Annotated in this window: 41 protein-coding genes, 1 tRNA gene, 9 pseudogenes and 1 other annotated feature (1 of these 52 running past the window's edge); of the genes and pseudogenes, 19 read left to right on the top strand and 32 right to left on the bottom strand. The window is 60.7% G+C overall.

The window, feature by feature from the left end; translation table 11 throughout:
* Window positions 1-489: 489 nt before the first annotated feature.
* The 6 genes and pseudogenes from IVB23_RS13090 to IVB23_RS13065 all read right to left on the bottom strand — a co-directional run.
* A pseudogene (locus IVB23_RS13090) lies at window positions 490-679 on the bottom strand (IS256 family transposase); the annotation flags it as partial.
* Window positions 680-1,398: 719 nt separating this feature from the next.
* Window positions 1,399-2,085, bottom strand: a complete 687-nt coding sequence (locus IVB23_RS13085) for an aminotransferase class III-fold pyridoxal phosphate-dependent enzyme (RefSeq protein WP_247803824.1) — start codon at window positions 2,083-2,085, stop codon at window positions 1,399-1,401.
* 10 nt (window positions 2,086-2,095) lie between these two features.
* A protein-coding gene (locus tag IVB23_RS13080; RefSeq protein ID WP_247800019.1) for an IS3 family transposase occupies window positions 2,096-3,327 on the bottom strand; the annotation gives its coding sequence in 2 pieces (ribosomal slippage) (window positions 2,096-3,036 and window positions 3,036-3,327; 1,233 coding nt in all).
* Window positions 2,927-3,043, bottom strand: a sequence feature (AL1L pseudoknot). It overlaps the preceding gene by 117 nt.
* 49 nt (window positions 3,328-3,376) lie before the next feature.
* Window positions 3,377-3,985: pseudogene (locus IVB23_RS13075) on the bottom strand (aminotransferase class III-fold pyridoxal phosphate-dependent enzyme); the annotation flags it as partial.
* 1,207 nt (window positions 3,986-5,192) lie between these two features.
* Window positions 5,193-5,582 (bottom strand): response regulator, encoded by a 390-nt coding sequence (locus tag IVB23_RS13070; protein WP_247311281.1) that lies wholly within the window; start codon window positions 5,580-5,582, stop codon window positions 5,193-5,195.
* Between the two features lie 91 nt (window positions 5,583-5,673).
* Window positions 5,674-6,357 (bottom strand): response regulator transcription factor, encoded by a 684-nt coding sequence (locus IVB23_RS13065; RefSeq protein ID WP_247311278.1) that lies wholly within the window; start codon window positions 6,355-6,357, stop codon window positions 5,674-5,676.
* A 1,665-nt stretch (window positions 6,358-8,022) separates the two neighbouring features.
* Here IVB23_RS13065 and IVB23_RS13060 point away from each other — a divergent pair.
* Together IVB23_RS13060 and IVB23_RS13055 are read left to right on the top strand one after the other, a co-directional pair.
* On the top strand, window positions 8,023-8,463 hold the full coding sequence (locus IVB23_RS13060) for a hypothetical protein (protein WP_247311275.1): 441 nt from the start codon (window positions 8,023-8,025) through the stop codon (window positions 8,461-8,463).
* Window positions 8,464-9,681: 1,218 nt separating this feature from the next.
* On the top strand, window positions 9,682-15,252 hold the full coding sequence (locus IVB23_RS13055; protein ID WP_247803823.1) for a trifunctional serine/threonine-protein kinase/ATP-binding protein/sensor histidine kinase: 5,571 nt from the start codon (window positions 9,682-9,684) through the stop codon (window positions 15,250-15,252).
* A gap of 767 nt (window positions 15,253-16,019) precedes the next feature.
* Here the strand turns inward: IVB23_RS13055 and IVB23_RS13050 are convergent.
* A complete protein-coding gene (locus tag IVB23_RS13050) occupies window positions 16,020-16,646 on the bottom strand; it encodes an FMN-binding negative transcriptional regulator (protein ID WP_247803822.1) in 627 nt (208 codons plus the stop codon).
* 998 nt (window positions 16,647-17,644) lie between these two features.
* Between IVB23_RS13050 and IVB23_RS13045 the strand changes: the two genes are divergently transcribed.
* Together IVB23_RS13045 and IVB23_RS13040 are read left to right on the top strand one after the other, a co-directional pair.
* Complete coding sequence (locus tag IVB23_RS13045; protein ID WP_247803821.1) at window positions 17,645-18,910, top strand: right-handed parallel beta-helix repeat-containing protein; 1,266 nt, start codon at window positions 17,645-17,647, stop codon at window positions 18,908-18,910.
* Between the two features lie 404 nt (window positions 18,911-19,314).
* Window positions 19,315-20,244, top strand: a complete 930-nt coding sequence (locus IVB23_RS13040; RefSeq protein ID WP_247448929.1) for a TauD/TfdA family dioxygenase — start codon at window positions 19,315-19,317, stop codon at window positions 20,242-20,244.
* 786 nt (window positions 20,245-21,030) lie between these two features.
* Here the strand turns inward: IVB23_RS13040 and IVB23_RS13035 are convergent.
* From IVB23_RS13035 to hemN, 4 genes and pseudogenes are all read right to left on the bottom strand, one after another.
* Window positions 21,031-22,506, bottom strand: coding sequence for a carbohydrate porin (locus IVB23_RS13035; RefSeq protein ID WP_247803820.1), 1,476 nt, complete (start codon window positions 22,504-22,506; stop codon window positions 21,031-21,033).
* Between the two features lie 1,037 nt (window positions 22,507-23,543).
* Window positions 23,544-23,843 carry a hypothetical protein gene (locus tag IVB23_RS13030; RefSeq protein ID WP_247803819.1) on the bottom strand — a complete coding sequence of 100 codons (300 nt, stop codon included), beginning with the start codon at window positions 23,841-23,843 and terminating at the stop codon, window positions 23,544-23,546.
* Window positions 23,844-23,880: 37 nt separating this feature from the next.
* Window positions 23,881-24,006, bottom strand: coding sequence for a hypothetical protein (locus IVB23_RS39340; RefSeq protein ID WP_256469077.1), 126 nt, complete (start codon window positions 24,004-24,006; stop codon window positions 23,881-23,883).
* 232 nt (window positions 24,007-24,238) lie between these two features.
* Window positions 24,239-25,560 (bottom strand): annotated as a pseudogene (gene hemN / locus IVB23_RS13025) (oxygen-independent coproporphyrinogen III oxidase).
* Window positions 25,561-27,933: 2,373 nt separating this feature from the next.
* On the opposite strand from hemN, the pseudogene IVB23_RS13020 reads away from it, so the two are divergent.
* A pseudogene (locus IVB23_RS13020) lies at window positions 27,934-29,024 on the top strand (IS3 family transposase); the annotation flags it as partial.
* A 471-nt stretch (window positions 29,025-29,495) separates the two neighbouring features.
* Here IVB23_RS13020 and IVB23_RS13015 read toward each other — a convergent pair.
* The 5 genes and pseudogenes from IVB23_RS13015 to fixL form a co-directional block, all read right to left on the bottom strand.
* Window positions 29,496-29,830, bottom strand: a pseudogene (locus IVB23_RS13015) (radical SAM protein); the annotation flags it as partial.
* Between the two features lie 170 nt (window positions 29,831-30,000).
* Complete coding sequence (locus IVB23_RS13010; protein WP_247311252.1) at window positions 30,001-30,699, bottom strand: helix-turn-helix domain-containing protein; 699 nt, start codon at window positions 30,697-30,699, stop codon at window positions 30,001-30,003.
* Window positions 30,700-30,802: 103 nt separating this feature from the next.
* Entirely contained in the window at window positions 30,803-31,222 is a 420-nt protein-coding gene (locus IVB23_RS13005) for a response regulator (RefSeq protein ID WP_247803818.1), read from the bottom strand.
* 44 nt (window positions 31,223-31,266) lie between these two features.
* Window positions 31,267-31,884 carry a response regulator FixJ gene (gene fixJ, locus IVB23_RS13000; RefSeq protein WP_247803817.1) on the bottom strand — a complete coding sequence of 206 codons (618 nt, stop codon included), beginning with the start codon at window positions 31,882-31,884 and terminating at the stop codon, window positions 31,267-31,269.
* Between the two features lie 3 nt (window positions 31,885-31,887).
* Window positions 31,888-33,405 carry a sensor protein FixL gene (gene fixL, locus IVB23_RS12995; RefSeq protein ID WP_247803816.1) on the bottom strand — a complete coding sequence of 506 codons (1,518 nt, stop codon included), beginning with the start codon at window positions 33,403-33,405 and terminating at the stop codon, window positions 31,888-31,890.
* A 188-nt stretch (window positions 33,406-33,593) separates the two neighbouring features.
* Here fixL and IVB23_RS12990 point away from each other — a divergent pair.
* Window positions 33,594-33,755: pseudogene (locus tag IVB23_RS12990) on the top strand (universal stress protein); the annotation flags it as partial.
* A gap of 13 nt (window positions 33,756-33,768) precedes the next feature.
* Here IVB23_RS12990 and IVB23_RS12985 read toward each other — a convergent pair.
* The 6 genes and pseudogenes from IVB23_RS12985 to IVB23_RS12960 all read right to left on the bottom strand — a co-directional run.
* Window positions 33,769-34,176: pseudogene (locus IVB23_RS12985) on the bottom strand (transposase); the annotation flags it as partial.
* 303 nt (window positions 34,177-34,479) lie between these two features.
* Window positions 34,480-34,761 (bottom strand): annotated as a pseudogene (locus IVB23_RS12980) (transposase); the annotation flags it as partial.
* Between the two features lie 289 nt (window positions 34,762-35,050).
* A pseudogene (locus IVB23_RS12975) lies at window positions 35,051-35,763 on the bottom strand (IS5 family transposase).
* A gap of 116 nt (window positions 35,764-35,879) precedes the next feature.
* Window positions 35,880-36,101: a hypothetical protein gene (locus tag IVB23_RS12970; protein WP_247324813.1), complete on the bottom strand. Its 222-nt coding sequence runs from the start codon at window positions 36,099-36,101 to the stop codon at window positions 35,880-35,882.
* A 174-nt stretch (window positions 36,102-36,275) separates the two neighbouring features.
* The gene (locus IVB23_RS12965) at window positions 36,276-36,497 is read right to left on the bottom strand and encodes a hypothetical protein (protein WP_247324812.1); all 222 of its coding nucleotides are present in this window, start codon (window positions 36,495-36,497) and stop codon (window positions 36,276-36,278) included.
* Between the two features lie 75 nt (window positions 36,498-36,572).
* Entirely contained in the window at window positions 36,573-36,875 is a 303-nt protein-coding gene (locus IVB23_RS12960; protein ID WP_247803815.1) for a hypothetical protein, read from the bottom strand.
* A gap of 612 nt (window positions 36,876-37,487) precedes the next feature.
* Between IVB23_RS12960 and IVB23_RS12955 the strand changes: the two genes are divergently transcribed.
* Window positions 37,488-37,667, top strand: a complete 180-nt coding sequence (locus IVB23_RS12955; protein ID WP_247324809.1) for a hypothetical protein — start codon at window positions 37,488-37,490, stop codon at window positions 37,665-37,667.
* 14 nt (window positions 37,668-37,681) lie between these two features.
* Here IVB23_RS12955 and IVB23_RS12950 read toward each other — a convergent pair whose 3' ends face one another.
* The 5 genes from IVB23_RS12950 to IVB23_RS12925 all read right to left on the bottom strand — a co-directional run bounded on the left by IVB23_RS12950 (window position 37,682) and on the right by IVB23_RS12925 (window position 41,578).
* Window positions 37,682-37,942: a hypothetical protein gene (locus IVB23_RS12950; protein ID WP_247803814.1), complete on the bottom strand. Its 261-nt coding sequence runs from the start codon at window positions 37,940-37,942 to the stop codon at window positions 37,682-37,684.
* 538 nt (window positions 37,943-38,480) lie between these two features.
* Window positions 38,481-38,750, bottom strand: coding sequence for a hypothetical protein (locus tag IVB23_RS12940; protein WP_247803813.1), 270 nt, complete (start codon window positions 38,748-38,750; stop codon window positions 38,481-38,483).
* A 557-nt stretch (window positions 38,751-39,307) separates the two neighbouring features.
* A tRNA-Val gene (locus IVB23_RS12935) sits at window positions 39,308-39,382 on the bottom strand.
* A 157-nt stretch (window positions 39,383-39,539) separates the two neighbouring features.
* Window positions 39,540-40,853, bottom strand: coding sequence for a hypothetical protein (locus tag IVB23_RS12930; RefSeq protein ID WP_247803812.1), 1,314 nt, complete (start codon window positions 40,851-40,853; stop codon window positions 39,540-39,542).
* Window positions 40,854-40,972: 119 nt separating this feature from the next.
* On the bottom strand, window positions 40,973-41,578 hold the full coding sequence (locus tag IVB23_RS12925; RefSeq protein ID WP_061876634.1) for a DUF1134 domain-containing protein: 606 nt from the start codon (window positions 41,576-41,578) through the stop codon (window positions 40,973-40,975).
* Window positions 41,579-41,716: 138 nt separating this feature from the next.
* Here IVB23_RS12925 and IVB23_RS12920 point away from each other — a divergent pair, with 138 nt between their 5' ends.
* Window positions 41,717-42,202, top strand: a complete 486-nt coding sequence (locus IVB23_RS12920) for a YHS domain-containing (seleno)protein (RefSeq protein WP_061876635.1) — start codon at window positions 41,717-41,719, stop codon at window positions 42,200-42,202.
* Here IVB23_RS12920 and IVB23_RS12915 read toward each other — a convergent pair.
* Window positions 42,196-43,026 (bottom strand): 3'(2'),5'-bisphosphate nucleotidase CysQ, encoded by an 831-nt coding sequence (locus IVB23_RS12915; protein WP_247803811.1) that lies wholly within the window; start codon window positions 43,024-43,026, stop codon window positions 42,196-42,198. The genes IVB23_RS12920 and IVB23_RS12915 overlap by 7 nt on opposite strands.
* 179 nt (window positions 43,027-43,205) lie before the next feature.
* Between IVB23_RS12915 and IVB23_RS12910 the strand changes: the two genes are divergently transcribed.
* From IVB23_RS12910 to IVB23_RS12880, 7 genes are all read left to right on the top strand, one after another.
* Complete coding sequence (locus IVB23_RS12910; RefSeq protein ID WP_197969478.1) at window positions 43,206-43,859, top strand: histidine phosphotransferase family protein; 654 nt, start codon at window positions 43,206-43,208, stop codon at window positions 43,857-43,859.
* A 197-nt stretch (window positions 43,860-44,056) separates the two neighbouring features.
* Complete coding sequence (locus IVB23_RS12905) at window positions 44,057-46,873, top strand: hybrid sensor histidine kinase/response regulator (RefSeq protein ID WP_247803810.1); 2,817 nt, start codon at window positions 44,057-44,059, stop codon at window positions 46,871-46,873.
* Between the two features lie 24 nt (window positions 46,874-46,897).
* Window positions 46,898-47,371 (top strand): chemotaxis protein CheW, encoded by a 474-nt coding sequence (locus tag IVB23_RS12900; protein ID WP_061877059.1) that lies wholly within the window; start codon window positions 46,898-46,900, stop codon window positions 47,369-47,371.
* A gap of 71 nt (window positions 47,372-47,442) precedes the next feature.
* Entirely contained in the window at window positions 47,443-47,808 is a 366-nt protein-coding gene (locus tag IVB23_RS12895; protein ID WP_007600538.1) for a response regulator, read from the top strand.
* Between the two features lie 75 nt (window positions 47,809-47,883).
* Entirely contained in the window at window positions 47,884-49,080 is a 1,197-nt protein-coding gene (locus IVB23_RS12890) for a chemotaxis response regulator protein-glutamate methylesterase (RefSeq protein ID WP_247803809.1), read from the top strand.
* Window positions 49,077-49,949 (top strand): protein-glutamate O-methyltransferase CheR, encoded by an 873-nt coding sequence (locus IVB23_RS12885; protein WP_247803808.1) that lies wholly within the window; start codon window positions 49,077-49,079, stop codon window positions 49,947-49,949. Before IVB23_RS12890 ends, IVB23_RS12885 begins: the two co-directional genes overlap by 4 nt.
* Before the next feature lie 283 nt (window positions 49,950-50,232).
* Window positions 50,233-50,775 (top strand): hypothetical protein, encoded by a 543-nt coding sequence (locus IVB23_RS12880; RefSeq protein ID WP_247803807.1) that lies wholly within the window; start codon window positions 50,233-50,235, stop codon window positions 50,773-50,775.
* 47 nt (window positions 50,776-50,822) lie between these two features.
* On the opposite strand, the gene IVB23_RS12875 is transcribed toward IVB23_RS12880, so the two are convergent.
* The 4 genes from IVB23_RS12875 to IVB23_RS12860 all read right to left on the bottom strand — a co-directional run bounded on the left by IVB23_RS12875 (window position 50,823) and on the right by IVB23_RS12860 (window position 53,696).
* Window positions 50,823-51,983: a glutathionylspermidine synthase family protein gene (locus IVB23_RS12875; RefSeq protein WP_247803806.1), complete on the bottom strand. Its 1,161-nt coding sequence runs from the start codon at window positions 51,981-51,983 to the stop codon at window positions 50,823-50,825.
* A 3-nt stretch (window positions 51,984-51,986) separates the two neighbouring features.
* Window positions 51,987-52,373: a hypothetical protein gene (locus IVB23_RS12870; RefSeq protein WP_082822043.1), complete on the bottom strand. Its 387-nt coding sequence runs from the start codon at window positions 52,371-52,373 to the stop codon at window positions 51,987-51,989.
* A 1-nt stretch (window position 52,374) separates the two neighbouring features.
* Window positions 52,375-52,779, bottom strand: coding sequence for a DUF350 domain-containing protein (locus IVB23_RS12865; protein WP_061879407.1), 405 nt, complete (start codon window positions 52,777-52,779; stop codon window positions 52,375-52,377).
* A 215-nt stretch (window positions 52,780-52,994) separates the two neighbouring features.
* Window positions 52,995-53,696 carry a response regulator transcription factor gene (locus tag IVB23_RS12860; protein ID WP_016848562.1) on the bottom strand — a complete coding sequence of 234 codons (702 nt, stop codon included), beginning with the start codon at window positions 53,694-53,696 and terminating at the stop codon, window positions 52,995-52,997.
* A gap of 401 nt (window positions 53,697-54,097) precedes the next feature.
* Here IVB23_RS12860 and fliI point away from each other — a divergent pair, with 401 nt between their 5' ends.
* The 4 genes from fliI to IVB23_RS12840 all read left to right on the top strand — a co-directional run.
* Entirely contained in the window at window positions 54,098-55,423 is a 1,326-nt protein-coding gene (fliI, locus tag IVB23_RS12855; protein ID WP_247803805.1) for a flagellar protein export ATPase FliI, read from the top strand.
* A gap of 121 nt (window positions 55,424-55,544) precedes the next feature.
* The gene (gene fliJ / locus IVB23_RS12850) at window positions 55,545-55,964 is read left to right on the top strand and encodes a flagellar export protein FliJ (protein WP_011084990.1); all 420 of its coding nucleotides are present in this window, start codon (window positions 55,545-55,547) and stop codon (window positions 55,962-55,964) included.
* Between the two features lie 339 nt (window positions 55,965-56,303).
* Window positions 56,304-56,849 (top strand): sigma-70 family RNA polymerase sigma factor, encoded by a 546-nt coding sequence (locus IVB23_RS12845; protein WP_247803804.1) that lies wholly within the window; start codon window positions 56,304-56,306, stop codon window positions 56,847-56,849.
* Window positions 56,850-56,885: 36 nt separating this feature from the next.
* Window positions 56,886-57,671 carry the 5' portion of an anti-sigma factor gene (locus IVB23_RS12840; RefSeq protein WP_247803803.1) on the top strand. Its footprint extends 273 nt past the window's final position, so the window shows 786 of its 1,059 coding nt (coding positions 1-786); it begins with the start codon at window positions 56,886-56,888; its stop codon lies beyond the right edge, outside the window.

The raw sequence follows: 57,671 nt of genomic DNA, 5'->3' as shown, positions 1-57,671 counted from the left end.
CTTGAAGAACGAGCTGTGGGCCGAGCGTCTCTGAATGCCTCGCGGAACTTCGCGGCAGAGCAGATATCTAATTTGAGGTATTGGTGTAGCAGTACGGGCGCGGCATACTATTTGCAGACGCGGTTCTGGGAGGAAGACTGTCGCGCTCAGTCTCCCACTCAGCCCGACGCATCTCAGACCCGGCAGATGCGTCGGGCTTCTTCCGTTGGCCCAGCATAGTTGACATCTGGTCCGTCACCTTCGCTTGCCGCCGAGGCGCTCACGCCAATAGCGGCTTCTGATAGCTGAACTCGGGCACGCCAACATTGGGGTTGCGGCAGTGTGCTACGCGCGCACACGGATAGCGGTGCTCTGCAGTTCTGGGGCAAAAGCCGAGGACCGACCCTTTCTGATTGAGATGCTCGCTCGGTTTGGTGTAACTGACGCCGTGAACCGCGCCGGGGATGTCCCGATCGCCATTGAACCGGGTCGACGCTGCCGGAATGAATGCTACGCGGCCCTCGTGACGTGGGCAACGGGCTTGATCGTCCTGCGATCGTGGTGAGCTTGAAGGGCCGCACGCAGAACCGATAATTGCTTATGCTTCTTCAATCGTCGGACGCCCTTGTTGACCTCGATCGCCAGCCGTGACCCATCGCAAGGCCATTCCGGCATCCCGCCAGCGTTTGACATTGCGCGTGGTGCCGAGCGCCTCGATCCCTGCCGCAAGGCAGAACCGATCGAAGCTCGCCCGCACTTTCGCAAACGCTTCGTCCACAGCCCGGTAGCCGGCCAACCAGCCGGTGTGATATCTCTCGTCATGGCGTTGCTCTCCTTTGTGGAATCAGCACGCCGAGCCTACCGGCTCGAGGGCAACGCCGACCTCTTCAGAAATTCAACAGAACCCGGGACATCCCCACCGCGCGTTCCTTGACGGCTTTCGTCGCAAAACCGGCCGCCGGAGTGATTGCTGCTGCACCTATGCTGTAAACGGCTCAGGCTAGATCGCTGCTGCACAATCTACGGACCTAACAAAGTCCGCACCCGTGCGGCTGGGCACGCGGCGAACAAGAAGCCATACTTACACCATTCGACTCCATTCCGCGGCAAGGAGCTCACCTTCGGCAGACCTCAGACTGGAAACTTAGATAAGCCAGCTCGACCAGAGGCGCTCGCGAGTGCGAGGTTCTATGGTAAAAGTGCTGCTCGCACTCACGTATTGTGGACCGAGGAGGGCAGTAGGCGTTCTCCGCGCATAAGCCGACTCGGCGGATCTCAGATAGCGTTGGCCTTCAGACGTCACCTTGATGATCATGGCTTCAAAACTCCTGACCATTTCGGCGGCAAGCAAGGACTCACGCCAGTGACTTGTGCGGCGATGCTGTCGCTAGCAACAGTTTCTCTCGTGTGCCTACAAGTTTAGCTTGCTTGGGCTGAATTCAACGTTTCGGTCAATGACTCCTCAAATATGTCTAGGCCTTGTCCCAACGTTTCTTGGTCGATCGTAAGTGCAGGCAAGAACTTCACAACCTGATCGGTCGGTCCGCATCGCTCGATAATCAGTCCCTTCTCAAACGCTCTATGTGACGTCGCCTCTGCAATTTCGGTCGTTTTGCAATCGAATCCGCATACCATGCCCCGTCCACGAACAGCAAACTTGTTTCCGTGCTGGTGCGCGATGGCATCGAGACGGCGCCGCATAAATGCGCCCAAGCGTCGGACCTGTTGCGAGAACGTCTGGTTGCGCCAATACAGATTCAAAGCCGCTTTGCCAGAAACGAGTGCAAGGTTGTTCCCTCGAAACGTCCCCGTGTGCTCGCCTGGTTCCCATGCGTCAATCGCTTCTTTGATCAAGAGCATCGATAGTGGCAAACCGTACCCACTCAGCGATTTTGACATTACAACAATGTCTGGCGACAACGCAGCGAACTCGAAACTGAAGAACTCGCCTGTACGGCCACAGCCCATTTGGATATCGTCAACTATGAAAATAGCTCCGACCTCTTTTGCCAAAGCCTGAATTGACTGCAACCATTCCTTACCGGCGACGTTAATGCCTCCCTCTCCTTGCACGTTTTGAACCGCCCCGGGTTTGCCGGAGGCCATTTGGTTTAAGTTATGCCGCCATGGCCGGTTGTTCCAGCATGGCGTAGTAGCGTTGCTCGGCTTCGGCCGGCGGGATGTTGCCGATGGGCTCCAAGAGCCGCCGGTTGTTGAACCAGTCCACCCATTCCAGCGTCGCGAACTCGACGGCCTCGAAGCTGCGCCATGGTCCGCGCCGATGGATCACCTCGGCCTTGTAGAGACCGTTGATGGTTTCGGCGAGAGCGTTGTCATAGGAATCTCCGACGCTGCCGACAGAAGGCTCGACGCCAGCTTCAGCCAGGCGTTCGGTGTATTTGATAGAGACGTATTGGCTGCCCCTATCGCTATGATGCACGAGCCCGCCGCGATGGACCGGTCGGCGATCGTGCAGGGCCTGCTCCAGCGCATCGAGCACGAAGCCTGCGTGCGCCGTGCGGGAGGCCCGCCAGCCCACGATCCTGCGGGCATAGGCGTCGATCACAAAGGCGACGTAGACGAAGCCGGTCCAGGTCGCGACATAGGTGAAGTCGGAGAGCCAGAGGACGTTCGGCCTTGGTGCCTTGAACTGGCGATTGACGTGATCCATCGGGCATGGCGCGGCCTTGTCGCTGATCGTGGTCTTGACGGATTTGCCGCGGATGACCCCTTGCAAACCCATGTCCCGCATCAGTCGCGACACCGTGCAACGGGCAACATCGAAGCCTTCGCGCTTGAGCTGCCGCCAGACCTTGCGCACGCCGTAGACGGAGAAGTTTTGATCGAAGACGCGCCGAACCTCGATCTTCAGCGCGGCGTCCAGCCTGGCGCGCGCCGACCGCGTGGCCGGATCGCGCCGCTTCGCGACATGGGCGTGGTAGGTCGAGGGGGCAATCGGCAACACCTTGCAGATCGGCTCGACCCCATGCGCCCCACGATGATCGTCAATGAAGGCGATCATGGCTTGGACCGGCGGTCGAGCTCCGCCATCGCAAAATAGGCGCTTGCCTTGCGCAGGATCTCGTTGGCCTGCCGAAGCTCGCGGTTCTCCCGTTCGAGCGCCTTCAGCTTCTCGGCCGTATCGGTCGGAACGCCGGTCCGCTGCCCGCTATCGACCTCGGCCTTCTTGACCCAGTCATGCAGCGTCTGCGGCGTGCAGCCGATCTTGGCCGCGATTGACGTCACTGCCGCCCAGCGCGACGGGTGCTCGCCGGCGTGATCCAGAACCATCCGAACCGCTCGGGTCCGGACCTCGGGTGAAAACTTGTTCGTTGTCTTGCTCGTCATGGCTCCATCCTCTCAGGAGTTGGAGCCTCCGGCAAACCCGGGGCGGTTCAGTTTCGACGAGAATGGCGGCTGGAAGATCAATGCCACTGCTCTCGTCTATTAATACCTTTCGCACGTAATCCGCCGGACTGTGAGCGGAGCCAAGATACCCATCATAGGGCATGAACGTTGTGCCGGATAAGGGAATGCTGCTGGCTTTGCGGTAAAAGCGGTTACCGCTCGCGGCTATGGCTCCCAAGCTTTGGCCGTGATATCCATTCGTGAAGGAAATGACGTTGTGACGTCCTGTGATCTTACGCGAGAGCTTTAGAGCTGCTTCAACAGCGTTAGCTCCCGTAGGCCCCGTAAATTGAAAGCGGTAGGAAAGATTCCGTTCACGAAGGATGACAGAGCTAAAGGTCTCCATGAATTCGACCTTTGCTGGAGTGGCCATGTCCAAGCCGTGGACGACCCCGTCCGACTCCAGATACTCGCTGATTGCCGCTTTGATCTCCTGATTGTTGTGGCCATAGTTTAGCGCTCCAGCGCCGGACAGAAAGTCAATGACCTTTCGGCCACCCGATGCGAACATAATCGAGCCGCGCGCCCTGCTGAAGACAGCAGGAAAGGAACGTGAGTACGAGCGCACGTTGGACTCTAGCATTTCGACTGTCTTCATTTTGCGCACCCCATGTGCTCCAACCATGTGGTGGTCTCCTCGACAAGAAAATCTGCCCGACGAACAAGCGCGCGGCCAACATCGTACAGGATTGGCAGACCATGAGCGCACGGTTCCGGCGCACTCTCGGCGTCCTTTGGGCTATGCGTAGCGCGTCTGAAAATCAGCTCCAACGGCTTACCTGAGAACCAGGCGGAACAAAGCTACTACGTCTAGTAGTTTCGTCCCCAGCGACGGCCCCCCGGCTAAGTCGTCTTTCGCGGGCAGGTTTGCTTAGCCGCGCGCGATCGAACAATTTGCGCATACTGCGCGGTTAGCTTGGAAACGGGGAAGTATGTGGGCCGAAAAAGTTCATCGCGGCCAGAGGGGCCGATGCGCTCCCGGCGACGGCGGGGCCCGCCAGCCGGAAGCGTGTGTTGGATGCTCACGCTCACGGCGAGTAGAAGGCACACGGCCGCCGCGGATCTGGCCCCGCGCGCGGGCTTATCGCGCGTCCAGAGCCACCGCTTTGGCCTTGCGTTTGGCCGGGACCGGCGCCGGAAAGTGGTCGGCGTGGATGCATTCGGCAGCAAAGGCGTGGCTTGAGATCGCTTCGACCAGTGGCATTTGTGTTGCCCTTGCAACGGATGCGTAGGTTTCGGGTGCTTCGGCCCGCCGAACGGTTGCTGGGAGCGAACGCAAGTTGGCGAGTCTGGCGTACACCACTCGATCCTTCGAAAGCCCAACATCCAAAATGCGGTCTTTGCGGTTTCTGTGAATTCCGAAGCGATCGTCTCGACAGACTGCGGGATTTTGGCCGCGATCGTCGGATCCTTCTCCCACAAACTCCGGTGCCCGACCTATCTGGAGCGGTCGCACAAGTCTCAGGTGAATTCTTTGTTCTAACGAGGTCCTGCCGGCAAGCCGCTGCCGTGGCACTTTCGCGCTAAGCTCAGCAAGGATCTTAGCAGTGAAGGTAGGGCGCTCCTTCGTTAAAGCGATGAGGGCCTCGCCTCGTCTGATTGCGCGATCATACCAAAGGCGCCTTGTCAGGAGCCCGACGTTGCAAGTGCTTCAACCAGATTCCGAAAGTGCAACAACAACGACAGGAATGCGGCAAGAAAGGCGATGGTCGCCACTGGCACGCGGTAAGCACGGGCAATCGCGCATTGATCGACATCGTAAGCGCCGCGCGGGTGCGGCTTGGTCCAGACTGCCTCCCCATCTTTCACGCGTTCGTTCCACCCCGATGCTCGCGAAGCGCCGCATCGAGGCAGGCGCTCAACTCCAGGTCGGCAAAGGGTTTGGCAAAAAAACCGGTTACGCCCGCGCTCAACGCGCGGGCTCGCGTGCGATCATCTGCGAAGGCAGTCATCAAGATGAATGGTGCAGTGTGGCCCTGGGCTCGCATCTGTTCCAAAAGTTCAAAGCCGCTCATCATGGGCATCTGCACGTCTGCAATGACACAGGACGTGTCGTTCAATTGAGACGACCGCAAGAATTCCTCAGCCGATGCAAACGTATAAACGATGTGGCCCTGCGATTTCAAAAGGTTGTTCAGTGCGGCACGAATCGAAGGATCGTCGTCAACAACAGAAACAGTTGAATACCTAGACAAGACGACCTGTTCTTAGTTGGGCGAAGGCGCTGGCCGAAGCATGACTGCCAGCAGAAGGGTGCGCGTGTACGACGAAATTGTAAAATCATACTTAGGTTTGTACCTTGAAACGGTCGGTCCCAATTCCCAGCCTCTCAGCCATCCTGATCAAATCGGCTAGCGATCGAGCTCCCATCTTCTTCATCACGTGGCCGCGATAGATTTTGACTGTAATCTCGGCGAGCCCGAGTTCCGCGGCTACCTGTTTGTTCAATAGGCCGGCGGCGACCAGTTTCAACACATCCTGCTCTCGTGGACTTAGGGCCTCAAACAAGGACTGCAGCCTGCTGACCACCTTGTCTACACCTCGTCTCTTCCGATCCTGTTCGATAGCTGCGACTACGCCATCGAGTAGTTCCTGATCGCGAAACGGCTTGCTGAGAAAATCGATTGCTCCACTCTTCATAGCTTTGACGGTCATCGGAATATCGCCATGAGCGGTGATGAAAATGATGGGAATGTGAATCTTCAGTTTGGCTAACTCATTCTGGAGCTCAAGGCCGCTCAATCCCGGCAGCCTGATGTCAAGCACAAGGCAGCTAGGAACATCAGGGAGCTCGCTCTGGAGCATTTCCCGGGCCGATCCGTAAGCAACGACATCTAGACCGATCGAACGAAATAGGTTGACCAGCGATTCGCGCATTGAGAGGTCATCGTCGACGACGAAGACGCTCGGCCTCACCTCAGGCCCGACGACATTTGGGGCTTCCTTCCGGGGTTCAGAGCGCTTGGTCACGATAAGAGCCTCACTTGTACGATTTACAGTAGACTTGTTGCCTCACTACGACCTTTGATTGATCTCATAGGCTTTCGAGGACTTTCGCGCAGTGCAAATCTTTGAAATTTTCAAGGTATGTGACTGGTCAGCCATTCGCGCCAGCGTGACGCATTACAGGAAAGTCTAGCAAAAACCGCCCGACTGGTCGAGAACTGCCTTTCGCGTCTGTCCGCCGTCGCGTTGGATCGGCCCCGCGGCATCGATCAAATCGATCAGCAGCCGATCGAGAAGCACCGAATCCAGAACTTGAGGCGCTCGCTTTAGCGGCGGCGCGTGTCGCCTGGCCTTCGCGAGTGAGGCTGCAGCGGACGGCTCATTATGCGGCTGAAGGATCAGAATGCCCGTCGCTTTGGTAGTTGAATGCGGGGGCGCGAGCTGAGCGAATTGGCGCGATTGTGCCTGTGCATGCGCCGATCCCGCCGGCGTTGAGATCGGCAAGCGGCGTAGACTATCGCACCCGTACTAAGGAAAATAGACATTAAAACGAGTAGCAGCGGCATCAGCCCACGAACTCTTCTTTTTGCGTCGTCAGAGCGCCTGTGAGTTGCTCTTTGCGAGGTTGGGGAAAGCACCTTGCACCGACTTCGTACAACCTGACGCAAGGTGCGATTCAAGTCCTTTCCGTCATGTTTGTAGGAAAGATGCTCGAATTCGAGCTGCTGCAGGGGCGCTCACGTGCGTTCGTGTCGTTGCTTCCTTCACGAGGCTCGCATCCCAACATGAGGCGGCGTAATCTGAAGGAGAGGCGGGACACACTCCATTCGGTGTCCAGCTGCGGACCGGTTCGCCAAAAGGCAGTTGCATTTGCTCTCCTGCACCAGCCAAACAACCGCTGATCCAGCGAAAGAATCATTCTTCCACCAGAATTGGCCGACATCATAGGTCCGTGCCGGGCACCTTGAAGGTTCGCTCTTTGACCTACATAGGAACGACAAACGCGCCCCGAGCGGTCAACCTGAAGCTGCAGTTAGACCTGCCAGTAGCTCATCGATCCGCTAGGGGCCTACGGCCCAGGCAGGATCATTACAGGCGACCCGACGTACTCCGTCGAGAAGAAAGTGCGTCGGGTTCGCCCCACATCGCCAGTACATCCGTGGTGATGCTGCCTCCAATGAAGCAACCAGCGTGGCAAAACTGAGGCTCGCTCAGCAAGGCAGAGTAGGTCGTGACTCCCTGCTACTTCGTGCCGGCCAGGAAAGGGCTTGAATCGTTCGTGGCGTCAGGTTGTACGATGCCGGCGTAGATCTATCGAATTGGCAAAGAAGGCGTTCCGCTGTACTTCATTTTAATTGCAATTCTCTTCACCGGTTTTGGGGTAGCCTACGCCTTGCTTGAACAGCGGTTCAAGCAGCGAGAACTCTCTCGGATCTATCGGCTTCGCACGGCCGGCAATCGCCCTCCTGCGAACCGCAGCGAACGGCATTCCGATCAGCGAGGACCTATACGGGCGCTCGGTGAGCATCAGGGGTGCCTTTGCCGCGGGTCAGTTGCTCCATCAATGGGAGCAGGAATGAAGAGAATAGTTATGGGCGCGGTTTCGCTCACAGTGGCTTGCAGATCTGCCCTTGATGCTGTGGTTCAGAGTCGATGACTGCATGGCGCCTTCCAACAATGGAGCCAGGAGTGAACGTCGATTTCGAAAACAGCACCGCTCGTGTCGCCGGGATTTCTAGCCTGAGCGCCCTTGCGGCGTTTATGTTCAGCGACTCGAGCGAGCATCTTGCTTCTCCTCGGGTCTTAGAAGCACCCTTCCGGGCCGATTGTGGAGCAAACTTCTTTGGCGGCCGTGCTGTTAAGCGTGGGCGAATTCTCGGGACCGGCTTCTGTGAGAAAGGGTCGTTCGACATGCCAGATATCAGCGAGGCGATCGCCGAGCTCACTGATCGTCTGATCGCATTCAGAGCAGTTCGCACCATAGTCAACCAGGGAAGCGACATTTCCGCCGGTCAGCGCAAAGAGGCATCGTGCCCTGCCGTCCGGTATTCCTCGGCCGGCATCGACCTCAGATCTAGGGACCGCCCGGAGATCGACAGCTTGGTGCAGGTCTCGAGGGGCACAGGCTGAGCTGATACTGCGCCAGTGCGGTTTCAGCTCGAAAAAGCAATATCGGCCGGCGCTTATGTCCGCGGGGGTAGCCATCGAAGCGGCGGAAAGGTCCAGCTGTTCGATTTGCTGCAATGGACCGAGCGCTCCGAGCCTTAGCGCATCCGATTTCGAGGGGCTCATGCTTACCAAGAAGCTGCTTCAGCTCTTTGGCTCAAGTCGCTCGATAAGGCGTTGTGGTTTATTGATCATTCAATGTCCAAACGCGCCTCCGCATCATTGGATTCGTCTCGTTCGAGCTAAGTCTCTGCTGCGATCATAAATCAGGCTCGTGACTAGCGTCTGAGAGGCGTTGTCGAAGGGCCGGCCTTCCTCAAGTGCAAAATTGTGTACGGCGAGGTCCTTCAATATCGTGTCGGATACACGGATACACAGACTCTGTGCTTCCTTAGCTCGGTATGGCGATCTCAGTGTCGCCGCGCTGCTCGCTTCACGGGGACAGCATAATCAACATTTCACAGATAATACCGGGACGACCGGGCGCACGCTAACGCCGTGACAGCGCGCACCGGGACGGCTTCGAAACTTGTGAAGACACTTTTCTCGGCCCAATGCCATGTTAGTTTCTCGGCCCAATGCCATGTTAGTTTGGTGCTGAAGACTGAGCGCGTCAATGGTATGGCCGCTTGCTCGAAAGACATACTCGGACGACGTTGTGCGAAGCAAGTTGTGGCGCTCGGGGCTTCAGTCCGCGCCAGGAGATCTCGCAATTGGCTCATGGGATGGCGTTGCGCATCGCGGCCCAGACGCTCAGGCCGATGCAGCGCTCAGAAGCCGGCGTCCAATGGCCTCGCGTTGTGCCGATCATGGGCAAACCGATCAGCTTTCACATGTCATTGTCTGCTTGAGCGGTAGCAGCGATCTGGGCCCTGCTGCACGTCGGGCCTGGGCCGTGATCGGGTAACGGGCCACGAGCCGCTCTATCGAATACAATCCTTCGCCCACACACTGCGCCAGCGAGAGCGCCCGCCGCCGATGCTGTGCAGGCTCGGCCGGCGCGCAGGATTCGGCTGGATCGATCGGGCTGTGACGTGTTGGGTGTGTAAGTCGCATCTTGGCGTGCCTTGGTCCACTCTTTGGCGGCCTTGATCGGTACTCGCGCCGTTTTGGCGAAGTCCCTTCACAAGCTCGCCCCATATGTGTCAGGTTTGGCTCAGTCTTTATTGACCGGGCGGGCAAATGCCGCGGGACCCCCTCATCCGAACTCTGTTCGGCTCAAATGTCGACAGTGACATCCAGCCCCTGTGGGAGGACGGTGATCGCGCGTTCTGCCGTGCGTGGCGCCGGCAAATCCACGGCAGCAGGGCTGTCGTGCTTGTCGTGCGGCCCATCGCGGAACACCCAGCGACGCTCGACCGCCTCGCCCATGAGTATGAGCTGAGGGAGGAGCTAGACGAGGCATGGGCGGTGCGGCCGTTGGAACTCATCCGGGAAGCTGGTCGGACTATGCTGGTCCTGGAGGATCCATGCGGCGAGCCACTACTAAATTTACTCGGGATCCGCATGGAGCCCAAGCGCTTCCTGCGCCTCGCTGTTGGTATCGCCAGGGCCGTGGGCAAGCTTCACCGGCACGGCTTGGTCCACAAGGACCTGAAACCCGCTCACATTCTGGTCAATTGTCCTGACGAACAGGTGCGACTCACTGGGTTTGGTCTGGCTTCCCGTCTTTCCCGCGAGCGCGTGCCGCCCGAACCTGCCGATTTCATCGCCGGCTCGCTGCCCTACATGGCGCCCGAACAGACCGGACGAATGAATCGCTCGGTCGATTGTCGCAGTGATCTCTATTCACTTGGCGTGACATTCTACCAGATGCTGACCGGCGCGCTGCCGTTCACGGGCTCAGATCCCTTGGAGTGGATCCATTGTCATATTGCAAGAAAAGCAATACCGCCCGTCGAGAAATCGCAAAACCTCCCGGAGCCGATATCTCAGATTGTGATGAAACTCCTCGCGAAAACCGCCGAGGAACGCTACCAGACTGCCGCTGGCCTTGAGCACGATCTGCAACGCTGTCTCGCAGCATGGGCCAACCACGGTCGCATCGACCCATTTGAGCTCGGCACAAACGACACACCTGATCGGTTGCTCATCCCCGAGAAGCTCTATGGCAGAGCCCTTCAGATCGAGGCTTTGCTTGCCTCTTTCGATCGCGCGGTGAAGAGCGGCGCGCCGAGGTTGGTGCTCGTCGCCGGTTACTCCGGTGTCGGTAAGTCTTCGCTCGTCCAGGAGCTACACAAAGCACTGGTGCCCTCGCGCGGGCAGTTGGTGTCAGGCAAATTCGACCAACTGAAACGCGACGTTCCCTATGTGACGCTAGTGCAGACGTTTCAGAGCCTTGTCCGTCCTCTTCTCAGCAAAAGTGAGGGCGAACTCGCCACTTGGCGGCAAGCGCTCCGGGAGGCGCTCGGCGCGAATGGACGACTGATGGTCGAATTGATCCCCGATCTGAGCCTGATCATTGGCGAGCAGCCCGCGGTTGCTGAGCTTCCAGCCCGGCAAGCGCAAATTCGTTTCCAGCTGGTGCTTCGCCGCTTTATTGGCGTGTTCGCCCGGCGAACCCATCCTTTGGTGCTCTTCCTCGACGATTTGCAGTGGCATGATGCCGCAACGCTCGACTTGATCGAGGATCTCCTGACCCAGTCGGATCTGCACCTGCTGCTCATTGGAGCTTACCGCAGCAACGAACTTGATGCAGGCCATCCACTCAAACGCAAGCTCGACTCTATCAGGAGAGCCGACGTAAATTTCGAGGAGATCACGCTCTCGCCGCTCACTGCAGACGATGTCGCGCAGTTAGTCGCGGATACCCTTCGCTGCGGACCAAAACGCGCTGCCCCGCTTGCAAAGTTGGTGCATCAAAAGACGATGGGTAATCCGTTCTTCGCCATTCAATTCCTTTCTGAACTGGCCGAAGAGCAGCTGTTGACGTTCGATCACGAGTCGGCGCGCTGGCGATGGGATCTCGAGCGTATTCGCGCAAAAGCGTACACCGAGAACGTCGTAGATCTGATGCTCGGCAAGCTCATCCGCCTGCCCGAGGAAACGCAGGACGCGCTGCAACAGCTGGCCTGTTTCGGCAACATCGCCGGGACGGCGGAGCTTGCGATCGTGCTCGAAATTTCGCAGGAGCAGGTGCATGCGACCCTGTGGCCGGCGATCCGGCAGGAACTGATCGCGCGCCACGGAACAGCCTACCGCTTCCTCCACGATCGCGTTCAAGAGGCGGCCTACTTGCTGGTGCCGGAATCCTCGCGCGCTCCTGCCCATCTGCGGATCGGTCGGATGCTGGCGGCACACGTCCCTGCGCACAAACGCGAAGAGGCTATCTTCGACATCGTCAGCCAACTCAATCGAGGTGTCGCACTAATTGCCTCCGGTCAGGAGCGTGAGCAGCTCGCAGAGTTGAATTTGGTCGCAGGGCAGCGTGCCAGGGCGTCGGCGGCCTACGCCTCGGCACTCACATATTTCACCGTCGGTGCTGCGCTGCTCGCGGAGCACTCTTGGCGAAGGCGCCACGAACTTGCGTTCGCACTGGAGACAAGCCGGGCTGAATGCGAATTCTTGGTAGGCCAGCTGGACATTGCAGAGAGCCTCCTGTCCGTACTGTCGAAGCGCGCTTTGAACGCGCCCCAGCGAGCAACGGTCGCATGTTTGCGGGTCGATCTTTACTTGACGCTCGGTCAGCACGGGCGGGCAGTGCTCACAGGGCTCGAATATCTTCACGACGTCGGGATCGAGTGGTCGCAGCATCCGACGGACCAGGAAACATTGGCCGAATATCAGCGGATGCGGTCACAGCTACCCGACGCAATCGAGGATCTTGCTAGTTTGCCTGCAATGACAGATCAGACCACGCTTGCCACGCTTGCCGTCTTGACGCGCATTCTTCCGCCCGCAGGTTTCACGGACGCCAATTTATCCGCTTTGGTCATCTGCAGAGCTGTCACCATCAGCCTCGAATACGGCAACACTGATGCTTCTTGCGCCCATTACGCATGGCTAGGCCGAATCTTGGCCGGGCGCTTCGGTGACTACCAAGCAGCTGACAAATTTGGTCGTCTTGCTTGCGACCTGGTTGATCGCGGTGAGTTCTCCCGCTTTCGGGCTCCCGTCTATTTGGCCTTCGGGTGCAACGTGATCCCGTGGACGAAGCCCCTAAGAGGTAGCCGAGTTTTGATTCGGCGAGCGCTCGCAGCTGCGGTCAGCAGCGGCGATGTCATCTATGAGGCGTACAGCTTGCTTCATCTAACCTCAAATATGATGATGGCCGGAGATCCCCTGAAAGAGGTACAGAACGAGATAGAGAAAAGCTTTGCTACGATACGGAATAGAAAGGTTCAGTTTGCTGCTGATACCGTAGCCGCTCAGCTCGCAATCATTAGAAGCATGCGCGGCCTCACGCGCTCATTCGGTTGCTTGGATGACCAACAATTTGACGAGCTAGAGGTCGAGCGATCGTTGTCACGGAGTCCGGAGCTGTCACCTAGCGAAACCGTCTACTGGATCCGCAAACTTCAGGCGCGATTTCTAGCCGGCGATTATGCTTCGGCTGTTGATGCTCGCTCCAAGGCGGAGCCCAAATTATGGACTATGCCGACAGAGCCCTTGATCGCGGAGTTTCACTTCTATGGTGCGCTGTCTCACTCATGTTACTGCGACAAGCCAGGCGAAAGCGAACAACAGCAACATTGGGATATCATTGATGCCCATTACAGACAGCTGCAGATATGGGCGACGAATTGCCCCGAAAATTTTGAGAATCGGGCTGCCTTGGTCGGCGCTGAAATTGCAAGGCGGGAATACCGCGATGCAGACGCAATGCGACTGTATGAACACTCAATCCAGACCGCAGCACGTAACGGTTTCGCCCACCACGAGGGAATCGCTTGCGAACTTGCAGCGCGCTTTTATGCTGCGCGCGGTTTTGACAGAATCTCCCGGGTTTACCTGCAGGACGCGCGGCGCGGCTACCTTCGTTGGGGAGCAGATGGCAAAGTGCGTCAGCTCGACGAGCTGAATCCCCATCTCAGCCATGAGGAGACCACTCCTGCCGTGAATGGAATGAGGATCGGAGCTCCGGTTGAGCATCTTGATCTCGCGACGGTGACAAAAGTGTCGCAGGCGATTTCCGGCGAGATTGTTCTTCAAAAACTAATCGACACGCTTATGCGGACTGCCATTGAGCAGGCCGGCGCCGAACGAGGTTTGTTAATTCTGCTGCATGGAGGCGAGCCACGGATCGAGGCGGAAGCCGCAACGGTAGCGGATGCGCTGCTTGTAAAGGTGAATGAACAGCCCGTAACTCCGATGGCGCTTCCCGAGTCCGTGCTGCATTTCGTCCTACGTGTCCGCGAAAACGTTATTCTCGAAGATGCTGCCGCCGAGCCTTCATTTGCGGAAGATCCGTATATCCGCGAGCGCAAAGCGCGTTCTATTCTTTGCCTGCCACTGATCACGCAGGGCAAGCTGATCGGCGTACTTTATCTGGAGAATAATCTCGCCGCGCGCATATTCTCGCCTGCCCGCAACTCGGTGCTGAAAATGCTTGCCTCGCAAGCTGCAACAGCGCTGGAAAACAGCCGGTTGTACAGCGAAGTGCAGCAACGGGAGTCGAAAATCCGGCGCTTACTCGACGCTAACATCATCGGAATATTTATCATTCGCGAAGGAGGCGAGATCATCGAGGCAAATCAAACCTTCCTCACGATGGTTGGATACGACCGAGAGGATCTCGTCGCGGGGCGAGTGAACGGTCTCAACCTGACACCGCCAGAATGGCACGAGCGCACACTGAATGCTGGAACAGAAGCAAGAAGGACCGGAGCTGTCCAGCAATTCGAGAAAGAGTATGTCCGCAAGGATGGCAGCCGCGTGCCGGTGCTAATTGGCCTCGCCGTATTCGATGCGCGAGACGACCAAGGTGTTGGCTTCGTCCTCGACCTGACAGAGCGAAAGAGAGCGGAAGCGGAAGCCCGTGAAAGCGAACGACGGTATCGCGAGACTCTGATGGGGCTGGCACACGCCAATCGGATCACGACAATGGGACAGCTGGCCGCCTCAATCGCCCATGAGGTCAACCAGCCGATTGCCGCGATCAGCAGTAATGCGGGGGCGGGGCTAAATTGGCTCGGTGCTCAACCGCCAAATCTGGAAGAAGTTCGGCAGACCTTCGGTTTGATTGTCCGTGACAGTATGCGTGCAGGGAACGTGATCCGTCGGATCCGCGCTCTTATGAATAAGGCTCCTATGCAAACGGAGCTTCTCGCAATTGACGAATTGATCTTAGAGGTGCTGGCCCTAGTTCGCGCGGAACTTGCGAAAAATGACGTATGGGTGCAAACGCGACGGACTGAGGCGTTGCCGCTTGTCCGGGCAGATCGCGTCCAGGTCCGGCAGGTGATTCTCAATTTGATCACGAACGCCATCGAGGCCATGAGCGAGATCAACGAAGGTGACCGCGAGTTACTGATCAGTGCGCGGACAGATGACTCGAATAACGTAGTGGTCACTTTTCGGGATACGGGTCCAGGACTCGATCCGAACAGCGCTGACCGCGTGTTCGAGGCGTTTTACACCACCAAGTCCGAAGGCATGGGCATGGGGCTGGCCATTTGCCATTCTATTATTGAGGCGCACGGAGGCCGGATGTGGGCGGGCGCCAATGATCCTCGCGGGGCCGTCTTTCAGTTCAGCATGCCGGTTGCGCCGGAGGGCGTGGATCGGTCGGAACAGGTCTCTTCAACGTCTTAGGCTCGAGTTCGATATCGAGCAGGGAGCTCCGGGAGCCCCGATCATCGTGACAGAAGCGAGCGGCGGGACCTTGAGGATTTGAGACATTCGCGTTTCTTACTGCCCATCGGGGACTGTTGGAGCGAGCGCAGATTGTCGCGAATTGTCAGAAGATCTGCAATCTGACCGTAACGTGGGATTCAAGACGCTTTGAGGACTTCCTGCAAGTCTCTTGAGACTTGCAGGGCGTCAAGCGGAATAAGACGAAAGCTGCACACGCAGTTTTCGAGAGAATGACGGCAATCGCCCTCCAAAGCATCTTTGTTTGAGTCGGGATGGCGACATGATTTACTTTAATGCATGCAACCGTCACCTGTGGCTGTGCAGAGTTTCAGTGTGGCTGATCAGTTAGCGCCAATCGCAAGATTCCGTGCTAAACTGGTTTAGGAACCGGTTGCTTTGATAACCGTGGAGCCGGCGCAGCTCCCTTGAATCCGATCTCAATGCAGAGCATCCTGTCATGCGCCCCGAAGCGGGCCCCGGATTGCAACCGGTGTACCGCTCTTCTTCTCCGGAGTTGGCCTCGGGGCCTCGCGCCGCTGCTGCCGCTCGCAATAGGTGACGCGCAAGCGATGGCGTCGTGTATGGTTTTCTGTGCTCTGTGAAAAGCACCTGACGCGAGCAGGAACCGACCGCCGCCGGCGCATCGCTGTGCAGAAGGAGAGCAGTCGAGGATATGGAGAAATGCAGGTGGTACCGCGTCGTTCACAATACGTCGTTCGGGTTCGTCATCCTTTCGCAATGAGGTGAGCCACACGACGGTCTTCGTCACGGTCGCTCTTCGATAACCCCTCGATGACGCCGGCGCGATCTGCCGCGTTGCGGTTCTGGCTCATCTTCCGCGTGCCATCGAACCGTGTAATTTGCAATCGCAGACCGACAATCCCCTTAAGCTCCGTTTTGATGAAATCGGCAGGGGCGTCAGACACCGCCCAGCGGTCTTTGCCCGAGCGCTCATGCACATCGGTCAGTCGCGTGACCACCTTTCGCAGCCGAGCGGCATCATCGAAGAATTCGACGGGCCCGTAGGCATGCACAGCGACATAGTTCCACGTCGGTACGGCCTCGCCTCTCTCGTGCTTGGTCACGTACCAGGAGGGGCTGACATAGGCCTCCGCCCCACCGAAAATGGCCATCGCCTCGCCAGTCGGTGTCAGCTTCCACTGCGGATTCGCACGCGCCACGTGGGCGTAAATCGTGCCCATCGAGCCTTCGCTCTCGTCGAGTACTACGGGCAGCATCGTTCCAACAAGCCCTTCGTGAGTAGCGGTGATCAGTGTCGCCGAGCGTGCCTCGCGCATCGTCCGATGAACGTCGGTGATATCGACAACTTGGAAGGAGGGCGGCGTGTACATCGGCGAAGCTCCTCGGCAGCCCGACGGAAAGCCGGGCGACTCATGATTCGGACTGGGGTACGCCTCATGCTGGATCACAAAAACAATCAGTCTTGGTGGGTAGTTTCATTCCTCCGCGCGCGCTAGGCCCCTGGGGGCAGTAAACTTATGACGCGTCAAAGGTGCAGGTGCAGATCGGAGGGTGCGTTTGCACGCTGGCCAGCCGTTGCCTTCCAAGCGCCGCCTGCAGACGAATTCGGCTCTTCGTGGCGATGACTGCAGCACATGAGTAGCTTCACCTGAGGGCTATGAGTGGGACGACCAGAATTGCGGCTGAGCCCTTGCCGCATCAGCTCGCCGCGCCGCGAGTCGCAGGTTGGCGGTGACTGGCTGTGCTAGATCCGCCCCTGGCACTGGACGGACATATCAAGGAAATCGTAGCCATTCCGGCGGCGTGACATTGCCGGTCATGAAGTGTAGGAGGCATCCGTCCGTGTGATGTGTCTGGCACGCGACATACGGGCCCCAATCTGGCCCATCTATATCGCAGAAGAAGGGGCCTAACATCCGACGTGCAATCCAGGAAGACGAGGATCCCAGCCCCGCCGCCTATCTGGTTCCCGCGGGATGCGAATTATCATGCACCACGCGTTCTGGTGCTGGTCGAAAATGCCGAAGAGCTCAAAGGCCTCCCGCCGGTCCAGCAAAACGTCAGGAGCGACGGCCCATCCGCCCAGGCCAGACGTGTTGCAGTATTCCTCTGACGGGGCTCTCGAAGCATCGACCGCTGCTTTCATCGGCCGTGATTGGCTCAATGGCTACCCAGATCCATCACAGCTGGTGCGGAGCCTGCGGCTGCACACTTCGGCTGTTGCGTAGCATGGTTCCGATATTTCCTTCCTGCCTTATTGAGGACGATCTGATGGCGTTAACGCCGCATGCTGATGGCCTATTCCAGTTCAGCATTTGAGTTCGAGAGTTCAAGTCCTCGTGCGGATTTTCCGGGTAAGAGACAGCACATGCCTATGAAGGACACGATGAAGCACATCAAGCGGTCGTTGCGCGTGCTCGGTGGACTTGCTGTCGTCGTCGGCGTCTCTTCCGTGCTCGGATCGAACAATGTGCGATCGGAAGCCCTCAAGGGCTTTGGCTCTGCAGCGACGGGCGGCCTTGGAGGCGAGGTAGTTCAGGTCAGATCAACCAAAGCTCTGAAGTATGAGTTGTGTCGTTCGTACGGCTTCGGGCACTGCAATGACAATAGTCCGCGCGAGATCCAGTTAGCTGGAACCATAGACTTTACCGGGACGGAAGGGCAAGGCGAGGGGCAGGGTTGCCAATATGGCCGTGCTTGTTCGGCACCTTACAAGAGTGAGTCCCTTCTCCTTATGGATGGCAACGATGCGCATTGCGATGGCAAGGAGAAGACATTGGTCGGCTTCGACAGGGCCGGCAAGCGCCCGCTGGAGATTGGCTCAAACAAGACGGTGATCGGCGTTGGCCCGAACGCTACAATCAAAGGGAAGGGGCTGCGCCTAAATGGGGTCAGCAACGTCGTTATTCGCAACCTGACCATCAGTGATATCAATCAAGGCGTGATATTTGCCGGCGATGCTATTGCAATTGCACGAGCCGACCTGGTTTGGATCGATCACAACCGATTTCATAATATCGGGCGGCAGATGATTGCCGGCGGCCTTGGCCCTACGACGAATATTACGATATCCTGGAACGACTTCGATGGCAGCGATACCTATTCCTCCTATTGTAACGGGGAGCACTATTGGAATCTGCTGTTTCTTGGTGTCCCGCAGACGATCACCATCGCAGATAACTATTTCCATGAGATCTCAGGGCGGGCGCCGCACATTGACGGTGCGCAGGCTATTATTCATCTCCTTAACAATTACTTCCACAACACGAATGCGCAACAGAGTGGCGGATTCTTCCATGCAGTGGATGCTGGACCATCTGTGCAAGCACTGATCGAGGGCAACTACTTTGACAACATTGAAACACCTATAAAGACTGGTAGTGGACATATCTTTGGCTTGTTAGGCAAACCCAGCCGGACCGTGCAGAACATCTGCCTCACCGTGCTCGGACGTCGGTGCATCGAGAACATCGCGATCCCAGTGCCGCGGATCAATGGCTTTCGCCTGGATGAAGCCGTAGTTCAATCGTTTGGAGCTCTTCCAAGGTCATCTATTCCTCTTCCATTTCCAGCCGATGATGTTTCGGTAGTGATCACGGCCAGGGCAGGTCCCGGGCACCTTGAGAGCCGGTGATGGCCCGTTCGCAGAGGCGGCTCGAGACTGGCCGATTGCCGCAAACTGTTAAGCGGAGGGCGGCATCCTGGACGAGAACAGCACGCACAGCTGGCTGCCCGACGTTGCACGAGGACCGTATGGCCTTTCTCTTCGGGTGCCGAGCTGTACATTTCCTGTCGATTATGCGCCCTATGCCTTTCGCCGCCGGGGTGGCGTTGGAAAGAGGGTGGGAGGTGGCATCGAGTTCCTGGCAAACTGTTCGCCTCAAATCCGATCCTGTACCTGACGGACGTTCACAGCTCCGTTTTCCGACTGGCATGGTGCTTGCTCGAGAGTACCCGTAGCGCGAGGCTCGCCTTCGAAACCGAGTCACACGCGCCCTTGTCCGCTTGAAGAATCCGCAAAGTTTGGAAAAATTCGCAATGAAACAAACGGCTTCGACCGAGAGTGTCATTCCACTGACCGACGTCGTCAAGCGCGCAGCGCGCATCGGTGTTGAAATCAGAAATATCAAGCTCTCGGGTGATTTACCGAGCCAAACCATCGCTGGGATCAACAGCTTGCTGCTCGAACACAAGGTGATCTTCTTCCGCGATCAGGGGCATCTTGATGACGCGGAGCAGGAGCGATTTGCTGCTTGTTTGGGAAGGCTGGTGCCGCATCCGACACTCGGTACGATCAATGGAACGACCTCGATCATCGAGCTTGATTCCGCGCGCGGAGGTAGCCGGGCTGATGTATGGCACGCCGATGGAACCTTTCTCGCGGCGTATCCTAGACTTGCGGTGCTGCGAGCCATTGTGGTCCCATCGTCCGGTGGCGATACGATTTGGTCGAACGCTGTGGCCGCCTATCTGGATCTGCCGCGGCCGCTCCAACGGCTTGCCGACGAACTCTGGACCGTTCACAGCAACGCCTTCGACTACGCCGGGACCTGCCGTGTTCGCGAAATCGACCAGAAGCATTTTGATGAGGTCTTTACCAAAACGATCTATGAGACGGAGCACCCGGTGGTCCGTGTACATCCCGAGACCAGCGAGCGCGCGCTGGTGCTCGGCGATCTGGTGCAAAGGTTTATTGATATCCCAAAACGCGACGGTCAGAAGCTGTTTGATCTATTCCAGTCTCATATCACGGCACCCGAAAACACCGTACGCTGGAGCTGGAAAGAAGGCGATGTCGCGATCTGGGATAACCGCGCAACGCAGCATTATGCGGTCAACGATTACGGTGACCAGCATCGCGTCGTTCATCGTGCCACAATCGATGGTGACGCGCCCGTCAGCGTCGACGGTCGATGCAGTGTAACGCGCCTCAAGACGACGAAGCACCCGTCCACGAAGGTTGCCTAGCAAGGCTCGGCAAATTCACCGATAATGCACTGCTCTTATCGCATGTTCGCGCGAATAGATGTTTGAGAAGAGAAGTGAACCCAGCAGAACGCCACGCGCAATTGGATGGGAGGGCTAACGCGCCGCAGACTCGGGAGGCGACCTCCTTGCTGAAGTAAGATGCTAAAGCTCATCTCGACCCGGCGAAAATGAGTCAGCATCGGAGTGGCGCAAGTCATCCGGCCGCGTCCGGTCGATTTGCCGCGGAAGGGGGCACGTTTCCGCCGACCTTGCGCATCCCTTTCGGCCAGCGCCACGACCGTCGGACAGATATAGCGATTGCCCTAACTGGCTAGCTTTGGCATCTGTGTCGCGGTTCCGCTTACCACACCTCTTCGGGGTGAACTAAGCTCCGAGGGCACGATTTCGGCTTGTCATGGCAGAGTACGAGCTCGGACGCGAGTCTGACGAGCAGCACGAGCGACCATCCAAAAGCAATGTCGCTGCCGCAAGCTCAGCACTCGATTGAACAAATGAGCATCGGAGATCATTCCGCGGCCGGAGGGTATAGCTCTTGAGCAAGTACGACGTCGGCCTATCGCTCGTAGAACGAAGCAGCAAAGGCTCCAACCTACCATTCCCAACAGCATGCTACGTTGGATATCACGGCTCGATTTACGCGGTACCAGGCTTCGCGCCAGGAGCACAGCGGATACCAAAATCGCCGTGATGCGTGGCCCAAGCCGTTGAAAAGGGCGATTGTGATATCGACTACATGACCGTGAATTCACGCGCAGTCCTGAGAGCCTAGAAGAATACCGACGTAGATACCAATATATTCAGGGCGTGTCCTGTTTGCGGCGTGTAGGTAATGCTTGTCGGGTGATTGATGTACGTCAGTCCTACGGTTGTATATATCCCGGGCGCCAGATGCGCCGTATACAGTCCCGAAATTGCTGTGCTGTCCCGGTGCGCCAGCTGCTCTTTCGCCAGTGCAGCGTCCACCGCGAAATGGCTCCAGATGGTATTGTTGACAACAAGACTCATCTGATCAGTGGGCCGGCTGTCAAACAGGCCCTTCGCATACAGGCGAAGCTCGTAGTACTGACTTGCCCTATTTAGGTCAGGCGGAGCGTACATCGCAGAGAACCCGCCATAGATTCCGCGAGATGCCGAGCCGTGGACGGCAGATTGCCAGAATTGCCTATCCGCAGCTACATAGTAGACGCTGTTCGCCTTGGCTGTCGGTTGCGTCGGATGCTGTAAGTCCGTGTAGCTGCTGTTGTTAAAGCCCGCGCCAGCCCGCAGCCAAGTCTCGGGTACCCCGGGAGTAGGCTTGTTCCTATAGCAAACTTCATCAAGTAAAAGAATGCCCGCGTCGCGCGTGCTCCAGTTCAAGCCAGTGGGATTTTCGCTTACATGCGTATATTGACCGGCTGGACTGAGCGAGCGCTGGATTGAGAGCTTGTTATATAAGCGATCGTCAAAATTGTACTTCAGATTAAGAGCCGGCGTTGGCGCCCAATTGTTGCTCACGCCTGCTTGGAACAGCATCTTCGACGAGGGTCCAAAAACTTTTTCTCCGGCACCCGCAAACTCATGTTGGTTCCTGAGGTGACCCACTTTGAGTTCGATCTTCCTGTCGAAGAACGTTTGATAGTAGGACACTGCATTGATTCCCAGTCGGTCTGGCCCGGCGCTCTTCCATGTCCAATATTGATGCTCGGCTCCCACGACGATCTGACCGTCGGGAATTCCAAACCGAGCGAGGTCATAGGTCACGATCATAGAGTTGACCGTACTAAATGTCGGATTCTGGCCGACATATTGTTGATTGGCGATGGTGCTTCTGGCGGCATTACCGAGTTGATTGTTGACAAACGTGTTTAGGGTCCAGCCAGCGAATCCAATCCCGAGATCCGAAAGCTCGGATCTGACAGAAGCTGCATCCTGATCTATCGTGTCCGCAGGACCAGGCCCAGTGAACGCCGCACCTTTTTCGCGGAGGTTCTCGAATTTTGCGAATGGGGCAATCTGCTTTTGACTTCTGCTGTTGGCGGTGTCCTCCGCACTGTCGCGCGTTGTGGTAGACCTAGCTGCTTTTGACAGCGAGTTCCCAGAAAGGCGCGCTGCTCCTTTGGGCCGGCCGCTTCGGAAGGTTACAGCCGGATTCGAGATTGTTTGGCTTCTTGCCTCGGCGAGCTCATCGGGACTGTGACTTCTAGGGACAGAGATATCACCAGGTTCTGCCGCCGCCGAACTGCCGGCGAGACTAGCTATCACGGAAAGGAGAATACGCCCTCTTGGCTTCGCACTTGGTCGAGAGATGAAAGCAACTATGCCAGCCGAGTATACCCGCATGGATACTGGCGCTATACCGCAACGATGCATAGTGATTTCCACGTCCATCGATTTGAATAAAGTGCAACTTCCACCTGACGGCCTAGAGCGGTTCGCGATCCTTGTGCTCAAGGCGGTCTAGGTGACGCTTGAGGCCAGGCGGCATCTCTATGCCAACGAGACCCGCTCAGCCTTCCGCGCTATCACCACTGCTGGCGCAGCTTGGCCCACGTGGTGGTACCCAGCGCGATGCAACCCAGCCGCTCGATCGCTAATCCAGTGCAAGCATCTGCTGCACCGTATCGACACGGAGAGTGGCCTGCTCGATGTGAGCGTTCGCTAGCATTGGCGGCCGACGCACGGAGCCGAGGGATTCTCACGACAAATCCGCTGCCACGAGGAAAGGCAATGTTCTTCAACAGAGAGCCACCCAGTAGCTGAGCTCGCATAACAACACGCCTGACCCGAGAAACGCCGCCCGCAGCTCGGTCCATGGGATGAAGCACAGGCGGGCAGAAGGGCTAACATCTTTTGACGCCCGTAAGCTCGCTGAGGCCGGCACAAGGCCTTGATTGGCTCTCATGGGAAGATGGAGAGCGCGATTGGAGGCCTTTTGATAGCTGCGGGACCAGACAGAACATCCATCAGCTCCATTGGATTGATCGGAACTATATCGCATCGCGACTTCTTCCTTGATGTGGCCCGAGCGAGTTTCACCGGCACTGACTGGCATGTGTCCGTCATCTCCATCAATTGCTAGGTCTGGTAGTTGACCGGGCGCGGGACGTCGGCCGTCGCTGTGCGAATCGTAGGTATCGTGCCGCTCGGCGCGAGACCGTCCCGGCGTCAGAGACGAACTCCGGTAATGGCAGCATCGAGGGGACAATCCGGGAAGGTCGCTTCGATCCCGGTTGCGCGAGGCTCTTACAGGAAACGATGGTTTCGATCCCGCGGGATCCGGTTCTAACTGTGGTGCTCGATTATCGTTGGTGCCGTGTCGCGCCGGCGCTGGTCCTTTTGTGCTCTTTGGTTTCGCTCATCGCGTCGACCAGTTGCTGCTCTGGATTGCACGCGGCGGTCCGTGGCGATCCCGGTCGAGCGGCGACCATCCACATCAATAGGATCCATCGTGCATCACCCACGAAGCGCTCCGCTTTGCTGGAAGTTCGTATCCAGCGTAGACCGCAGGCTGATTGCGGTATCCCGGGCTGCCAGCGCTTGAGCCAGGTCGAAATATCTTCGTACATCCGGACGAGCTCGATCAGGTTTTCGATACCCAAGTCGCTGAACGCCTAGATCTCATCTTCTCCGACGCGGTTAGACCCAGATGAAGCCGTCCTCGATCGCCATTTTGTTGGCGACGTCCCGCAGCCAGTCGTCGTCCTGGGCGAGCTCCGCGGCCATACGGGCAATGGCGGTGATGTGATGAACGTTGTCGGTCACGCCGCTTGAGCGGACAGCGTTGCAGTCGGGGGCGTCCAACTCCGGGCAGCAACTCGCCTAGCTGTCTTCGCGGGTAGGGCCGGGGCGGCTCTCGTCGCGCAGCTGCGCACGGCGTCCTTTACGAATTTGGCGCTGTACGTGAGTGCACCAGATGAGCGAAACTCGTTACCCGGGCTTCTGGGCGCGTAACGGAAGGTAATGCATTCATACGATCACCGCTCTTTGGCTGGTCTTAACAGAGCGGCGTGCCAAGATAAGCATCGAATGCGGCCGCCACAGCGCGAGTTAGAAAACGATGCTCCTGCCTCACGCGGATGAATCCCTTTTCCACCTCCACGATCCCATCCTCGGCGAGCATTGCCAAGCGTTCGGGTGAACCGAGGAACGGGACCGGGTCAAATCCATGAGTAATGCAAATTGCCGGCACGTCGACCTCGAAATCGCACATCAGCCGCTCGATGATTGCAGCCCGGACGCGATCTTCGAGGCTGAGACAGTAGCCCTTTGACGTCGCCAGACGGCCGGCTTTGATTTGGCCGCTGTAAGAACCCGCTGCAACTTCGTTCTGGACGTAACCGTCGCCAAGGCGGCCGATGGCCGACGGGCCGAAGCCGATTACTTTATGGCAGGTGTCGGCCGAGTAACCCAGTGAGTTCCGCCGCAGGCGACCGGCTTTCTGCGCCAGCGCGAGCTCATCGTCCGGCAAGGCGAAATGGTCGAGTCCGATTTGGCGGTAGCCCGCAGCAATCAGTGTATTGGCCATCGCCGCGGCCTGTTCTGCACGGGCAGGGCTGCCTCGTCGATCAGGCGCTGATTCTTCTTAAAGGAAGGAACGTGCGCGTAGCCGAATTCCGCAAGCCGGTCTGGTCGCATGGCCACCGCCGTAGTCGCGGTCTGAACGCAGGACTGCACCGTCTGATTTGGCAGACCGTAGATGAGGTCGAAGTTGATGCGGAATATTCCATGCTGCCGCAGCGTTTCGACAGCGCGCTCTGTTTGTGCCTCACTCTGGACCCGGTTGATGGCCGTTTGAACAATTGGATCGAAGCTCTGGACGCCGAGGCTCGCGCGGTTCACGCCGGCAGCCGCTAACCCTTCGGATGTGGCGAGCGTGAACGTGCGCGGGTCGATCTCAACAGCGATGGCGGCCGTTTTCGAAACCGCAAAGCGGCGGCGCAGAAGTTCCATCAGTGCCCCGAACTCCGCGGGCTCGATGAGGGTCGGCGTTCCACCGCCGAAGTGCACGTCGCTCACAGGCAGCCGTTGCGGCACCTGCGCCGCGACCAACTCGATCTCCTTACGAAGAAACGCCAAATATTCTAGGATGGGTGAATCCCGGCGAGTGATGCTTCGAGCGAAGCCGCAATACCAGCCAATCGATCGACAGAACGGAACGTGGAAATAGAGCGACACGGACTCATTAACCGGCAGGCGCTGCAGCCATTTCTCAGAGGCTTCGGCGCCGACCACCGTGGAGAACTGGGCTACAGTTGGATAGATGCTGTACCAAGGAAGGCGAGCATCGCAATACTTTTCCAGGACCGAGGTCTGCAACGATTGTTATCCTATGTTTACGAACTTTGTGGTCGCAAGCGAAGTCTTTTGCATTCCTTTTTGCCGACAGTAATCCGAAATGTCGCCAGGAGCTTGCGTGACGGCCGATCTGCTGACGAAACACGGTGTGGGATAGCAAGCCGTTCCTCTCGAAGATAGAGAACAACTGCTGCAGGCGAGATACTCGAATCAACACGGCCAGGAGGGGGCCCCAGATTCAACTCCGCTTCGCTAATCTCCGACGTTCGCCAACGAGACATCCACCAGAGCCGTTGACGCTGCTAGAGCTCGAACTGCTCCACGACCTGACTCGTGCGAGGTTCATCGATCAAAATTGATACGCCCCCTCGCAATCTCCATCAACTGACAAGGTTTGGTAGGTTGACTTCTGCCTGGCGTATTCCCCACCGACCCAGGGATCCTGCGCCGGCTCTGAGACGTCCCGGTACGTAGTCGAACTTCACCAATGCGAGGATCGTCGGTGGGCCTCGTTCATGGTCCCCGGGAGCGACAAACCCCTTCATGCGCCCATTGCTCGGCGGAAAGGTCGCTAGGAGCGAAACGTTGCTTATCGGTGACTCTCTCGCTAGCAGTCTGAGGGCAGGGTAAACGTGGTCGAGTTTGCGATTTGGGCGACAGTTTTCCCTTCATGCAATGGCATCGACACAGTTGGTCTTCTTCGCATCAACTGCGGAGATCAAGGTACGATCCAAGAAATTGAAGCTGGCTCGCATTCGGGCGGGGGCGAATAAATGCTTATGGGAATGCTCGTCGTAAAACGGTGCCAAAAACGCCTCGTCGTCGATCAACTCGACAACAGTGCTTGGTGCGCGCGCTATGATGTAGGAGCGGCCCGCGTGCGACGAGTCTAGCGTCGCGTGGCTCGCTAAGCCGCATAGGAGCTAACGCCAAGCCATCGGAATAGTCGCGGAAAGTGTATTGTCGATCGTCGCGCGGCACCACGGCTGTTGGCGTGAGTGTGTTCTCGAGTTGGTATGGAAAAAAGTAATGAGCCGGGTAGGCGAGCGAGAAGTGATCGATGCAATGAACAGCCGGCCGCTTCAGACTTGCCACCGGTTTTGCACAGATCGTCAAGGCACCTATGGTGGGTGGTGGTCGTCTTCGTGTGTCTGTGCACTGCACGAGTCTATTTTTGACCGACAATATCTCGAGAGCTCGGCGGCCCGTGAAGTCGCTCCAAGGCTGAGCTTGTCACCCGACGCCAGGGCGGTCCTATCGGAAGTTCTATCGGGACAACAGAAGGCGAGCGATGAGATAACGGAGCTCAATCACAGCATCACTGCATAGCAGGCTGAGTTAAAACGAATTTCCGATCAAATTGCAGCGCTGACCTCACGAATCGACTCGTTGCCGAATCTGTTACTCACCGCCTCACCTCCTTCCGTTCCCTCTCCGCCGTCAGCTCAAGCCGATCCGAAGCCGGCGAGGAAACTCGCGCCTCCGTCTAAACCACAAGGGCCGATCGCCGTCGGAGGGGCGGCCACTGGTCTCATCCCCGGGCACGGACGAACCTCGATCATTTCCCGCGTGCTCAGTCCCAGTCCAGCTCTCCACACGTCGGTAGCAGATATTGGAGTTCACCCGAGCTCGTGTACTCCGTCGGGCACGGCGTGCGCAGAATCTTCCAAACACCGGCGCCCGGGCGCTTCCCCGAAAAACGCATAGCCGAAAACGAGGCTCAAGGACCAGAACGCTTTCTTCTTCTAATTCAGTGCATCCAGCCTCTTGAGATTGGATGATTTGACCTACGATCGAGCCCTCCGCCGCGAACGTTCTTCTCGACGCCACTGTTCATCGGATAGCCACAAAGCGCGCAAATCAACAAGCAAATCGTCCGGATGGACCAAGTACGGCGCATAGCCCGGGAGATCGCGGCGCGCCTGATAGTTCTACGCGGTATTCCTGACTGCCTCAGCTAGCATCGCGTAAAGCTGCCGCTTGCTCATTTCCTGAGGCTGACTATCTAGCGCCTTTTGCGACAGCTTCTTTCCGACGCAATCGCGACCGGCCGCCTTCACCGCCGGCCCTCGCTTCGGGGCGGGTCTAATCTTGGGCTTTGCTGTTGGTGGCTTGTGACCTCGAGTCAGGCCCAACCGAGCGAGCCTGGCCGCAAACTGCGTTGCGACTGCACTCGAGATGACGCGCGATCTACGCAGCACTCTGTCCCGCGGCCCAAAGCTTTTCCAGCTGTGCCAATTCTCTTCTATTCCAGGGCATGGAAGATACTTTAGTGCCAGTTGTGACGTCAGGTTAGTTTACTCTTCGTCCAGCTCGTTGAAGTGGACCCCGGAAATAGGACCAAACGTTAAGGTGTGAAGCGTCCTGCTCTGTTTGAACCGACGGAGCACGGATATGACGAAATCACGCAAGAAGTTCGATGCCGCATTCAAGGCCAAGATTGCCCTGGAGGCCCTGCGCGAGGTCGCGACGGTGCCTGAACTGGCGAAGCGGCACGGCGTTCACCCGAACCAGATCTACGGCTGGAAGAAGCAAGTCCTCGACAATTTGGCGAGCCTGTTTGTGCGTGGCGCGACGGCTTTGGGAGATGGCGAGGAGGAGCATGAGCGTGAGACGGCGAAGCTATATACCAAGATTGGCCAGTTGACGGTTGAAAGGGATTTCTTGGCCAAGAGGCCCGGGCGATGACCGTCCCCGAGCGCAGGGCGATGGTCGAGCGCCCTGGCGAGAATTTGTCGGTTCGGCGGCAATGTGAGCTGCTGAATCTGGCGCGTTCGGGCGTCTATCGCTCCGAGCCGGTGACCAGCTCCGACGATCTGGCCATGATGCGACGGATCGACGAATTGCATCTGAAGTGGCCGTTCTACGGCTCGCGACGAATGGTGTTCGAACTCAACCAGGCAGGCTACGGCATCAACCGCAAGCGCATGCAAAGGCTGATGCGCGTGATGGGAATCGAGGCGCTGGTCCCGCGTCCCGGCACCAGCAAGGCAGCGCCCGGCCACAAGATCTATCCATATCTTTTGCGCGGCGTCAGCATCACCGAGCCCAATCACGTCTGGGCCAGCGACATCACCTACATTCCGATGGCGCAGGGATTCCTGTATCTGGTGGCGATCATCGACTGGGCTACCCGGGCGGTACTGGCGTGGCGTCTGTCGAACACGATGGATACGGGCTTTTGCATCGCCGCGCTCGACGAAGCGCTGGCGCGGCACGGCCGGCCTAAAATATTCAACACGGATCAGGGCGCGCAGTTCACCAGCTCAGCCTTCACCGGCAGGCTTGAGGCTGTAGGCATTGCGATTTCGATGGACGGACGCGGTCGTTTCATGGACAATATTTTCATCGAACGGCTGTGGCGCTCGATCAAGTACGAGGAAGTGCATCTGAAAGCCTATGCCGACGGACGCGAAGCGCGAGATGGCATCGGATCATGGATGAGCTTTTACAATCATCACCGCCCGCACCAGGCAATGAATAACCAGTTTCCGATGGCGGCATGGCGTGCCGGCATCGACAGGATCGAGGCGGCGAGGACTGTGGATATGCCGCTTCGCTTGGACAACGCAAACGCGTTGCCCACATACCCACAGCAGACGCAACAGCAGCAGAAGAAAGCTGCTTGATTTGAACGACAAGGCAGGCCGGATCACACCTTAACTTTGGCGATCCATGGTCCCCGCTCCGGGGTCCACTTCACGCGCACGACCGCCGGTTTGGTCTCCTGTTCATTCATTCTACGAAAGCCCGCATCGCGGGTGAAGGAAAAACGAGTCCTTGGCGCACGCGCTCTCTTCTTAGTCCCTACCGTGATAAGGGTCCCATATGCTCGCGCAATATATGTAGTCGAGTGGCAACCGGGCGTGCCGCTGGGTGCCATCGCGCCGAGTGCTTGCGTCCTGATGTTGACTACCACAAAAGCGAGTTCGCGCGCCTCCCAATCTTGATAGGGGAGGCAGACCGTAGATAAGATCGAAGTTGGGCCAGCCGACGCCGGCCCGTCGCAGGCGCTCAACGCACGTGGCGGTCTGCTCGAAAATCTGCAGGCGGTTGATAGCGCACTCCACAACAGGATCGGAGCTCTGTACCCCCAGGCTCGCGCGATTGACTCCGCTGTAGCCCAAACCCTCCGCGATCGGCTCGGTCAGGGTACGCGGATCAATCTCCACGGCGATTTCGGCGTCGGGCAGCAAGAAATAGGAGAAGCGGAGCGCGCCGACGCGAAGGCCTCGGGCGTCATGATCGTCGGCGTGCCGCCGCCGAAATGGACGTGCGAGATAGGAATCCGGTTTGGTCGTTTTGGGCTTCAACTCCGCCGCAGCAGTTGGCACACGTTTTGGCAACTCTGATCCTCTTGGCCGGAAACGCAGCCCGCGGCTTGATTGCGGCAAGAAAGGCCCGCCGAAATGCGTTCGGCGGGCCAAGTCGGGGAGCAGAAACGCGGCCGGGTGAAAGCGATCAGGCATCGAGATTGTGCAGGCGCTGGCGGTTGCGCAGTACGATCTGGCGGGCGCCGGAGAAGCCGAGTATGCGCTTTGCGTGAAGCTGCGAGAGCGCGCGCGACACGGTCTCGAGCGTGAGGCCGAGATAGTCGCCGATATCGCGCCGACACATCGGCAGTGCCATCATGCCGGCGACGGCGAGGCGGCGATCCATTTCGAGCAGGAAGGTTGCAACACGCTCCATCGCCGTCTTGCGCCCCAGCAGCAACATGTGATCTTCGGCGTGACGCAGCTCGCCCGCCGTCATGGCCCAGAGCTTGCGCGCGACCTGTACGTCGGTGCTGGCGGACCTTTCGAGGCTGGCTCGCTCCACGAGGCGCGCGCCGGTGGCGATAATCGCTTCGGCCGCAAGGCGATGCGTCTGGCCGGGTTCGAGGCCGAACACGTCACCGGGAAGATGGAACGCGCCGATCTGACGGCGACCGTCGGAGAGCAGCTTGTAGCTGCGCACCGCGCCGGAGACGACCTGATAGACATATTCGGCGGGCTCGTCCTCGCCGTAGATCTCCTCGTCCTTGCGATAGGAGAACTCGGTGGCAACGAGGCCGGCATGTCCGGCGATCGCGCCGAACTGTTCGGAAACGGAACGCGCTGGAGCGATTTTACCGCCGATTTGGGTCTTAATCGCCTGGGTCTTGAGCGTCTGGGTCAGCATCTGCGCCATCTCGGTTGTGATGGTGCATTGGTACGCGGGATCGCGCGATCCGGAAATTTCGAGCGATATCTTAAGGAGGTTTACCTACGGAGAATCCCGTAGGTCAGTGGCCGCGCCTGTCCTGGATGGCGTGACGGATGCATTTCGCCAGGTTTTCATCGAGGAGCGGCTTCAAAATCACGTCCTTGATCCCTGCCGCCGCTGCCTTTACCGAGATATTTCCGTCGGGATAGCCGGTGATCAGGATCACGGGTCTGTCGGCGTCGGATTGGCGCAGCCGCCAGGCCAACTCGATGCCATTGATGTCAGGCATCTTGTAGTCGATCACGTAGCAGTCCGCGCCGGGTGGGGTCGTCGCATTGAGCAGCGCCGTGGCGCTCCTGAAGGTCCGCACGGCAAAGCCGTCGGTTTCCAGCAGGAAGCGCAGGGATCCCAGCACAGCGGCGTCATCGTCGACCACGTAGACGGTGGGCTTTGCCGATGCGCCTGGGGGCCGCTGATGGGGCGAGCCGATCTCGATCATGCCTGCGTGGCTATCACAGGCCCGCACAAGTGCCTTGACCTGCCTCAATCCTTCAGCATGCCGGCGCGCATCGCCAGCCGCACCAGCTCCGACAGGCTGTTGGCCTGCATCTTGGTCATGACATTGGCTCGGTACACCTCGATCGTGCGCGGGCTGATCTCGTATTCGCGGGCGATCAGCTTGTTGGAGAGGCCCGCGATCAGCCCTTCCATGACCTGGCGCTCGCGCGGGCTCAGGGAGGCGACGCGCGCGGCGACGTCCTGCGAGATGGCCTCGTTCTTGGCGACCGGTTCGGCCCGGCGGATCGCGGCTTCGATCATGGTGACGAGGCGGTCGTCCTCGAACGGCTTCTCAAGAAAGTCGACCGCACCAAGCTTCATCGCTTCGACTGCGAGCGGCACGTCGCCATGGCCGGTCATGATCAGGATCGGGAACGGGCTTTGCTGTGCCTTCATCCGCTTCAATAGCTCGATCCCGTCGAGGCCCGGCATGCGCACGTCGGAGACGACGCAGCCGACGGCGAGACCAGGCAGGGCGCCGAGGAACCCTTGCGCATTGTCGAATAGGGTGACGCCGAAGCCGCAGGAATCCAGCAGGAAGTTCAGCGAGTCCCGCATCGCCTCGTCGTCATCGATGACGTAGACATGTCCCTTGGTTGTCATGAATCAGTTCTCGTCGGCTGCAGGGAGGGTGAAGCGGAATGTTGCGCCACCCGATGCGTTGCTCTCGGCCGACATGCGGCCGCCATGAGCCTCGATGATGGAGCGGCTGATGGACAGTCCCACGCCCATGCCGGTCTCCTTGGTGGTGAAGAAGGTCTGAAACAGGTTTGAAATGACATCACCCTGGAAGCCGGATCCGGTGTCGGACACCTCCACTTCGATCACATCATCGGCGATGCGGCTGTTGGCGACCACGAGCTCGCGCCGCGGCGACTGCGCCATCGCTTCCAGCGCGTTGCGGAACAGATTGACCAGAACTTGCTGGGTCTGCACCCGGTCGGCGAGCACGAGATCGGCGTCCGGATCGAGATTGAAGTGGAGCTGCACGTTCTGCTCGCGCGCGCCGGCAAGTCCGAGCGCGCCGGCTTCCTCGATCAGCTTGGACAGGCTTTCGACCCGCTTCTCGGATTCGCCGCGGGCAACGAAATCGCGCAGTCGTCGTATGATCTGGCCGGCCCGAACGGCCTGCTCCGCGGCGCGATCCATCGCGCTTTCGATCTTCGGCGTGTTGGGGTCGGTGCAGCCGGCGAGCAGCCGTCGCGAGCCCTTCATGTAATTGCTGATCGCCGCCAGCGGCTGGTTGAGCTCGTGGGCGAGCGCAGAGGCCATCTCGCCCATCGCGGTCAGCCGCGAGACGTGAACCAGCTCGGACTGCAGCTCCTGGAGCCGCGCCTGGGTCTGTTGATGCTCGGTGAGGTCGCGGATGAATCCGGTGAAATAAGGCTCGGCGCCCGACTGCATCTCCCCGATCGCCAGGTGCATCGGAAAGGTGGTTCCGTCGCGGCGCTTGCCTGTCACGATACGCCCGATGCCGATGATATGCGGATCTCCGGTGGTGCGGTAGCGTGCGATGTAGTTGTCATGGCGCGAGCGGTCCGGCTCCGGCATCAGGATGCTGACGTTCTGGCCGATGGCCTCATGCTCGGGCCAGCCGAACAGGCGCTCGGCCGCCGTGCTGAAGAGCTGGATGATGCCGTGGCCGTCGATGACGATCATTGCATCGGGAATGGTCTGGAGGATCGACTGGAGGTGAGTCTCGCGGGTGCGCAGTTCCTCCTCGACCCGTTTCTCCTCGTTGACGTCGAGAAAGATGCCGCTGAGATGGCGGGCGGCACCGGCGTCGTCCCGGATGAGACCTGCCCGGGCGCGAATCCAGCGCCCCAGGCCTGAGGCATTGGAAACTCTAAAGGATACGTCGAAGCCGCCGCCGTGGTCGACGACATGCTCGATCGCGCTCTCCATGCGCGCGCGGTCCGCGGGACCGAGGCGCGAGAGAAGGAGCTCATAGCTCGCCGGTTGATTCCGATCGATGCCGAGCAGCATTCTGGCGGTTTCCGACCACTCCAGCTCGCGCGTCCTGAGATCGAGATCCCAGCTGCCGACGCCAAAGCCTTCGATCCGGACGCCGAAATGCTCGCCGCGAGCGTCATCTGGCGGATGAGTTACGCGGCTCGGCGACAAGCTATTGCTCCCATTCTCCCGCGGCGGGGTCCCGTGGCGGCAATTTCGCCCAAGGCCGGACCGGAGGCAAGTTCGGATGTCTGATTGGCAGATTTCTCCCAACTGGGCGCCGAAAATTGATCTACCTCATCCTGCCTTGCGTCGGCGCGGCTAGATTTCCACAGCAACTTACTGCCCGGAGGCTCCCGATGACATATGCGACCGTGATGGTCAGCCTGGCGTTCGATCAGCCCAACGAGGCGCGTCTTCAGGTCGCGGGCGAACTCGCCGAGCGGTTCGAGGCGGCCATTGTCGGCGTTGCCGCGGCGCAGTTCGCTCCGCCGCTCTATTTCGCAGATGGCGCCGAGGCCCTAGTACCCGGAATCAGAGCTGAGTGATACGGCGGCCTTTGAAGGGGCGTTGACGAACCTTTTTCTTGGTCCAGACGAAGGGCTCGGCTTTGTCATTGTACGCGTTGACGTAGGCATCGATGTGTTCCTGAAGCTGCTTGAGACTTGTGAAGGAGGAGCCGCTAAGTGACTGCCCCTGCAAGATCGAGAACCAGACCTCGACCTGATTGAGCCAGGACGCGCTTGTCGGCGTGAAATGAAATTGCACGTTGGGGTGGGCCTTGAGCCAGTGCTCGTTTTTCTTGTGGGTGTTGAGGTTGTCGAGGATGACGTGAAGCCTTCGGCCCGGAAAGGCCGCGATAACGCCGTTCATGAAGTCGAGGAACTCGACGCGGCGACGGCGTTTTGAATGAGCCGCGATGATCTTTCCGGTGGCGACTTGGTTCGTTCGGGGCAACATTATAGGCGCGACATATGTGGAACGGCTCCGCGGGCAAGTGCTTTTTTAGACATTTCGTCCTCCGGGAACGGTGCGGTCATATGTCCGGCCTTTCAGCGCGGTCGTGGACCGCTGGCCTCGATGAAGTTCGCGATGCGAGGGGCTGATCAATCTGACGCGCTTTAAGCGCATTGTCGCGCCGGCCTCTCTCGCCTCGGGATTTCCTCCCGTGGGGTCATCGTCTAATTATGCACCGCGCCTCTGTCCGGCTACGTGCCGGGCAGTCTGTTCTGGTCGTCGTTCGGCTCAGGCACGTGCTGCGCCGCTTGCCACGCCAGTATTTCGATAGCTTCCGCCCTTGGTGAGGAGCGCCCAGATGATCCTCGCGATCTTGTTGGCAAGCGCGACCGCGACTACCTTGAAAGGCCGTCGCGCCAAAAGCGCGATTAGCCACCGCGGCTCCTTCTCGTTGCCCTTCGCGCGTCGCAAGACCGACGTCGCGCCACAAACAAGCAGCGAGCGGAGCGTCGGATTTCCCATTTTCGATATGCCGCCGAGCCGTTCCTTGCCGCCGCTAGAATGGGGCTTAGCAACACATCAGCCAGCAAGAGATGGTGATAACCCAACTCAAGCGCGAGGGACGCGATCTCGCTCTCGCGCTTTCCGTGCTTGACACCCTGATTGAGACCCAAAAGGCTAATTTACTGGAGCGGGATTTGATCGTTACCGAAGTGGCAAAGCGGTTTGGATAAAGATGCTTGCGCAGTCACAGATCAACAGATCACGATGCATGGCCAAATGCTCTTGACCGCTACCGGTCCCGTCCACGACCCGCGGGGCAGCCCCGTCGAGGCCGTGCCCTAGGGTCTGTTTGGATTCATCTTGAGTTTGTCACGGCGGCGGTCAGATTGATCATTGCTTCGAAGCTCAAATCGGTTTTGTCGGCGCGCATGGCGATCCGCTTGAATTCCTTGAGCTTGCAGAAGAAATTTTCGATCAGATGCCGCCATTTGTACATTTCCTTGTCGATGGCGAGAGGCTTGGCGCGACGTGGGTGCTGGGAAATGACCACCTTGGCGCCGCGCTTGTCGAGGTCGGCGATGATGGCATTGCTGTCGAACGCCTTGTCTGCGATCAGCGCATCGAAGGCCAGCCCTTCGATAAGCGGCGAGACGCCGACCGTGTCGAAGCGCTGGCCGGGCAGCAGCACGAAACGCACGAGATTACCGAGCGCGTCGGTAAGTGCCAGGATTTTGGTGGTCATACCGCCTTTCGAGCGGCCGATGGCTTGGTTTTGCGTCCCCCTTTTGCGCCCTGTCCGTGGCGGTGGACTTTGACGATGGTGGCATCGACCATGACGTATTCCATGTCCGGCTCGTCCGAGACCGCATCGAACAGACGCTTCCAGACACCTGCCTTCGCCCAGTCGCGGAAACGCGTGTATACGGTTATCCAGTTGCCGAAGGCGCGCGGCAGATCGCGCCATGGGCTGCCTGTCCGGGCGATCCACAAGACTGCTTCGACAAATAGCCGGTTGTTCTTGCCGCTCCGGCCGGGATCAGCCGGCTTGCCAAGACAATGTGGTTCCATCTTCGCCCATTGGGCGTCAGTCAAAACGAATCGGTTCATCCCAAGCTTGAATCACAGCCAAGCCCAAATGAGAATCCTGAATCCAAACAGGCCCTAGGCGACGAGGGCGGACCGTCCTACTGTTGAGGATTGCCGATGTCGAACGCGCCTAGACGGTAATCTTCGCCCACCGATTGCTCAGTCGTCGGCCCCGCAATCAAAGTGAACGTCGCGTCGGGATAGCTGGTCCACACCTCAATGTCCTCTGAAGTGACGGTTAGATATCCGAAGAAGCATTTGTATCGACCCGGCTCCGTTACCCGACCGACTTTGTCCCACGTGATCTTATTAACGCGCATTCTTGCTCAATCGAAAAAGAAACCAGCTCACCTTCCGGGAGCGGGCTTCTCCTGCCCATGCGTATCGCGCCCCGTCCGTTAATGAGCGCTACAACTAGCGTAGTTCGGATTGGTTTCCGCCCGGTTACTACTCGTAGTCAAGCGAGCGAGGTGCCGCGGCGGCGGGCTTTCTCGCTAGCTCCACTCGTTCTCGGGCAATGAGCCGGGCGGCGGTTTGAGTTCTTCGAGACCAGATTCGACAAGCGCAAGTTCCTCTTGGATCGCTTTGACCGCGTTCCGAGGATTGATGCCCGACACGGCTTGCAGTTCGGCGAGCACCTTGCGGCGATGGGCTAGCAAATCTGCCAATGCGCGTCGGTCTCGCATCTTCACGTAGCCAGCGACGATCATTTCCATGGCTGTTAACACTGCGTTGCCTCCTCTCCGCTTTGAGTTATCGCGGTCGGCTAAGCTCCAACAGACCGGCTTTTGTCATACGATATTCGACACCTTCGCCCGTTGAGCGTCGCTCCATCCATCCGTTTCGTAAAAGAGCGAGCGCTGTTCCGGGGCTGTCGGGAAGCTTTGAGGAAGACACCCAATCGCGGTCACGAAGACGATCGAGAAATTGCCGGTGATACTGATTAAAAAGCGACCTGAGCTTTTCTTGCCGAGGGATGTCTTGAAGTATCGTTTCAAGCGGGCGTTCGGTTTCCATAGCCGTTTGTTGCCATCGCATGGTTTACGATCAGTTACGGATCGGGAACACCCGGCCATCTTTTCTAAATGGTTCATGGTTATTGTTTTGCGGCATGGGTCACGAAGACGCATCTGCTTGGTTCGTGCCGACCCTTAGGCGAAGCTATGCTCGCCTAGCGGCGTGGGTGGTGCGCGATAATCGCGAGCCTGAGCCCAGCCGTTTGTCGGCGTCGCCGCGGGTGGAGCGGCCCTCGCATTCCAGACCCGCCGCGGCGGCCATCGCCGCCGCGCGTTTGAGGACCTGGAGGCCCGACGAATGGCGAATAGTCGCACCTCGACGCGTCCGTGGTTGCCGAACGAAGAGCCGGAATTGCTCTCGCTCTTTGGCGCAGGTGCCACAGCTGAGGAAGCCGGCGAACGGCTACGCCGCACCCGCCAAGCGGTTTACGCTCGCTTGCAGCGCTTTCAAAAACAGCGGGGGCGAGCGAGTAGGATGAGCGGGAAGTTCTTTGCTCAGTTACCAGAGTGATCGAGCGACTGCGATCGATCTCTAAGGTCGCAAGATCACATCCGCAGCGGATATAGGGTAGCGAGCCGATCCAATCGCATCGTCGGTTCGCCCGCGCTGAAGCAACTCCTGAACCGAAGGTTTAATTGCATCCGCTTCAAAAGGCGCCAAGCTGTAAGCGATCGCATTGAGGTCGACCGATGGCCAGCCCGACTGATGACGAATTGCGCGCCGCTGTCTCCGCCGCCATTGAGCAGTGGAAGAGTTCGCGCCAGCTTCCTCACCTGTCGCCGAACGATTGTGAGACGTTGAACAAGTTGATCATCACCGGGCTTCAAACCGTGCTGTTCCAGCGTGCGAAGATCTTCGACAAGCGCTAAACGGTACAGCTCGATCAAACCCCGCGGAATTCGACGACGCGGTCTTTGATCGAAGCATGCGCACGAAAGCCCGCAACCATCCAAGCCCTCGCTTGAGCGTGCCCGGCCTTCATGGAGCTTTCGTTGCTCCACCACGCTGTGAACTTGAGAGCCGATGCTGGGAGCTTACGTCCCAAAATGTCTTCGATCTCGACGAACGTGAGCCGAACGCTATGCGCGGCCTCGGTCAATAATCGTTGATGCAGCGGAGTGTAGATCGATTTTCGGGCGGTCATCGTCTGGCTGGGGCGGGCGATATGTCGCACCATCGTAGAGCGGTAAGCACGGTCACCATCATCCGCGGCGGCGAGCCGGCAGCGATTAACTGACCGGTATTATGCGGGTTCCTGGCGCCGAGAAGCCTGTGTATTAGGCGGTAACCCGTCTGAAGGGCGACATAAACAAGTATCGAGCCCTCATCACGGACATAAATCTGCTCGGCATGCTCAACGGATGGGAAGTTGGGCACCGCGCCAGAGAGCTAAATCCCGACATCCCCGTCATTTACATGACTGGCGCCGCGGCCGATCAATGATCCGCCAACGGCGTGCCGAACAGCATCCTATTAAACAAACCATTTGCGCCTGCGCAGATCGTGGCCGCCGTCGCTCAGCTTCTGAACGCTAGTGCGCCGCCTACGTAAGGACGTCTCAGCTGGCGGCCTGTTTTTTCTGAACGCAATCCCCATGTCGCCCGCAGGCGCCATACATCAATACCGGCTCAACCTCGACGCCGGAGACAAAATCCGATTTCGCGAATTTGCGCAGGTAGGCCTTAGCTTGTTAGCAGTTCCTCGCCCGGCGTCAGCAGCTTCACATACGTGCCGCTCTCATGGAGGTCGAGCCAGCCCTTCTCGACCGCGTATTTGACGCCGGCGCCGAATTCGGGACTGCTGCAGCTGCAACCGTCCTTCGAGATGAAGGGATAATTGATCTTTTCGATGTGAATGCGGCCGTTGATCGGCTCGACGCTCTTCGCGAGTTTGACGAGCTTTCGCGCCGCAGCTTCAGGCGTTGCATAGGGGCGTTCGTTATTCGGTTTCATGGGGAAGTCCGGCGGTGAGTGGCGCGAACGTGGGCTTCGAGAGTGCAGGTGCAAACTATACCTCGCCGCGGAAGCAGCGCGCAATCCCTTGGCCGCTCTCTGGTCAGGGCAGCGCCAGATCGTGCATCCAGCAAAAGCTCGCTGGCCGTTTGGTCTCACCTTCACGTGAACAATGGCCGGCGGGCATCACTGCCGCCGGCCATCGCTTGCGGATACGCATGGGCAAACGAGAACCCGTCAGCCCTAGTTGGCTGGCGGGTTTTTCTTTAGGCGCGCAGCCGAAGTCCTGCTGCTGGGCAGAGTGATCGCTCACCGCCTGAGAAGGACTAAAGGCAGAGAAAGAAACAGTGCAGGAACGTCGCAGACAAGAGCGCATCGAGACAAACGAGGTCGCCTACACCGGTTGGGTGGAGGAGAACATCGAACGGTCGCGCGATGAGCAGCCGAGCCGTTCCGTAGACCATCATTTCTCGCTTCGTGCCCTTGTTGTGCCCCAGCTTTTTTGGGGCACATATTTGGAGAACTGCATCGCTAAGTGGCTGATTCAAAGAGCTTAATGGTGGGCGCACAAGGGATCGAACCTTGGACCTCTCCCGTGTGAAGGGAACGCTCTCCCGCTGAGCTATGCGCCCGGGACCATCATGCAGGCGGCCGGATTTCGGCCGGCCGTCACATCGGAGCCCGCGATTTAGAAGTGCGGGCCGAAGGTGTCAAGTTTTCAGGCGCCGCGGAGCCGGGAAACCTCGCCTCAGTCACCTGATTCGCGACGGAGGCGGCGATTTGGCCCGCTTACGCGCCCTGCTGGCGGGCGCGGGAGGCATGGGACTGGAGCGCACGGATGCGCTCGGCGAGTGTTCCGCCGCCTTCGGGCAGGCGGGCCGCGGGAGCGCCGCCCGTCTTGGCGTCGTTGGTCTTGGCGTCGTTGGCCGGGCGCGGTGCCGGCTTCGCCGGCTGGCCGGCCTCGGCCGCGAGCAGGGCCTCGATCGGCGAGTTCGGGCCTTCGAGCTGCATTGCGAGCTTGGCGACTTCGGCGGCGATGTCGTTGATGCGCTCGCGCAACAGCGCGTTCTCCATGCGCTCGGTGGCCCAGGAGCTCTCCGCCTGCTGCTGGATCGCGTTGACGTCGCGCTGAAGCTTGGCGCGCTCGTCGCGTGCGGTGCGCAGCTGCTCCTCCAGCGCGGCTTTCTCGGCGCGCAGCGACTCCACTGCAGCCGACGACTTGCCACCGCTCAAGGCGGCGATCTCGACGCGCAGCTCCTTGATGGTGCGCTCGTTGCTCTCATTGGCCTGGCGCAGCTGGTTGTTCTCATAGTCGCGCTCGGCGAGCAGCTTGCCTTGCGTGGCGAGGCGTCCCTCGAGGTCGGCGACGCGGCCGGACAGCATCTCGGCCTCCTTGACCTGCACGATGAGCTGGCGATCGAGCTCGGTGACGCGCTGGCTCAGATTCTCGACGCGGCCGCGGGCCTCGCTGAGCTGGCGCGAGGCCGCCTCGGATTCGGTCCGCTCCTGCGCCAGGCGCGTCTGGGTGGCGGCAAATTCCTTCTCGGCATCGCCGACGCGGCTCTTCAATTCCTCGATCTGCGCACGCACCGCGATGAGCTCGACCTGACGGCTCTCCGCCATCATCGAGCGGTCGGACAGTTCGGAGTTGATCTTGGCGAGCTCGGCCTGCTTGTCGGCCAGCGCGATCTCGGCCTGGCGCAGGGCTTCGGTCTTGGCGCTGAATTCCTCCTCGGTGGCGCGCAGCTGCTCCTTCACCGCCCTCTCGCGCGCCTCCAGCGCGAAGATCGTGGCGTTCTTCTCGCCGAGCTCGATCTTCATGCGGTTGATGGCGTCGCTCTTCTTGCCGAGCTCGGCGAGCTGGCTCGTGGTCTTGTTCTTGAGCTGATCGACGCTCATCTCGAGCCGCCGCGCCGACATGGCGAATTCGGCGCGGAGCTGGTCCTTGTCGGCCTGGATCTCGGCCATCGACAGCGGGGTGGCGGCCTCGAGCCGGCGCGTGGTCAGGCGCACGGCGCGGTTATGCACCAGCGGCACGATCGCGAGCCCGCACAGCATCGAAAGCAGGAAACCGATCGCCAGGTACATGATCGGTTCGACCATGGGCCAGAACTCCCAGAGCTAAGGAAAAATTTACCAACGACAATGCATGCGGGGCCGGCAAAAAGCCAGCCCTGGCCTGTCGTTAACCTTGATCCCTGGGTGGATGGGAGGGAGAGGACCTAGAACGGGTTCCAGGTCGCCCGCGGGGTGAATTTGAGATAGCCGATATTGGCGCCCAGCCGCAGGCCGAGGCCGGAGCGGATCGGCACCAGCACGATGTTGTTGGCGGTGAGCGCCGTCATGCCGAAGCCGCCGATGATATAGGCCGAGCCGTCGATGCCGCCGAAGCGCTGGTAGATCGCGTTGGTGGCGGGCAGGTTGTAGACCAGCGTCATGGTGCGGGCGCCGTCGCCGCCCCAGTCGAAGCCGAGCGAGGGGCCCTGCCAGTAGACTCTGAGGTCGCCGGCATTCTTGGTGTAGAGCGTGCCTTCACCGTAGCGCAGGCCGGCGACGAAAGCGCCGGAGCCTTCCTCACCCAGGATGTAGCCGTTGGGCAGGCCCCATTGGCTGACCGCCTTCTCGATGATCGAGGCGAGCCCGCGCGAGACGTTGCCGAAGAAGCGGTGGCCGGCCGTGACGAGTTCGTCCGGCCCATAGGTGTTGGGCGTCGGGGTCCGCTGCGGCGGCGGCAGGTCGGGCGGCGGCGCCTGCTGGGCGGAAGCCGGCACGATCCAGCCGATCATCGCGGCAAGCGCGAGCGCAGCAAGGCGTGATGCGAAAGTCATAAAGAACCCCTGGTACCGAATCCGGTCGCTTCCTTAACCTGACGCCAACAGGCACGGCTCTAGGTTGCGCCGGATGTCCCCTCGACTCGGATGTTATCCGCAGCAACTATGACGGCACAACGGCAGGAAGATAGCCCTTTGCGCCCCGGAATTGCCTTGATCGGCCTCCTCGTCTGCTTGCTGTCGGGCATAGGACTCCTCGGCGCGCAGGAGCCGGCGGAGGCTGCCACCACCGAACGGGTCGTCGTCAACCGTTTCAGCGGCGTCGCCATCGAGGGCTTCGACCCCGTCGCTTATTTCGTCACGGGCGCGGCCGAGCAGGGGAGGGCGGAGTTCGAGGCGAATCTCTGGGGCGCTGTCTGGCGCTTCCGCAACGAGGGCAACCGCGCCTCTTTCCTGGCCCACCCCGAGATCTACGGACCGCAATTCGGCGGCTATGATCCGGCCGACATCGCCCGCGGCGTCACCGTCGCCGGCAATCCCTATTTCTTCGCGGTCGTGGCGCAGCGGCTCTATCTGTTCAGCCGGGAAGCCAATCGCGACGCCTTCATCGCCAATCCCGAGCGCTTCCTCTATGAGGTGGGCAAGCGCTGGCCGGCGCTTCAGGAACAGCTCGGTCAGTAGCAGCCTACCGCCTGCGGATCGCCCCAGGCGATGAATTCGGGGACGATGAAGCAGGTGTCGCTGTGCTGGCCGAAGCGGAGTGCACCGCCCTTGCCGTCGGTCACCCTGCCGCCGGCCGCGGTCACGACCGCGCAGCCGGCCCCGACATCCCATTCCGAGGTCGGCCCGAAGCGGGGATAGATGTCGGCGCTGCCTTCCGCGATCCGGCCGAATTTCACGGCTGAGCCGATCGTGCGTCGGACGGCATTGGGCCTGTTGTCGATGAACGCCTCGCTCGTGGGATCGCCATGCGATCGGCTCACCGCCGCGATCCAGGGCTCCCCTCGCGTCGGCAGCTTGCGGGTGTGGATCGGCTCGGCCGCCCCGAGGGTTGCGCCGTTGACCTTCACCCGCTCGGCGCCGCGGCCGACGATGCCGCGCCAGAGCAGGCCGAGCGCGGGCGCGCTGACGATGCCGAGCAGCGGCTCGCCCGATGTCACGAGGGCGAGGTTGACGGTGAACTCGTCGCGGCCGGCGACGAATTCCTTGGTGCCGTCAAGCGGATCGATCAGGAAGAAGCTGCCCTGGAACGGCGGGGAGGCGAGCTGGGCCCGCTCCTCCGACAGCGTCGGAACGTCGCCCGCGAGCTGCGCGAGGCCGTCGGCGATGATGCGGTCGGCGGCAAGGTCGGCCTCGGTCACCGGCGAGCCGTCCTGCTTGCCTTCGATCCGCATGGCGGCGCGGTTGACGGCAAGGATCGCCTCGCCCGCCTTCACCACCAGCGCGGTCAGCGGCTCCATCAGGCCGGATGCGGCCGCCCCGTCGATGATCCGCATCACCTGCATGCCTCATTCATCGGCAATTCCGTTCCCCGTCCACTGATTCGCTTTATGGCCTCATCGGGCCGATCGCAAGCTAGCTGCCGCGGCCTTGCGAATGTTAGAACCCGCAGCATCCGTCAAGCATGCGTGATTCGCGGCATCCAGCGCCGTCCAATCCCAGGAACCCTCCAGGACCCCCTTATATGTCTGACGCCTCGTCGCCCGCGCCCGTTACCGCTCCCGATATGCTCGAACTCGCAGCGCTCCTGTGCTCGCGGGTCTGCCACGATCTCATCAGCCCCGTCGGCGCCATCGTCAACGGGCTCGAAGTGCTCGACGACGATCCCAAGCCCGAAGACCGCGAATTCGCGCTCGACCTGATTCGCAAGAGCGCCAAGACCGCCTCGGCCCGCCTCCAGTTCTGCCGCCTTGCCTTCGGCGCCGCCGGCTCCTCCGGCGCGCAGATCGATCTCGGCGATGCCCAGACCATGGCGCGCGGCCATATCGAGGACGGCAAGTGCTCCATCACCTGGAATCTGCCGCGGCTGCTGCTCCCGAAGAATCGCGTCAAGCTGCTGCTCAACATGCTGGTCGTGGCCCAGCATACGATCCCGCGCGGCGGCATGCTGGTCGTCGATCCGATCGGCGAGGGTGAGACGATGAGCTTTCGCATCACCGCGACCGGGCATAATGCCCGCCTGCCGCAGAACATCTCCGAGCTCCTGAGCGGCGAGCGCGGTCCTGCTGCGGATGCGCACGCGATCCAGCCTTATTATACGCGGCTGCTCGCGCAGGCCTGTGGGCTCACGGTGACGCTCAAGCCGGAAGGCGAAGCCATCATCGTTACCGCGTCGTAAACGTACGCGTCGCGCTCGGCTTCTTAATCGAATCTTTACGAGGCGCTTCGGCTTGTCCGGAGCGCCTTATCTCTTTGTTGGTCCCGTTCTTTTGCACATACTCAACCAATATTAAACGCTTTGCGGTGAAGCTGGTCCCATTCCGAAATGGCGCATCACGCCTCGTGCGCGCCCTTCCTGTATGAAGGCCTGTTTTCATGGATGATCTGTTGCGGGAGTTTCTGACGGAGACCAGCGAGAGCCTGGACACCGTGGACAATCAGCTGGTGAAGTTCGAGCAGGAGCCGAACAACGCCAAGATCCTGGATAACATCTTCCGCCTGGTCCACACCATCAAGGGCACGTGCGGCTTCCTCGGGCTGCCGCGGCTGGAAGCGCTGGCGCATGCCGGCGAGACCTTGATGGGCAAATTCCGCGACGGCATGCCGGTGACCGGGCAGGCGGTGACGGTGATCCTGTCCTCGATCGACCGCATCAAGGAGATCCTGGCGGGCCTGGAGGCGACCGAGGCCGAGCCCGAAGGCAACGACCGCGACCTCATCGACAAGCTGGAAGCGATGGTCGAGCAGGGCATGGCCGCAATGGCGGCCGGTTCAGCGCCCGTCACTGACGCTCCGCCGCTGGCGCCGGAGGCGCCGGTTGCCGCTGCGCCCGCGCCGGCAAAGGAACTGACCATGGGCTCGCTGATCGAGCAGACGCTGGAGCGCCCATTGCGCCCGGGCGAAGTCTCGCTCGACGAGCTCGAGCGCGCCTTCCGCGAGACCGCGATCGAAGCGCCGGCGCCCGCGCCGGCTGCCAAGGCTGAAGTAAAGGCTGAAGCCAAGTCCGAAGCCAAGTCTGAAGCAAAGCCTGAGCCCGCCCCCGAAGCGCCTGTCGCGGAAGCAAAACCCGCCAGGGAGAAGGCCGCGCCGAAGAAGTCGACGGCCGACGAGGGCGCCTCCGAGGGCGAGCGCATCGCCAACCAGTCGATCCGCGTCAACGTGGATACGCTGGAGCACCTGATGACCATGGTCTCCGAGCTGGTCTTGACCCGCAACCAGCTGCTGGAGATCTCGAGGCGCAACGAGGACACCGAGTTCAAGGTGCCGCTGCAGCGCCTGTCCAACGTCACCGCCGAGCTGCAGGAAGGCGTCATGAAGACGCGCATGCAGCCGATCGGCAATGCCTGGCAGAAGCTGCCCCGCATCGTCCGCGATCTCTCATCCGAACTCGGCAAGCAGATCGAGCTGGAGATGCACGGCGCCGACACCGAGCTCGACCGCCAGGTGCTCGACCTGATCAAGGACCCGCTCACCCACATGGTGCGCAACTCCGCCGATCATGGCCTCGAGACCCCCGCCGAGCGCCTCGCCAGCGGCAAGGGCGAGCAGGGCACCATTCGCCTGTCCGCCTATCACGAGGGCGGCCACATCATCATCTGCATCGCCGACAACGGCCGCGGCCTCAACACCGAGAAGATCAAGGCCAAGGCGATCTCCTCAGGTCTCGTCACCGAGGCCGAGCTTGAGAAGATGAGCGAAGCCCAGATCCACAAGTTCATCTTCGCGCCGGGCTTCTCGACCGCGGCCGCCATCACCTCGGTCTCGGGCCGCGGCGTCGGCATGGACGTGGTGCGCACCAATATCGACCAGATCGGCGGCACCATCGACATCAAGAGCGTGGCCGGCGAAGGCTCGAGCGTCACCATCAAGATCCCGCTGACGCTCGCCATCGTCTCGGCGCTGATCGTGGAAGCCGCCGGCGACCGCTTTGCGATCCCGCAGCTCTCGGTGGTCGAGCTGGTGCGCGCCCGCGCCAACTCCGAGCACCGCATCGAGCGCATCAAGGACACCGCGGTTCTTCGGCTGCGCAACAAGCTGCTGCCGCTGATCCACCTGAAGAAGCTGCTCAAGATCGACGACGGCGCGGCCTCGGATCCCGAGAACGGCTTCATCGTGGTGACCCAGGTCGGCAGCCAGACTTTTGGCATCGTGGTCGATGGTGTCTTCCATACGGAAGAGATCGTCGTGAAGCCGATGTCGACGAAACTGCGCCACATCGACATGTTCTCCGGCAACACCATCCTGGGCGATGGCGCGGTCATCATGATCATCGATCCCAACGGCATTGCGAAGGCGCTCGGCGCCGCCGGCTCCTCCGCCCATGACATGGGCGACGACGCGGCCGGCCATCACATCGGATCGGGCGAGCAGACCACCTCGCTGCTGGTGTTCCGCGCCGGCTCCTCCCAGCCCAAGGCGGTCCCGCTCGGGCTCGTCACCCGCCTGGAAGAGCTCCCCGCCGACAAGATCGAGTTCTCGAACGGCCGCTACATGGTGCAGTACCGCGAGCAGCTGATGCCGCTGGTGGCCATGGAAGGCGTCACCATCGCCAGCCAGGGCGTCCAGCCGATCCTGGTGTTCGCCGACGACGGCCGCTCCATGGGCCTCGTCGTCGACGAGATCATCGACATCGTCGAGGAGCGGCTCAACATCGAGGTCGGCGGTTCAAGTTCGGGCATCCTGGGCTCGGCCGTGATCAAGGGCCAGGCCACCGAGGTGATCGACGTCGGCCACTTCCTGCCCATGGCGTTCTCCGACTGGTTCACCCGCAAGGAGATGAAGCCGTCGATGCATTCGCAGGCGGTGCTGCTGGTCGACGACTCGGCCTTCTTCCGCAACATGCTGGCTCCGGTGCTCAAGGCCGCCGGCTACCGCGTCCGCACCGCGCCGACCGCGCAGGAGGGCTTGGCTGCGCTCCGCGCCCAGAGCTTCGACGTGGTGCTGACCGACATCGAGATGCCCGACATGAACGGGTTCGAGTTCGCCGAAGTGATCCGGTCCGACAACAACCTCGCCGCGACGCCGATCATCGGCCTGTCGGCGCTGGTGTCGCCGGCGGCGATCGAGCGCGGCCGCCAGGCCGGCTTCCACGACTATGTCGCCAAGTTCGACCGTCCCGGCCTGATCGCGGCGCTGAAGGAGCAGACCGCGGGCGCCGCCGGCGCTTCCGAGCTGAGCCGGGCCGCGGCGTAACCCAGGGGATCAGGAGATAGGCTTATGGCCAGCAACAAGACCCAGTCCAGCGAAGGCGCCATGGTCGAATACGTCACCGCGATGATCGGCGGCCAGCTGTTCGGCCTGCCGATCTCCCGCGTCCAGGACGTGTTCATGCCCGAGCGCGTCACCCGCGTTCCGCTGTCCTCGCGCGAGATCGCGGGCGTGTTGAACCTGCGCGGCCGCATCGTCACCGTGGTCGACATGCGCGCCCGTCTCGGCCTGCCCAAGGCCGAGGACGGCAAGACCCCGATGGCGGTCGGCGTCGACCTGCGCGGCGAATCCTATGGCCTGCTGATCGACCAGATCGGCGAGGTGCTGCGCCTGCCCGAGGACGGCAAGGAGGAGAACCCCGTCAACCTCGACCCCCGCATGGCCAAGCTCGCCGGCGGCGTCCACCGCCTCGACGGCCAGCTCATGGTCGTCCTCGACGTCGATCGCGTCCTCGAGCTCGCACCCGAAATGATGGCGGCCTGATACGGCGGCATCGTCGCCGACGGACTTGCAATTGGAAGTGCCCCCGCAAAGGGGAGGAAGCAGAGGTTCACATGCGCACTTGTCTCGTCGTTGATGATTCCAGCGTCATCCGCAAGGTTGCGCGGCGGATCCTGGAGGGCCTCGACTTCCAGATCCTCGAAGCCGAGGACGGTGAGAAGGCGCTGGAGGCCTGCAAGCGCGGCCTGCCCGATGCGGTGCTGCTCGACTGGAACATGCCCGTGATGGACGGCTACGAGTTTCTCGGCCATCTCAGGCGCATGCCCGGCGGCGACCAGCCCAAGGTGGTGTTCTGCACCACCGAGAACGACGTCGCGCATATTGCGCGCGCGCTGCATGCCGGCGCCAACGAGTACATCATGAAGCCGTTCGACAAGGACATCGTGACGGCGAAATTCCAGGAAGTCGGCCTTATCTGAGCGTTCGCCCGGAGGCTGAACGGATCCTTCGGCGCCTGCTTTCAACCATATCGTTTCAGTCTGAGTTGGTGAGTAATGAGTGTTGCGTTCGCAGGGAATTCGACCACGACGCCGTCGCGCGAAGCGGGGCCGCTGCGGGTGATGGTCGTCGACGACTCCGTCGTCATCCGCGGTCTGATCTCGCGCTGGATCGGCGCCGAGCACGACATGGAGGTCGCGGCCTCGCTGCGCACCGGGCTCGAGGCGGTCAACCAGATCGAACGCATCAACCCCGACGTTGCTGTGCTCGACATCGAGATGCCCGAGCTCGACGGCCTCTCGGCGCTGCCGCAACTGCTGGCCAAGAAGCGCGATCTCGTCATCATCATGGCCTCGACGCTGACCCGCCGCAACGCGGAGATCAGCTTCAAGGCGCTGTCGCTCGGCGCGGCCGACTACATCCCGAAGCCGGAATCGACGCGCGAGGCATCGGCGGCCGACATCTTCCATCACGACCTGATCCAGAAGATCCGCCATCTCGGCGCGCGGCTGCGTCGCAAGGCTGCGGTTGCGAGCCCGCCGCTGGCGCCCGCAAGCCCGGCTCCGGCGGTGCGCGGTCCTGTTGCACGGCCTGCCGTGCCTGCGCCCGCTCCGGCCGTGCATGCCCCGTCGTCAGGACCGCTGTCGACGCGTCCGTTCTCGACCCAGGCGCCGAAGGTGCTGCTGATCGGCTCGTCGACCGGCGGTCCTCAGGCGCTGATGTCGCTCGTCACCGAGCTCGGCCCGGTGATCGACCGCTTCCCGGTGCTGATCACCCAGCACATGCCGCCGACCTTCACCACCATCCTCGCCGAGCATCTGGCGCGTTCGAGCCGCCGGCCGGCGAGCGAGGCAGTCGACGGCGAGCCGGTGAAGGCCGGACGGATCTACCTTGCGCCCGGCGGCAAGCATATGCGCGTCGCGCGCAGCGGCGCTGATCCTGTGATCGCGCTCGACGACGGCCCCGCCGTCAATTTCTGCAAGCCTGCGGTCGATCCACTCTTCACCTCGGCCATCGACGTCTGGCATGGCAATATCCTCTCCGTGATCCTGACGGGCATGGGCTCGGACGGTATGCGCGGCGGCAAGGACATCGTCGCCGCCGGCGGCAGCGTCATCGCGCAGGACGAAGCCTCCAGCGTGGTCTGGGGCATGCCGGGGGCGGCGGCCAATGCCGGCATCTGCGCGGCGATCCTGCCGCTCAATCAGATCGGCGCCAAGGTCAATCGCCTGTTCGCGGGAGACCGCTCGTGACGCCGACGGATTACGACTACCTGCGCAAGTTCCTGAAGGAGCGCTCCGGCCTCGATCTCTCGGCCGACAAGCAGTACCTGGTCGAGAGCCGGCTGCTGCCGCTCGCCCGCAAGGCAAGCCTTCCCGGCATCACCGATCTCGTGCTGAAGATCAGGAACGGCGACGGCCGGCTTGCGACCGACGTGGTCGAGGCGATGACCACCAATGAGACTTTCTTCTACCGCGACAAGATTCCGTTCGACCATCTGCGCGAGACCATCCTGCCGGGCCTGATCCAGGCGCGCGCGGCGCGCAAGAGCTTGCGCATCTGGTCGGCGGCCTCGTCGACCGGGCAGGAGCCCTATTCGATCGCGATGTGCGTGAAGGAGATGGGCGCGGCCTTCGCCGGCTGGCGCATCGAGATCGTCGCCACGGACCTGTCGCAGGAAGTGCTGGAGAAGTCCAAGGCCGGCGTCTACAGCCAGTTCGAGGTGCAGCGCGGCCTGCCGATCCAGCACCTGATGAAGTACTTCACGCAGGTCGGCGAACTCTGGCAGCTCAATGCCGACATTCGCGCGATGGTGCAGTTCCGCCAGCTCAACCTGCTGCAGGACTTCTCGCATCTCGGCACGTTCGACGTCATCTTCTGCCGCAACGTGCTGATCTATTTCGATCAGGACACCAAGGCGGTGATCTTCGAGCGCATCGCGAAGGCGATGGAGCCCGACGGCACGCTGCTGCTTGGCGCTGCCGAGTCCGTCGTCGGCATCACTGATGCGTTCCGCCCCATGACCGACCGTCGCGGCCTCTACCAGCTCAACCCCGCGCGCTCCGGCCGCCCAATGGGGGGACTGATGCCGCCGACATTGAAGGTGGCTGCGGCGAGGTGATTGGCCGAACGGCAGGCGATCTCACTGATCGTTGTCGTTCCAAATGATCGGCAACAACTGACGGACATCGCTTCGCCTTAAAGCGCGATGCGATTAGGATGAATCGTCATCGCGCTGTTGTTTGAGCATGGTCTTTTCGGAAAACCGCTGCGCACTTTTCCGGATCATGCGCGAAGCGCTTCCCACGCGTTTGCGCTGCAGACTACTCAGCTACCGGCGCAACAGGAGGGCGTGCCGCGATGAAATGCAATCGCGGCCCTGATCAACCTCTGACGGTTGTGCTATGCTGCCGATCGTCCCGCCGAACCGAGGCGGGATTCCATTCCATCATGAACTGTACTGGGGAGGACATACCATGCGAATGTCTTGTGCCTCGTATTTCTTGTTGGCAATGCTTTCGTTACCCGCCACTGCTCTCGCCGGTGAGCAGGTGCTCGAGTTCAAGCTCGTCACCAAGCCGATAGATGTCAAAGTCACCGAGGTCGCGAACGTCGAAGGCCAGATGGTCATGTCCGGCAAAATGTTTGGCGTTGCCTTCTTCAAGGATGGACGCATTGCCGTGAAAGATTTTGTCAATTCCTCCGACCTGCTCAAGGGCTCAGGACCTATCTTTGGCTACAGCACCTACACCTTCGACGATGGCTCCTCGATCACGGCGCGCTACGCCGGCGCGGTCAAGGACGGCAAAGCGAAGGGCGAATATACGATCTTGTCGGGCACTGGTACGTACGCGAACGCGACGGGCACCGGCGGCTTCGAAAGTGTTCAAAGCGGGTTCAAGGGCGCATTCCTGTACGATGGAAGATTCATCGTCAAGACACCCTAGTCGGCATGTGCGCTCGCGTCCCGTTCCGACGAGGTCGCGAGCGCATCTCACAAAATCGCATGCGGCAGAAACCGCGAGCGATTGCCCGTGATCGGGCTCTCGTCCTCGCGGATCGAGAGGCCGCATGGCTCGTGGTTCACCAGCCAGCTTCCGACCACCGGATAGAAGCCGGAAAAGTTCGGCAGCGGCGCCAGAGCCTGCCGCACGAATCCTTCGGCGCCGTAGGGACCCGCCTGCTCGTCGAGCGGCATTCCGCCGGACACCAGCGTGACATTGGCGCCTTCGCGCGACAGCAGCGGCTTGCGGACGTAGGACGTTCCGAGCTCCGCGGCGCGCGGATCGTCCTCGAAGAAGGCCGGCAGCAGATTGGGATGGTTCGGAAACATCTCCCAGAGCAGCGGCAGGATGCCCTTGTTGGAGAGCACCGCCTTCCACGGCGGCTCGATCCAGCGCGTGGTTGCGTCCTTGAGCTTCGCACCGAACGCGTCCTGGAACATCCACTCCCAGGGATAGAGCTTGAAGGCCAGCGCGATGTCGCCATCGTCGAGATCCACGAAGCCGCCGCCTTCGTCGCGCCAACCGACCTCTTCGATGTCGAGCAGCCTGGTCGAGAGCCCGGCCTGGCGCGCGGTGTCTTCGAGATAAGCGAGCGTGCCGGCGTCTTCCTCGTTGCCCGTGATGCCAGTGAGATGGACGTGGTGGCCGGCCGCGATCTCCTTCCACGCCGCGATCAGCCGCTCATGGATGGAGTTGAACTGATCGGCGCGCGACGGGATGATGCGCCGCTCGATCGCCTGTTCAAGCCAGGTCCATTGAAACACCGCGGTCTCGAAGATCGAGCTCGGCGTATCCGCGTTGTATTCGAGCAGCTTTGCCGGCGACTTGCCGTCGAACTTCAGGTCGAGCCGGCCGTAAAGGCTGCGGTCGTCGCGCTCCCAGCTCTCGGCGATCAGGCGCCAGAACGCTTCCGGTATCTTCAAGCGCCGCAGGTAGCGCTCGTCGCCGATGACGCGGCCGGCGAGCTCCAGGCACATCGCGTCGATCTCGCCGGTCGGCGTCTCGATGCCGCGCTCGATCTCGTCGAGCGTGAAGCCGTAATAGGCGCTCTCGTCCCAATAGCGTTCGCCGTCGATGGTGTGGAAGGTGAAGCCGCATTGCTCGGCGGTCTGCCGCCAGTCGTCGCGCTCGGGACAGGCGATGCGTTGCATGGATCAGCCGCCGCCCGAGAAGCCATGGCCGAAAGAGCCGAAGCCGCCGCGGCTCACGCTATGGGAGCCCGAGTCGGACGACGTTCCCGACGAGGAATGGCTCGAGGAATCGCTGCTGAAGAAGCTCGATCGAGACGACCAGCGCGAGCCGCTGCTGCCCGACGAACTGCTGCTGCTTGTGCAGGTCGTTGTCGTCTGTCCCGGCACGGCGCCCGGCGTGGGTTCGCAAGTCTGCCGCGGCATCAAGGTGTAGGCGGTGGTGCCGACCGCGAGCGTGCCCATCACCAGCAGGGCGACATGGCCGGAGCGCTTCACCGGCGGGCGCGGCGGCGCTGGATCGGCGACCGGCCGGCGCTTGCCGAACTCCTTTTTTGCAGGTCTGTCGGCCATGTCAGTAGATCATGCTGGCGGCGTTAAGGAGGCCCGCGGCGAGCGAGGAGAGGCCGAGCCAGATCGCCGGGGCAAGCTCGCCGGCATCGATGCGCCTCGACAGGTTCGGCACCGGAACCTTGACGAGATAGAACACGATCACCTGCACGATGAGCGCGATCGTTGCCCAGATCAGGCAGTCCAGCACGTTGGCCGAATGCGCGATGGCGCTGACCAGCGGCGCCACGAAGCCGAGCAGGCTGAGCCCGAGCGCGATCGCCGCGGCCGGCTCGTTGTCGCGGATGAGCTGGAATTCGTTATGGGCCGTGATGCGGGTGTAGACGAACAAATAAGCCACGATCGCGATCAGCCCGGTGCAGAAATAGACTAGGAAGGCGGGCAGGCCGGCGAGTGATTGCAGGATCATCGTTCCCCCATCGTGCAGCGACCATTCGTCGGCAGGGGAAGGCTAGTGGTTCAAACGTTAGTGAGGGATGAAGTCGTATCAGCAGCGGTTGCCGTACCTCTCCGCAAGCAAGCGGGAGAGGGAGAAGACGTCCCCAAAAACAAAAACCCCGCCATTTGCGGCGGGGTCCAGGCTGGGAGGAGCGAGCCCCGAGGCTCGCGACGTAACCCAGGAGATCAGGCGGGGATGCGCTCGTCGGCCTCGTGCGGCTCGCGCAGCACGTAGCCGCGGCCCCACACGGTCTCGATGAAATTGCGGCCCTCGGAGGCGTTGGCGAGCTTCTTGCGGAGCTTGCAGATGAAGACGTCGATGATCTTCAGCTCCGGCTCGTCCATGCCGCCATAGAGATGGTTGAGGAACATTTCCTTGGTGAGGGTCGTGCCCTTGCGGAGCGAGAGGAGCTCCAGCATCTGATATTCCTTGCCGGTCAGATGCACGCGCTGGCCGCCGACTTCCACCGTCTTGGTGTCGAGGTTGACGACGAGGTCGCCGGTCTGGATGACCGACTGGGCATGGCCCTTGGAGCGGCGCACGATCGCGTGGATGCGGGCCACCAGCTCGTCCTTGTGGAAGGGCTTGGTCATGTAGTCGTCGGCGCCGACGCCGAGACCCTTGACCTTGTCCTCGATGCCGGCGAGGCCGGAGAGGATCAGAATCGGTGTCTTGATTTTGGAGACCCGGAGCTGCTTGAGCACGTCATAGCCGGACATGTCGGGCAGATTGAGGTCGAGAAGAATAATGTCGTAATCGTATAGTTTACCGAGATCGACGCCTTCTTCCCCCAAATCGGTCGTGTAGACGTTGAAGCTCTCCGACTTCAGCATCAGCTCGATCGACTGCGCGACGGCGCTGTCATCTTCAATCAGCAAAACGCGCATGCCAGTTCCCCATAGTCGCCGCTCCTGGGCGTCAGGTCGGCCGCATTCGCGGCACTCAACAAAACGCCTTTGAACAACTGATTCGGATCCTGACGACAGATGGTTAACAAACTCTGATTCTGGAACGCAAGTCCCCACGGTGCAATTTTTGCCGAATCGCCCTAAGGTCTTGCGTATGAAGCAGCTTTCGTTACCCGATTCCGTTCAAGCTCCACTTTAAGAGACGGGCCTAACCGACTCCCGCGACTCAGCCTTCTTCTGAAGGGGAGTCACGCTCAGTCACAAAGACAGTGACGCAATGATTAATGATGCGGGTAAACACGAGGTTAAGCGCCGTTCAGAAATGTGGCGAAACTTAAGGCTTTCACCGTGATGCCCCGGATGACGAAGGCGACCACCTTATGAAGGCTCTTGCCGAACAGATCGGCGACATCGACGGCGTCAATATTTACGGCCGCGTGGTCGGCGTTCGCGGCCTGATGGTCGAGGTGGCCGGTCCGATTCACGCCATGTCCGTCGGCGCACGGCTCGTGATCGAGACCGGCGCCAACCGCACCATTCCCTGCGAAGTGATCGGCTTCTCCGGCAACAATGCCGTCGTGATGCCGTTCGCCGGCCTCGACGGCGTGCGCCGCGGCTGCAAGGCGGTCATTGCCAATGCCGCCAATCAGGTGCGGCCGTCCGCAGCCTGGCTCGGCCGCGTCGTCAACGCGCTGGGCGAGCCGATCGACGGCAAGGGGCCGCTGCCGCAGGGCTCTTCGCCGATGCCGTTCCGCAATACGCCGCCGCCGGCGCATTCGCGCAAGCGCGTCGGCGCGCCGCTCGATCTCGGCGTGCGCGCGATGAACACCTTCCTCACCTGTTGCCGCGGCCAGCGCATGGGCATCTTCGCGGGGTCCGGCGTCGGCAAGTCGGTGCTGCTCTCGATGCTCGCGCGCAACGTCGATGCCGCCGTCAGTGTCATCGGGCTGATCGGCGAACGCGGGCGCGAGGTTCAGGAATTCCTGCAGGACGATCTCGGCGAGGAGGGCCTCGCGCGTTCGGTCGTGGTGGTCGCCACCTCCGACGAGCCCGCGCTGATGCGCCGCCAGGCGGCGTATCTGACGCTCGCGATCGCCGAATATTTTCGCGACGAGGACAAGGACGTGCTCTGCCTGATGGACTCGGTGACGCGCTTTGCCATGGCCCAACGCGAGATCGGCCTGTCCGCCGGCGAGCCGCCGACAGCCAAGGGCTACACGCCGACCGTGTTCACCGAGTTGCCGAAGCTGCTGGAACGGGCCGGGCCGGGCCTCGGGGAGGGCGCCATCACCGCGATCTTCACGGTGCTGGTCGACGGCGACGACCATAATGAGCCGATCGCGGATGCGGTCCGCGGCATCCTCGACGGCCACATCGTGATGCAGCGCTCGATCGCCGAGCGCGGCCGTTACCCCGCGATCAACATCCTCAAATCCGTTTCGCGTACCATGCCGAAATCGGCGGATCCGGAGTTCTGGCCCATCATCCAGCGGGCACGACAGATGATGGCGACCTATGCCGACATGGAGGAATTGATCCGGCTCGGCGCCTACCGCGCCGGCTCCAGCCCCGAGGTCGACGAGGCGATCCGGCTGCACGAGTCGCTGGAGGCCTTCCTGCGCCAGCGCAAGGACGAGAATGCATCCCTGGCGGACGGCTACCGCCAATTGGCGCAGATCCTCGGCAATTTGGAAACGGAACGCTAACTTTGTCAGGTCATCATCCGTTCCCACAGAGTAGCAGAGCCGGTCTTGGCCTCAATCGGGCCTGGGGGGCGACCGGTGCCGTCCCACGTGCAGCGGGGGGACTTCTGGGGAGTACGAGTCGATGAAGTCACGAGATACGCTTATCCGCCTGAAGAAGTTTCAGGTCGACGAGAAGCGCCGCCGGGTCACCCAGATCGAGACCATGATCGCCGATTTCCAGCGGATGTCGGTCGATCTCGAACGCGAGATCCAGACCGAGCAGGAGCGTGCCGGGATCAACGATCCCTCGCACTTCGCCTATCCGACCTATGCCAAGGCCGCGATTCAGCGCCGCGAGAACCTGACCCGTTCAGCCGATGAGCTGAAGGGCCAGCTCGACGAAGCCAAGGCCGCACTGGCCGAGGCTTTCGAAGAGTTGAAGAAGGTCGAGCTCCTCGACGAGCGCGACCAGGCCCGCGAGCGCGCCGAGGAAAACGCCCGCGAGCAGGCCGACCTCGACAGCATCGGCCTGATGCGGGCCCGCATCGGCGCGGTAGCCTGAGCCGGCCGGCAGCCAGACCACGTTGGAATTTGCCAAACCCGGACCCGCAAGGTCCGGGTTTTCGTATGTGCTGTCCACAGCGTGGCGCCGCGCCCCTTGGTGGTCGGCTTTGCCGCGCGCTATGGTGGTGGGAGGTTTACCTCGCCCCGCTTGCGGGGAGAGGTCGGATCGCCCCGGCGATGCGCAGCATCGTCAGATGCGATCCGGGTGAGGGGGACTCTCGGCGAGTCCATCTGCAACCTCCCTTGCGGAGACTCCCCCTCACCCCAACCCTCTCAGGGCGAGCGTAGCTCGTCCCGACCCCGCAGGCGGGGAGAGGGAGGAAGATGAGGGGGCTGAATGCTGACGCCAGCGGAGCTGGTCGAGTTGATCGAGGCGGTGGCGAAGGGCGATCAGGCTGCGTTCGAGCGCCTCTACGCCGCCACGCGCGCGAAACTCTATGGCGTCGTGCTCCGTATCTTGCGCCGACAGGATCTCGCAGAGGAGGTCATCCAGGAGACCTACGTCAAGATCTGGAACAGCGCCGGCCGGTTCAATTCGGCCTTGTCGTCGCCGATCACGTGGATGGCCTCGATCGCGCGCAACCGCGCAATCGACATCGTGCGCAAGAAGTCGGAAGTCTCCATCGAGGAAGAGCCTCGGGCGATGGAGGTCGCGGCCGAGAGTCCCGATCCGCTGGCGCGCCGCGAGATGACCGAGGAGCTGAAGCGGCTCCTGGAATGTATCGGCCGGCTCGAGCCGGACCGTCAGAGGCTCGTGCTTCTCGCCTATTACAACGGCTGGAGCCGCGAGCAATTGGCGGAGAAATTCGCCGCGCCCGTCAACACGGTGAAGACGTGGCTCCGGCGCAGCATGCTGGATATTCGGGAGTGCCTGGGGCTGTGATGGGCTGATGATGAGGATGGTTCTGGACCGCAATTGATGGCCTACACGGAGGATCATATCGCGCTCGCCGCGGAATACGCGCTTGGTACGCTCGACGCCGATGAGCGTGCGCAGGTCGAGGCCATGATGGCGGAGGACGAGGCGTTCGCCGGTATCGTGCAGTCGTGGTCCTATCGACTTGGCGCGCTCAACCAGATGGTCGGCTCGGTCGAGCCGCGTCCGGTCGTGTGGGAGAACATCAAGTCCGAAATCACGCGCACCGCGCTTGCGCAGGAGCCGCCTGCACCTGCCGAAGCTTTGCCGCCGCCTGCGCCCATGCCGGACCTGCCCGCGGAGGAAGCTGCGACGTCGGAATCTTCCGCGGAGAACGAGCCCCCGCAGACATCGCATCCCGCCGCGGAGCAGCCCGGGTCGTCGCGCCCCGAACCCGATGCCATCCCGGACATCGCGCCGCAATTCATTCCGCAGGTCCATGCTCCGGATATCAATGTTTTGCGCGCACAGCTGGCGCCGGTCGTCGATGGTGACGTGATCCGCCTCGAGGGGCGCGTGAAGCGCTGGCGCAACATTGCATCCAGCGTCGGCGCGCTCGCGGCCGCGCTGCTCGTGACGCTGTCGCTTCAGATATTCCTGCCTGATGCGCTGCCGGGCGTCTTGCGTCCTGCGCCCCGCATCCAGACGGTGGAGGTGAAGGCCCCGGCCGCGCCGCTCGCCGCCTCAGCGCAATATGTCGCGCTGCTGCAGGACCAGGGCGGCGGCCCCGCCTTCATCCTCACCATCGACGGCGCGACGCGGAATTTCACGGTGCGGAAAGTCGGCGCG

The sequence above is a fragment of the Bradyrhizobium sp. 191 genome, assembly GCF_023100985.1.
Lineage (GTDB): Bacteria > Pseudomonadota > Alphaproteobacteria > Rhizobiales > Xanthobacteraceae > Bradyrhizobium > Bradyrhizobium diversitatis.
The sequence above is the reverse complement of the archived record's forward strand: the minus strand, read 5'-3'. Positions and strand labels throughout refer to the sequence as shown.

Excerpts from the sequence above, each read along its gene's own strand:
- IVB23_RS13085 (WP_247803824.1), bottom strand. The coding sequence starts at position 2,085 with ATGGCCTCCGGCAAACCCGGGGCGGTTCAAAACGTGCAAGGAGAGGGA.
- IVB23_RS13055 (WP_247803823.1), top strand. The coding sequence starts at position 9,682 with ATGCCGCGGGACCCCCTCATCCGAACTCTGTTCGGCTCAAATGTCGAC.
- IVB23_RS13050 (WP_247803822.1), bottom strand. The coding sequence starts at position 16,646 with ATGTACACGCCGCCCTCCTTCCAAGTTGTCGATATCACCGACGTTCAT.
- IVB23_RS13045 (WP_247803821.1), top strand. The coding sequence starts at position 17,645 with ATGCCTATGAAGGACACGATGAAGCACATCAAGCGGTCGTTGCGCGTG.
- IVB23_RS13040 (WP_247448929.1), top strand. The coding sequence starts at position 19,315 with ATGAAACAAACGGCTTCGACCGAGAGTGTCATTCCACTGACCGACGTC.
- IVB23_RS13010 (WP_247311252.1), bottom strand. The coding sequence starts at position 30,699 with ATGCTGACCCAGACGCTCAAGACCCAGGCGATTAAGACCCAAATCGGC.
- IVB23_RS13005 (WP_247803818.1), bottom strand. The coding sequence starts at position 31,222 with ATGATCGAGATCGGCTCGCCCCATCAGCGGCCCCCAGGCGCATCGGCA.
- fixJ (WP_247803817.1), bottom strand. The coding sequence starts at position 31,884 with ATGACAACCAAGGGACATGTCTACGTCATCGATGACGACGAGGCGATG.
- IVB23_RS12970 (WP_247324813.1), bottom strand. The coding sequence starts at position 36,101 with ATGCGCGTTAATAAGATCACGTGGGACAAAGTCGGTCGGGTAACGGAG.
- IVB23_RS12965 (WP_247324812.1), bottom strand. The coding sequence starts at position 36,497 with ATGGAAATGATCGTCGCTGGCTACGTGAAGATGCGAGACCGACGCGCA.
- IVB23_RS12960 (WP_247803815.1), bottom strand. The coding sequence starts at position 36,875 with ATGAACCATTTAGAAAAGATGGCCGGGTGTTCCCGATCCGTAACTGAT.
- IVB23_RS12955 (WP_247324809.1), top strand. The coding sequence starts at position 37,488 with ATGGCCAGCCCGACTGATGACGAATTGCGCGCCGCTGTCTCCGCCGCC.
- IVB23_RS12950 (WP_247803814.1), bottom strand. The coding sequence starts at position 37,942 with ATGACCGCCCGAAAATCGATCTACACTCCGCTGCATCAACGATTATTG.
- IVB23_RS12940 (WP_247803813.1), bottom strand. The coding sequence starts at position 38,750 with ATGAAACCGAATAACGAACGCCCCTATGCAACGCCTGAAGCTGCGGCG.
- IVB23_RS12930 (WP_247803812.1), bottom strand. The coding sequence starts at position 40,853 with ATGGTCGAACCGATCATGTACCTGGCGATCGGTTTCCTGCTTTCGATG.
- IVB23_RS12925 (WP_061876634.1), bottom strand. The coding sequence starts at position 41,578 with ATGACTTTCGCATCACGCCTTGCTGCGCTCGCGCTTGCCGCGATGATC.
- IVB23_RS12915 (WP_247803811.1), bottom strand. The coding sequence starts at position 43,026 with ATGCAGGTGATGCGGATCATCGACGGGGCGGCCGCATCCGGCCTGATG.
- IVB23_RS12910 (WP_197969478.1), top strand. The coding sequence starts at position 43,206 with ATGTCTGACGCCTCGTCGCCCGCGCCCGTTACCGCTCCCGATATGCTC.
- IVB23_RS12905 (WP_247803810.1), top strand. The coding sequence starts at position 44,057 with ATGGATGATCTGTTGCGGGAGTTTCTGACGGAGACCAGCGAGAGCCTG.
- IVB23_RS12900 (WP_061877059.1), top strand. The coding sequence starts at position 46,898 with ATGGCCAGCAACAAGACCCAGTCCAGCGAAGGCGCCATGGTCGAATAC.
- IVB23_RS12895 (WP_007600538.1), top strand. The coding sequence starts at position 47,443 with ATGCGCACTTGTCTCGTCGTTGATGATTCCAGCGTCATCCGCAAGGTT.
- IVB23_RS12890 (WP_247803809.1), top strand. The coding sequence starts at position 47,884 with ATGAGTGTTGCGTTCGCAGGGAATTCGACCACGACGCCGTCGCGCGAA.
- IVB23_RS12880 (WP_247803807.1), top strand. The coding sequence starts at position 50,233 with ATGCTGCCGATCGTCCCGCCGAACCGAGGCGGGATTCCATTCCATCAT.
- IVB23_RS12875 (WP_247803806.1), bottom strand. The coding sequence starts at position 51,983 with ATGCAACGCATCGCCTGTCCCGAGCGCGACGACTGGCGGCAGACCGCC.
- IVB23_RS12870 (WP_082822043.1), bottom strand. The coding sequence starts at position 52,373 with ATGGCCGACAGACCTGCAAAAAAGGAGTTCGGCAAGCGCCGGCCGGTC.
- IVB23_RS12865 (WP_061879407.1), bottom strand. The coding sequence starts at position 52,779 with ATGATCCTGCAATCACTCGCCGGCCTGCCCGCCTTCCTAGTCTATTTC.
- IVB23_RS12860 (WP_016848562.1), bottom strand. The coding sequence starts at position 53,696 with ATGCGCGTTTTGCTGATTGAAGATGACAGCGCCGTCGCGCAGTCGATC.
- fliI (WP_247803805.1), top strand. The coding sequence starts at position 54,098 with ATGAAGGCTCTTGCCGAACAGATCGGCGACATCGACGGCGTCAATATT.
- fliJ (WP_011084990.1), top strand. The coding sequence starts at position 55,545 with ATGAAGTCACGAGATACGCTTATCCGCCTGAAGAAGTTTCAGGTCGAC.
- IVB23_RS12845 (WP_247803804.1), top strand. The coding sequence starts at position 56,304 with ATGCTGACGCCAGCGGAGCTGGTCGAGTTGATCGAGGCGGTGGCGAAG.